This is a genomic window from Bacillus sp. UNCCL81 (assembly GCF_900112535.1).
Lineage (GTDB): Bacteria > Bacillota > Bacilli > Bacillales > Bacillaceae_G > Gottfriedia > Gottfriedia luciferensis_B.
Genome location: NZ_FOMF01000017.1, coordinates 1 through 53,661 on the forward strand (window position 1 = coordinate 1; position 53,661 = coordinate 53,661).

General features: G+C 34.4%; 53 protein-coding genes, 2 tRNA genes and 3 rRNA genes. 57 read left to right on the forward strand and 1 reads right to left on the reverse strand.

The genetic code is table 11. From position 1 onward, the window contains the following. The 11 genes from BM319_RS22550 to rsmI all read left to right on the forward strand — a co-directional run. A 23S ribosomal RNA gene (locus tag BM319_RS22550) occupies positions 1-114 on the forward strand; the annotation flags it as partial. Between the two features lie 57 nt (positions 115-171). Then, positions 172-287 (forward strand): 5S ribosomal RNA (gene rrf, locus BM319_RS22555). A gap of 501 nt (positions 288-788) precedes the next feature. Beyond that, positions 789-977, forward strand: coding sequence for a sigma factor G inhibitor Gin (locus tag BM319_RS22560; RefSeq protein ID WP_248267553.1), 189 nt, complete (start codon positions 789-791; stop codon positions 975-977). Positions 978-1,318: 341 nt separating this feature from the next. Then, a complete protein-coding gene (locus BM319_RS22565; RefSeq protein WP_091024792.1) occupies positions 1,319-2,737 on the forward strand; it encodes an aminotransferase class I/II-fold pyridoxal phosphate-dependent enzyme in 1,419 nt (472 codons plus the stop codon). Between the two features lie 12 nt (positions 2,738-2,749). Next, a complete protein-coding gene (gene tmk, locus BM319_RS22570; RefSeq protein ID WP_091024794.1) occupies positions 2,750-3,382 on the forward strand; it encodes a dTMP kinase in 633 nt (210 codons plus the stop codon). 211 nt (positions 3,383-3,593) lie between these two features. After that, entirely contained in the window at positions 3,594-4,589 is a 996-nt protein-coding gene (gene holB / locus BM319_RS22575; RefSeq protein WP_091024797.1) for a DNA polymerase III subunit delta', read from the forward strand. 3 nt (positions 4,590-4,592) lie between these two features. After that, a complete protein-coding gene (locus BM319_RS22580) occupies positions 4,593-5,420 on the forward strand; it encodes a PSP1 domain-containing protein (RefSeq protein WP_069033941.1) in 828 nt (275 codons plus the stop codon). Between the two features lie 12 nt (positions 5,421-5,432). Beyond that, positions 5,433-5,792 (forward strand): DNA replication initiation control protein YabA, encoded by a 360-nt coding sequence (gene yabA, locus BM319_RS22585; RefSeq protein WP_069033942.1) that lies wholly within the window; start codon positions 5,433-5,435, stop codon positions 5,790-5,792. 189 nt (positions 5,793-5,981) lie between these two features. After that, entirely contained in the window at positions 5,982-6,722 is a 741-nt protein-coding gene (locus BM319_RS22590) for a tRNA1(Val) (adenine(37)-N6)-methyltransferase (protein WP_069033943.1), read from the forward strand. Further along, positions 6,709-6,975, forward strand: a complete 267-nt coding sequence (locus tag BM319_RS22595; protein WP_069033944.1) for a GIY-YIG nuclease family protein — start codon at positions 6,709-6,711, stop codon at positions 6,973-6,975. The genes BM319_RS22590 and BM319_RS22595 overlap by 14 nt, the downstream gene beginning before the upstream one ends. Then, the gene (gene rsmI / locus BM319_RS22600) at positions 6,971-7,846 is read left to right on the forward strand and encodes a 16S rRNA (cytidine(1402)-2'-O)-methyltransferase (protein WP_091024816.1); all 876 of its coding nucleotides are present in this window, start codon (positions 6,971-6,973) and stop codon (positions 7,844-7,846) included. The genes BM319_RS22595 and rsmI overlap by 5 nt, the downstream gene beginning before the upstream one ends. 106 nt (positions 7,847-7,952) lie before the next feature. On the opposite strand, the gene abrB is transcribed toward rsmI, so the two are convergent. Continuing rightward, positions 7,953-8,237 carry a transition state genes transcriptional regulator AbrB gene (gene abrB / locus BM319_RS22605; RefSeq protein WP_069033946.1) on the reverse strand — a complete coding sequence of 95 codons (285 nt, stop codon included), beginning with the start codon at positions 8,235-8,237 and terminating at the stop codon, positions 7,953-7,955. A 302-nt stretch (positions 8,238-8,539) separates the two neighbouring features. Here abrB and metG point away from each other — a divergent pair, with 302 nt between their 5' ends. From metG to BM319_RS22835, 46 genes are all read left to right on the forward strand, one after another. After that, a complete protein-coding gene (metG, locus tag BM319_RS22610) occupies positions 8,540-10,516 on the forward strand; it encodes a methionine--tRNA ligase (protein WP_069033947.1) in 1,977 nt (658 codons plus the stop codon). A gap of 424 nt (positions 10,517-10,940) precedes the next feature. Continuing rightward, the gene (locus tag BM319_RS22615; protein WP_069033948.1) at positions 10,941-11,711 is read left to right on the forward strand and encodes a TatD family hydrolase; all 771 of its coding nucleotides are present in this window, start codon (positions 10,941-10,943) and stop codon (positions 11,709-11,711) included. 186 nt (positions 11,712-11,897) lie between these two features. Continuing rightward, positions 11,898-13,106, forward strand: a complete 1,209-nt coding sequence (locus tag BM319_RS22620) for a resuscitation-promoting factor (RefSeq protein WP_069033949.1) — start codon at positions 11,898-11,900, stop codon at positions 13,104-13,106. Positions 13,107-13,246: 140 nt separating this feature from the next. After that, entirely contained in the window at positions 13,247-13,801 is a 555-nt protein-coding gene (gene rnmV, locus BM319_RS22625; RefSeq protein WP_056474503.1) for a ribonuclease M5, read from the forward strand. Next, on the forward strand, positions 13,801-14,682 hold the full coding sequence (gene rsmA, locus BM319_RS22630; RefSeq protein ID WP_069033951.1) for a 16S rRNA (adenine(1518)-N(6)/adenine(1519)-N(6))-dimethyltransferase RsmA: 882 nt from the start codon (positions 13,801-13,803) through the stop codon (positions 14,680-14,682). The genes rnmV and rsmA overlap by 1 nt, the downstream gene beginning before the upstream one ends. Positions 14,683-14,871: 189 nt before the next feature. After that, positions 14,872-15,750 carry a sporulation peptidase YabG gene (gene yabG, locus BM319_RS22635; RefSeq protein WP_069033952.1) on the forward strand — a complete coding sequence of 293 codons (879 nt, stop codon included), beginning with the start codon at positions 14,872-14,874 and terminating at the stop codon, positions 15,748-15,750. Positions 15,751-15,954: 204 nt separating this feature from the next. After that, entirely contained in the window at positions 15,955-16,224 is a 270-nt protein-coding gene (gene veg / locus BM319_RS22640; RefSeq protein ID WP_069033953.1) for a biofilm formation stimulator Veg, read from the forward strand. Between the two features lie 119 nt (positions 16,225-16,343). Further along, positions 16,344-16,502, forward strand: coding sequence for a small, acid-soluble spore protein, alpha/beta type (locus BM319_RS22645; protein WP_069033981.1), 159 nt, complete (start codon positions 16,344-16,346; stop codon positions 16,500-16,502). A gap of 183 nt (positions 16,503-16,685) precedes the next feature. Beyond that, positions 16,686-17,555: a 4-(cytidine 5'-diphospho)-2-C-methyl-D-erythritol kinase gene (gene ispE / locus BM319_RS22650; RefSeq protein WP_069033954.1), complete on the forward strand. Its 870-nt coding sequence runs from the start codon at positions 16,686-16,688 to the stop codon at positions 17,553-17,555. Between the two features lie 53 nt (positions 17,556-17,608). Next, a complete protein-coding gene (gene purR / locus BM319_RS22655; protein WP_056474490.1) occupies positions 17,609-18,451 on the forward strand; it encodes a pur operon repressor in 843 nt (280 codons plus the stop codon). A 51-nt stretch (positions 18,452-18,502) separates the two neighbouring features. After that, the gene (locus BM319_RS22660; protein ID WP_069033955.1) at positions 18,503-18,874 is read left to right on the forward strand and encodes a RidA family protein; all 372 of its coding nucleotides are present in this window, start codon (positions 18,503-18,505) and stop codon (positions 18,872-18,874) included. 842 nt (positions 18,875-19,716) lie between these two features. Then, positions 19,717-20,007: a septation regulator SpoVG gene (gene spoVG / locus BM319_RS22665; protein ID WP_056474486.1), complete on the forward strand. Its 291-nt coding sequence runs from the start codon at positions 19,717-19,719 to the stop codon at positions 20,005-20,007. 141 nt (positions 20,008-20,148) lie between these two features. After that, positions 20,149-21,507 (forward strand): bifunctional UDP-N-acetylglucosamine diphosphorylase/glucosamine-1-phosphate N-acetyltransferase GlmU, encoded by a 1,359-nt coding sequence (gene glmU, locus BM319_RS22670; RefSeq protein WP_091024800.1) that lies wholly within the window; start codon positions 20,149-20,151, stop codon positions 21,505-21,507. A 44-nt stretch (positions 21,508-21,551) separates the two neighbouring features. Then, positions 21,552-22,505: a ribose-phosphate diphosphokinase gene (locus tag BM319_RS22675; RefSeq protein WP_069033957.1), complete on the forward strand. Its 954-nt coding sequence runs from the start codon at positions 21,552-21,554 to the stop codon at positions 22,503-22,505. A 103-nt stretch (positions 22,506-22,608) separates the two neighbouring features. Continuing rightward, on the forward strand, positions 22,609-23,172 hold the full coding sequence (pth, locus tag BM319_RS22680; RefSeq protein ID WP_069033958.1) for an aminoacyl-tRNA hydrolase: 564 nt from the start codon (positions 22,609-22,611) through the stop codon (positions 23,170-23,172). Positions 23,173-23,261: 89 nt separating this feature from the next. Further along, the gene (locus BM319_RS22685; RefSeq protein ID WP_056474476.1) at positions 23,262-23,495 is read left to right on the forward strand and encodes an anti-sigma-F factor Fin; all 234 of its coding nucleotides are present in this window, start codon (positions 23,262-23,264) and stop codon (positions 23,493-23,495) included. 175 nt (positions 23,496-23,670) lie between these two features. Then, positions 23,671-27,201, forward strand: a complete 3,531-nt coding sequence (gene mfd / locus BM319_RS22690) for a transcription-repair coupling factor (RefSeq protein ID WP_069033959.1) — start codon at positions 23,671-23,673, stop codon at positions 27,199-27,201. A 232-nt stretch (positions 27,202-27,433) separates the two neighbouring features. After that, complete coding sequence (gene spoVT / locus BM319_RS22695; protein WP_069033960.1) at positions 27,434-27,970, forward strand: stage V sporulation protein T; 537 nt, start codon at positions 27,434-27,436, stop codon at positions 27,968-27,970. A 216-nt stretch (positions 27,971-28,186) separates the two neighbouring features. After that, positions 28,187-29,776, forward strand: a complete 1,590-nt coding sequence (locus tag BM319_RS22700) for a putative polysaccharide biosynthesis protein (RefSeq protein WP_069033961.1) — start codon at positions 28,187-28,189, stop codon at positions 29,774-29,776. An 18-nt stretch (positions 29,777-29,794) separates the two neighbouring features. Continuing rightward, positions 29,795-31,249, forward strand: a complete 1,455-nt coding sequence (yabN, locus tag BM319_RS22705) for a bifunctional methyltransferase/pyrophosphohydrolase YabN (RefSeq protein ID WP_091024801.1) — start codon at positions 29,795-29,797, stop codon at positions 31,247-31,249. A gap of 34 nt (positions 31,250-31,283) precedes the next feature. Further along, positions 31,284-31,553, forward strand: coding sequence for an RNA-binding S4 domain-containing protein (locus tag BM319_RS22710; RefSeq protein WP_056474461.1), 270 nt, complete (start codon positions 31,284-31,286; stop codon positions 31,551-31,553). Between the two features lie 90 nt (positions 31,554-31,643). After that, the gene (gene yabP / locus BM319_RS22715; protein ID WP_056474457.1) at positions 31,644-31,949 is read left to right on the forward strand and encodes a sporulation protein YabP; all 306 of its coding nucleotides are present in this window, start codon (positions 31,644-31,646) and stop codon (positions 31,947-31,949) included. Then, positions 31,946-32,557 carry a spore cortex biosynthesis protein YabQ gene (yabQ, locus tag BM319_RS22720; RefSeq protein ID WP_091024803.1) on the forward strand — a complete coding sequence of 204 codons (612 nt, stop codon included), beginning with the start codon at positions 31,946-31,948 and terminating at the stop codon, positions 32,555-32,557. Before yabP ends, yabQ begins: the two co-directional genes overlap by 4 nt. After that, entirely contained in the window at positions 32,558-32,935 is a 378-nt protein-coding gene (locus tag BM319_RS22725) for an FtsB family cell division protein (protein WP_139226562.1), read from the forward strand. It abuts the gene before it with no gap. An 85-nt stretch (positions 32,936-33,020) separates the two neighbouring features. Beyond that, positions 33,021-33,491 carry a S1 domain-containing RNA-binding protein gene (locus BM319_RS22730; RefSeq protein WP_056474447.1) on the forward strand — a complete coding sequence of 157 codons (471 nt, stop codon included), beginning with the start codon at positions 33,021-33,023 and terminating at the stop codon, positions 33,489-33,491. A 154-nt stretch (positions 33,492-33,645) separates the two neighbouring features. Beyond that, positions 33,646-33,722 (forward strand) — tRNA-Met (locus BM319_RS22735). Between the two features lie 11 nt (positions 33,723-33,733). After that, a tRNA-Glu gene (locus tag BM319_RS22740) sits at positions 33,734-33,805 on the forward strand. Positions 33,806-34,135: 330 nt separating this feature from the next. After that, the gene (gene spoIIE / locus BM319_RS22745) at positions 34,136-36,610 is read left to right on the forward strand and encodes a stage II sporulation protein E (RefSeq protein WP_091024804.1); all 2,475 of its coding nucleotides are present in this window, start codon (positions 34,136-34,138) and stop codon (positions 36,608-36,610) included. A 79-nt stretch (positions 36,611-36,689) separates the two neighbouring features. Next, positions 36,690-37,424 carry a VWA domain-containing protein gene (locus tag BM319_RS22750; protein WP_069033966.1) on the forward strand — a complete coding sequence of 245 codons (735 nt, stop codon included), beginning with the start codon at positions 36,690-36,692 and terminating at the stop codon, positions 37,422-37,424. After that, a complete protein-coding gene (gene prkT, locus BM319_RS22755) occupies positions 37,393-38,514 on the forward strand; it encodes a serine/threonine protein kinase PrkT (protein WP_069033967.1) in 1,122 nt (373 codons plus the stop codon). The genes BM319_RS22750 and prkT overlap by 32 nt, the downstream gene beginning before the upstream one ends. A 71-nt stretch (positions 38,515-38,585) precedes the next feature. Continuing rightward, the gene (gene tilS, locus BM319_RS22760) at positions 38,586-39,974 is read left to right on the forward strand and encodes a tRNA lysidine(34) synthetase TilS (protein WP_091024805.1); all 1,389 of its coding nucleotides are present in this window, start codon (positions 38,586-38,588) and stop codon (positions 39,972-39,974) included. Between the two features lie 9 nt (positions 39,975-39,983). Beyond that, entirely contained in the window at positions 39,984-40,523 is a 540-nt protein-coding gene (gene hpt, locus BM319_RS22765) for a hypoxanthine phosphoribosyltransferase (RefSeq protein ID WP_069033969.1), read from the forward strand. Between the two features lie 81 nt (positions 40,524-40,604). Next, a complete protein-coding gene (gene ftsH, locus BM319_RS22770) occupies positions 40,605-42,521 on the forward strand; it encodes an ATP-dependent zinc metalloprotease FtsH (protein ID WP_069033970.1) in 1,917 nt (638 codons plus the stop codon). 257 nt (positions 42,522-42,778) lie between these two features. After that, positions 42,779-43,543 carry a type III pantothenate kinase gene (locus BM319_RS22775; protein ID WP_056474433.1) on the forward strand — a complete coding sequence of 255 codons (765 nt, stop codon included), beginning with the start codon at positions 42,779-42,781 and terminating at the stop codon, positions 43,541-43,543. 13 nt (positions 43,544-43,556) lie between these two features. Then, on the forward strand, positions 43,557-44,432 hold the full coding sequence (gene hslO, locus BM319_RS22780; RefSeq protein WP_069033971.1) for an Hsp33 family molecular chaperone HslO: 876 nt from the start codon (positions 43,557-43,559) through the stop codon (positions 44,430-44,432). A gap of 154 nt (positions 44,433-44,586) precedes the next feature. Next, complete coding sequence (cysK, locus tag BM319_RS22785; protein ID WP_069033972.1) at positions 44,587-45,507, forward strand: cysteine synthase A; 921 nt, start codon at positions 44,587-44,589, stop codon at positions 45,505-45,507. A 145-nt stretch (positions 45,508-45,652) separates the two neighbouring features. Beyond that, a complete protein-coding gene (locus BM319_RS22790) occupies positions 45,653-47,083 on the forward strand; it encodes an anthranilate synthase component I family protein (protein ID WP_091024807.1) in 1,431 nt (476 codons plus the stop codon). After that, on the forward strand, positions 47,080-47,667 hold the full coding sequence (pabA, locus tag BM319_RS22795) for an aminodeoxychorismate/anthranilate synthase component II (RefSeq protein WP_069033974.1): 588 nt from the start codon (positions 47,080-47,082) through the stop codon (positions 47,665-47,667). The genes BM319_RS22790 and pabA overlap by 4 nt, the downstream gene beginning before the upstream one ends. Then, on the forward strand, positions 47,664-48,536 hold the full coding sequence (gene pabC / locus BM319_RS22800) for an aminodeoxychorismate lyase (protein WP_091024809.1): 873 nt from the start codon (positions 47,664-47,666) through the stop codon (positions 48,534-48,536). The genes pabA and pabC overlap by 4 nt, the downstream gene beginning before the upstream one ends. A 65-nt stretch (positions 48,537-48,601) precedes the next feature. Beyond that, complete coding sequence (gene folP / locus BM319_RS22805) at positions 48,602-49,375, forward strand: dihydropteroate synthase (RefSeq protein ID WP_084006901.1); 774 nt, start codon at positions 48,602-48,604, stop codon at positions 49,373-49,375. Next, the gene (gene folB / locus BM319_RS22810; protein ID WP_056474411.1) at positions 49,368-49,730 is read left to right on the forward strand and encodes a dihydroneopterin aldolase; all 363 of its coding nucleotides are present in this window, start codon (positions 49,368-49,370) and stop codon (positions 49,728-49,730) included. The genes folP and folB overlap by 8 nt, the downstream gene beginning before the upstream one ends. Beyond that, positions 49,727-50,224: a 2-amino-4-hydroxy-6-hydroxymethyldihydropteridine diphosphokinase gene (folK, locus tag BM319_RS22815; protein ID WP_091024811.1), complete on the forward strand. Its 498-nt coding sequence runs from the start codon at positions 49,727-49,729 to the stop codon at positions 50,222-50,224. Before folB ends, folK begins: the two co-directional genes overlap by 4 nt. Further along, positions 50,176-50,376, forward strand: a complete 201-nt coding sequence (locus tag BM319_RS22820) for a helix-turn-helix domain-containing protein (RefSeq protein ID WP_056474403.1) — start codon at positions 50,176-50,178, stop codon at positions 50,374-50,376. The genes folK and BM319_RS22820 overlap by 49 nt, the downstream gene beginning before the upstream one ends. A gap of 30 nt (positions 50,377-50,406) precedes the next feature. Beyond that, complete coding sequence (gene dusB / locus BM319_RS22825; RefSeq protein ID WP_091024813.1) at positions 50,407-51,405, forward strand: tRNA dihydrouridine synthase DusB; 999 nt, start codon at positions 50,407-50,409, stop codon at positions 51,403-51,405. 131 nt (positions 51,406-51,536) lie between these two features. Further along, complete coding sequence (gene lysS / locus BM319_RS22830; RefSeq protein ID WP_069033980.1) at positions 51,537-53,018, forward strand: lysine--tRNA ligase; 1,482 nt, start codon at positions 51,537-51,539, stop codon at positions 53,016-53,018. A 361-nt stretch (positions 53,019-53,379) separates the two neighbouring features. Beyond that, positions 53,380-53,661: ribosomal RNA gene (locus BM319_RS22835) — 16S ribosomal RNA — on the forward strand; the annotation flags it as partial.

Below are 53,661 nucleotides of genomic sequence, written 5' to 3' on the forward strand. Positions count from 1 at the left end.
CCCATAGCGTTAAGCTAGTAAGACCCCTGAGAGACGATCAGGTTGATAGGTCAGAGGTGGAAGCGTGGTGACACGTGGAGCTGACTGATACTAATCGGTCGAGGACTTAACTAACAAGTTTGATAATGACATTATCTAGTTTTGAGGGTACGAAGTACAACTCAATACAAATCAGGTGATTATTGCGAAGAGGTCACACCCGTTCCCATACCGAACACGGCAGTTAAGCTCTTCAGCGTCGATGGTAGTTGGGGGTTTCCCCCTGTGAGAGTAGAACGTCGCCTGGTAACCAAAAACATCAGCTATTAGGCTGATGTTTTTTTGTGTATGTAAATAAAAAAATTAAAGAACCAAAGTTAAATAATTTAAAACTTGACCAATGTATTTAATCAAAGCTAATTTCACTAGTACTTCACTTAAAGGCATTTGCTTTAAGTAGCAGTTCTTTTGAGGTACTGGGTTTACTTATATATAGAGCACAGCACAGGCAGGCGAAGTAATCAAGAAAACAAGCGTTTGGCGAGTAATTAGAGTCAGAGACTACAAATTTTTGTAGTCCTTTTTTAGTAGTTAGAAGGAACAAAAATAAGATCAAAGCAGGAAAGTAGTATCATGTTAGAAAAAAATATTTAAAATAGAGAGCACAAAATTAGAACTATTTTCATATATTACAAAAAAATAGGCCTTAAATTGTATAAAAAGTTTTTAATTTGCAAAACTAAATAATAAACGAAATTGTTTAATCAATCGTAAATTACACTGGAAAAACACTTAGAGGAGGAATAAAGGTGAATGGTTTATCAAAATGTATAGTTTGTGAAGAGAAAAAGGAACATGGCATTCATATTATAGAAGCATTTGTATGTGAAGAGTGTGAAAAGAAAATCGTAAAAACTGAAACAGACGCACCTATATACAATTCCTTTGTAGAGAAGTTAAGATGTATTAGTACGGTGAAAGAAGAAATTGCGAATTAGAGATTAGCATAAGCGTAATAGACTAATAGTAGTAGTCTAATAAGTTTTTGTAAGTTAAAATAAGATATAAAGTGAAGGACCGATTTTATATACAGGTACCTCTGCCATAATTTATTACTGTTTTGTCACTCCTTAATGTGACTGGACCTTTAAGTAATGGAGAGAACTTGTAAATATAATCGGTTTTTATATTGTCTATAAAATATTGGATTTTGAATTAGGTAGTTGTATTAAAATGTTGAAAAGTATGTTTGGAATGGTTAAATTAAAACCTAACTAAAAAATATACTAGTATAACGATACATACAAATAAATTGCGTAAATTAAAGGAAGAGTTATTGATGAATAAAATGCCATTACTAAATGCACTGAAACAGTTTGTAAATCAAGAAACAATATCTCTACATGTTCCAGGTCATAAAAATGGAAAGCACAATTTTATAAATGAATTAGGATTACCAAATATATTAAATTATGATGTGACAGAATTAAATGGCTTAGATGACTTACATTACCCTTCAGAGGTGATTAGTGAGGCTCAAAAATTGTTAGCGAACGTATACAAAGCAGAAGAAAGTTTCTTTTTAGTAAATGGCTCAACTGTGGGTAACCTAGCTGCAATTTTAGCGTTATGTGGTGAAAATGACGAAGTATTAGTACAACGCAATTGTCATAAGTCAATTTTTCATGGTCTTTTACTTGCTGGAGCAAGACCTATATTCTTACCATTAGATATTGATGAAGAGTTAGGACAGCCACTTGGGGTAAACAGTGAGGAATCTATAAATGTAATAAAAAATTATCCGAAAGCAAAAGCAATCATTTTAACCAATCCTAATTACTATGGAATGTCTCAGAATTTAAAAAATATAATTGAGTTCGCTCATAGTATGGAGATCCCAACAATCGTGGATGAGGCTCATGGAACACATTTTATAATCGGGGATCCCTTTCCAAATGATGCACTCTCTATGGGTGCCGATATTGTCATACAATCAGCGCATAAAACTTTGCCTGCAATGACAATGGGTTCTTATTTACATATAAAATCAAAATTTGTTTGCAAAGATAAAGTAAGAGAAATGCTGAGAATGCTACAAAGCAGCAGTCCCTCTTATCCAATTATGGCTTCCTTAGATTACGCAAGGAGTTTTGTCGAAACATTTTCTCACGATAAGGTGAAAATACTTCAAAAGAAAATTGCCGAATTTATTAAAGAAGTTAATGATTTATCTAGTATACAAACTGTTACATCAAGTCGAATAAACTATACACAAGATTTACTAAAAGTAATCGTAAAAAGTAAAAAAGGTCATACCGGTAAGCAATTACAGGAAATATTTGAAAATGAGGGAGTCTATTCTGAACTATCAGATTGGGGACATGTGCTGTTCATCCTTCCGCTAGATGAAAGAATGGATTTTAATGACCTTGTTAATCGTATAAAAAAAGCAACTGAATCTATGACTTATATTGAAAATAAACAACCTAAGCTTAATATACCTAACTTCACGAGTACAGTTTTACATAGTTACGCTGACTTAAAGAAAAAGAGGAAGTTGGTAAAAGATTTGGCAGATTCGGTAGGAGAAATCTCTGCAGAAAATATAGTTCCTTATCCACCAGGAATTCCTATTTTACTAAAGGGTGAACTAGTTACTACTAAGCATGTTGATTATATTTATGATGTATATCAATATGGAATGACAATTCAAAATTTGATTGAAGATAAAAATTTACAAATTGAAGTATTGATTTAGGAGGAAACACACTTGAAATCTTTATTCATTACATTCGAAGGACCAGAGGGTGCAGGGAAAACAACAATTATAAAAATGATATCAGAAGAACTTCGTAAAAGAAGTGTAAATTTTATATCCACTCGAGAACCAGGTGGGATACGGATCGCTGAAAGTATAAGAAATATTATATTAGACACAGAGAATATTGAAATGGACAAGCGTACGGAGGCGCTACTTTATGCTGCAGCAAGGAGACAGCATTTAGCAGAGAAAGTAATCCCTGCATTGGCAGAAGGAAAAATTGTGTTGTGTGATCGATTTGTAGATAGCTCGCTTGCATATCAAGGTGTCGGTAGAGGGATTGGAATAGATGAAATTTATAATATCAATCAATTTGCAATCGATGGATTAATGCCTGATTTAACAATTTACTTTGAGTTAGACCCTAAAGTTGGGTTAAATAGAGTTCACCAAGCAGATGAGAGAGAAATCAATCGACTTGATTTAGAAGAACTAGATTTTCATTTAAAAGTTCAAAGTGGATATGTCGAAATTATGAAGAGAGAGCCATGGCGCTTTAAACGAATTGATGCATCAAACGAGGTCGCTCAAGTATTTAATGATACATTGAAAGTGATTTTAGAAAAAATAGAAGAAATTTAATTATATACAAAACTTGATTACATGAACAATAACATGACGGAACTGGTATAATAGAAGTAGGAATCTATTCGGAACTTAACTAAAAATTACTTTGAATCAATAGAAAATTGTAGGCTAAAAGTTAGCCTGAAGTAATTGGTAATACGATTTTAAAAAAAGATCCAATTTAAAAATATCATTGATTAATTTATAGATATGAGTAGGTGTAAACATGAAAACATCTTGGGAGAAACTAAGCGAGCGTCAACCAGTTGCCACAAAAATGTTAAAAAATGCAGTAATTAAGAACAGGGTAGCTCATGCTTACTTATTTGAAGGCCCAAGAGGAACTGGTAAACGCGAACTTGCATTATACTACACAAAAGTATTACTATGTGAGAATGTAAGTGGCGCTACACCTTGTGGAACTTGTCGTAATTGTAAGCGTGTCGATTCGGGTAATCACCCAAATGTTTATGTAATTGAACCCGAAGAAGCCTCAATAAAGAAACATCAAATTCAACAATTACAAGAAGAATTCTCTAAAACAGCTGTTGAATCGAATCGAAAAATTTATATAATAGACCATGCTGATCGAATGACAACAAATGCAGCTAATTCTTTATTGAAATTTTTGGAAGAACCGGTCTCAATTACAACTGCATTTTTACTAACTGAACAAGTACAACAAATTTTGCCAACGATACAATCTCGCTGTCAATCAATCCATTTTAATCCATTACCAACAAAATACTTTGAAGAACATCTTGTTAATATAGAGCTCCAATCAAACTTAGTACCATTATTAGCAAGATTAACAAATAGTGAGGCAGTTGCACTTCAAATTGCTGAAGAAGAATGGTTTGCACAAGCTAGAGATTTAGTGATAGAATTATATGAAGCATTATTAACAACAAAAAAAGATAGTCTTCTAGTCATACAACAAAATGTTTCTCGTCATTTTGATACGAAGGAACAGTTACAAATGATGCTTGATATGCTTGTATTAGCCTTTAAAGATATGCTATATATATATGCTGAGCAAGATCAAAATGTTGTTTTTAAAAATGAAGAACCATTAATGAGACAATCATTAAATCGTATTTCATTAGAGAAAGTAACCACTTGTTTAGAAATCATCCTTTTTGCTAAAAAGCGATTAACATCAAACGCAAATATGTTAATGGTTTTAGAGCAAATGATAATAGAGCTACAGGAGGGATTGTAGATTGTGTACGAAGTAGTCGGAGTACGTTTTAAAAAAGCTGGTAAAATCTATTATTTCGACCCAAATGGATTAGCAATCCCTAAAGATACTTTTGTCATCGTTGAGACGGTGAGAGGGATTGAATTTGGAAAAGTAGTTGTACCGAATAAAAAGGTCGGAGAAAATGACGTAGTCCTTCCGTTAAAAAAAGTCATGCGATTAGCTGATGAGCATGATCGTATGATTGTTGAAGAGAATAAACAATCAGCTAAAGAAGCTTATGAAGTTTGTTCTAGTAAAGTTATGCAACATGAACTAGATATGAAATTAGTTGATGTCGAATATACATTTGACCGAAATAAAGTCATCTTTTATTTTACAGCAGATGGTAGAATAGACTTTAGGGAATTAGTAAAGGATTTAGCTGCAGTATTCCGTACTCGAATAGAATTAAGACAAATAGGAGTACGTGATGAAGCTAAAATGCTCGGTGGGATTGGGCCTTGCGGTAGAATGTTATGTTGTTCAACGTTCTTAGGTGATTTTGAACCAGTATCCATTAAAATGGCTAAAGATCAAAACCTTTCTCTTAACCCGGCGAAAATTTCAGGACTTTGTGGCCGATTAATGTGCTGCTTAAAATATGAAAATGACGAGTATGAGGCTGCAAAAGAACAACTTCCAGACTTAGAGGATATCATCAAGACAGCAGAAGGTCCTGGAAGAGTAATAGGATTGAACATCTTAGAACGAGTTATTCAGGTAGAATTGATCAAAAAAGAACGCGTTGTGGAGTATACCCTAGATGATTTAATTCACGAGGGAGTCGTGTCAATACAAACCACAGATTAAGAGGTGGTAAGATTGGACAAGAAGAATATATTCTTATCTCTTTCCAATATGGAAGAACAAATTCAAGATTTATCAACACAGCTTAGTGATTTAAAACAATATATCGCTGAGCTACTAGAAGAAAATCACTATACGAAAATTGAGAATGATCACTTACGAGAAAGATTAGGTCTAAATAAACGTATAGAAGAAAAAGAACAAATAAAAGACTCAAAGAAGAAAAAGGTACAAAAGGATAAGGATCTTGGGGAAGGCTATGATAATTTAGCAAGATTGTACCAAGAAGGTTTCCATATTTGTAATCTACATTATGGAAGCGTACGTCATGGTGAGGACTGTCTGTTTTGTTTATCCTTCTTTGATAAAAAGTAAAGTAATGGTAGGCTATTCCGGAAGAAGCGAGCGATTACCTTTTTAGAAAACAGCTAGGAAATAAGCTGTTTATAAAGGTAAAGCGCGCAGGTTCCAAATGGAATAGCTTCTTTTTATGCATTGCTAGTTAATTGTTATACAATTAGGCAATGCTAAAAGATAATATTGGTATGAATTTGAAAGGAACTAATTATGCTTAAAGGTGACGAACGCTTAGATTACTTATTAACCGATGATATGAGGATTATTCAAAGTCCATCCGTTTTTTCATTTTCATTAGATGCAGTTCTTTTATCCAATTTTACATATGTCCCGATCCAAAAAGGTACAATTGTTGATTTATGCTCTGGAAATGGAGTTATTCCATTGATGCTTCACCGAAGATCTAAAGCAAATATATTCGGTGTAGAAATACAAGAGCGACTGTATGATATGGCTAAAAGAAGCGTTGAATACAACAAGTTAGATGAAAAAATATCAATGATTCATGACGATTTAAAAAATGCACCAGATAAAATAGGTAGAGAATTTGTAGATGTTGTTACGTGTAATCCACCATACTTTCAAGATATTCCCACTTCTGAACAGAATATGAATGAGCATTATGCAATAGCGAGACATGAGATTAAAACGAATTTAGAAGAAGTAATCAATGCAAGTAAACAACTTTTAAAGCATGGTGGAAAATTGGCGATGGTTCATCGTCCAGGGCGTATGTTGGATATTGTTACAACAATGCGCAAACATGGTATTGAGCCGAAAAGAATTCAGTTTGTTTATCCAAAAATGGGTAAGGAAGCAAATACACTTCTAATTGAAGGTATTAAAGGTGGGAAGGCTGACCTTAAAATTTTGCCTCCTATCTACGTATATGAGGAAAATAACGAGTATACGGCTGAGTTAAAGGAAATTCTATATGGAAGATCATAAACACTATTTATACGTGCTAGAATGTTCAGATACAACTTTCTATGCAGGATATACAACAAATATTGAACGTAGAGTAAAACAACACAACGATGGAAAGGGTGCAAAATATACAAGGGGTAGGACACCTGTAAATTGTATATTTTTTGAGGAGTACCCAACCAAAAGAGAAGCGATGCAAGCGGAATACGCTTTTAAGCAATTATCAAGAGAAAACAAAGAACGATATATGAGAGGAGGAACTGGTAATGATTAAAAGTCAAAAGAGCTTCTTAAATGAGGAATTAGGCTGTCTTTATTTAATACCAACCCCTATTGGTAACTTAGAAGATATGACGTTTAGAGCGGTACGAATACTAAAAGAAGTAGATTATATTGCGGCGGAGGATACTCGTAACACGAAAAAGCTGTGTAATCACTTCGAAATACAAACGCCATTAGTGAGTTATCATGAGCATAATAAAGAAAAAGCAGGATTAAAGCTTGTAGAAGACTTGAAACGAGGATTAAAAGTTGGATTAGTAAGTGATGCAGGAATGCCATGTATAAATGACCCAGGTTATGAGCTTGTAAAACTTTGTTTAGAAGAAGGTATTTCTGTCGTTCCTTTGCCAGGTGCAAATGCTGCCTTAACATCTTTAATATCATCTGGACTGCCTACTGATTCGTTTTTATACATAGGATTCTTGTCACGTCAAAAGAAAGATAAGAAGAAGCAATTAGAACCGTTAAAGGGACAACGTAGTACAGTCATTTTATATGAGTCTCCACACCGTTTAAAAGAAACGTTACACGTTATTCTTGAAGTATTAGGTGACAGACAAATTGTACTTTGTAGAGAATTAACAAAGAAGTTCGAAGAGTTTTTACGTGGGACAGTTAGTGATGCAATAGACTGGGCAACGAATGAAGAAGTACGTGGAGAGTTTGTAGTTGTTTTAGAAGGGGCATCTGAAGAAGATGTGAAAAACAATGAGGAGTGTTGGTGGCAGGAACTATCAATTAACCAACATGTCGATTGGTACATAAATGAAAAAAATGAAAAAAGTAAAGATGCAATAAAACTTGTTGCGAAGGATCGTTCATTAAATAAAAGGGACGTCTATGCGGAATATCACGAAATTTAATAAGGATTAAAAATGAAGTTAGGCTGTCTTTTTATTTGTTATTCTCTATTCATTTTTTACTTGCTTTTATTTAGAGAATGCAATTAAAATAGGCAGCCTCTTCAATTTAATTATTATCAGCTATAAATTGTTCAATCTCGAATTTTAGAAGCTCTGCGCCTTTTTTACTTAAAACAATTTTGCCATCAGCAACCTCAAGATTATTTTGAGAAATTTCTCCCGTCATCATACAAGTCATATTTGGTTCATACTTTTTTAGGATAATTCGATCATCCTGAACAAATATTTCAAGTGTGTCTCTTTCAGTGATATTTAGTGTTCTTCTAAGTTCAATTGGAATGACTACACGGCCAAGCTCGTCTACCTTACGGACAATTCCTGTAGATTTCATAATTAATCCTCCTAGTATAAAGTTTTTATGAAAATAAATGTGCTATGTAGTCCAAAAAACAGAGATACATAGTGTTACTATGCCAATATGGGTTAATTAAAGAGAAAATGTATGTATATTTACGAGAAATAATAGAAATAGATGTTACTATTGTGTAAAATTTAACTTATAAAATAAGTATGAAGTTGTAATAGTAGATGGGGATATGCAGATAACTCATTTTTCATTTTATAATGAAATGCAAAATCATGCGAATAATTTAGTGTCAATATTTAGAATTTTTGAAGGAGGATTTTTGGTCAATGAGTAATAAAACTTTTTATATTACAACCCCAATATATTATCCGAGCGGAAAATTACATATAGGTCATGCTTATACGACTGTTGCTGGGGATGCAATGGCTAGATATAAAAGACTTCAAGGTTTTGATGTTTTTTATTTAACGGGTACAGATGAACATGGTCAAAAAATTCAACGTAAAGCTGAGGAATTAAATGTCTCGCCTCAAAAATACTTAGATGATATTGTTGTAGGAATTAAGGAATTATGGACAAAATTAGATATTTCATATGATGACTTTATCCGTACAACAGAAAATAGACATAAAGAAATTGTTGAAAAGATTTTCAAGCAATTACTTGATCAAGGTGATATTTATTTGGACGAGTATGAGGGTTGGTATTCAGTACCGGATGAAACATATTATACTGAAACACAAATTGTTGATCCTCTATATAATGAAGAAGGAAAAATTATTGGTGGAAAAAGTCCTGACAGCGGCCATCCAGTAGAGCTAGTTAAAGAAGAGTCATATTTCTTTAAAATGAGTAAATATGCTGACCGATTACTGAAGTATTATGAAGAAAACCCAGAATTTATTCAACCTGAATCAAGAAAAAATGAAATGATTAACAATTTCATTAAACCAGGCTTAGAGGATCTAGCTGTCTCACGTACTTCATTCGACTGGGGTGTAAAGGTACCTGGCAATGCTAAACATGTAATTTATGTTTGGATTGACGCTTTATCTAACTATATTACGGCTTTAGGTTATGGTTCAGATAATGAAGAAAACTATAAAAAATATTGGCCAGCGAATGTTCATTTAGTTGGTAAAGAAATTGTACGTTTCCACACGATTTATTGGCCGATTATGTTAATGGCATTAGACTTACCATTACCTAAAAAGGTCTTTGCTCACGGATGGTTATTAATGAAAGACGGCAAGATGAGTAAATCAAAAGGAAATGTTGTAGATCCAGTAGTATTAATCGAACGATATGGCTTAGATGCTCTGAGATACTATTTATTACGTGAAGTTCCTTTTGGATCAGATGGTATTTTTACGCCAGAAGGATTCGTTGACCGTATTAATTTTGATTTAGCAAATGATCTAGGAAATTTATTAAATCGAACAATTGCAATGATCCAAAAATACTTTGATGGTAATATTCCTGCAGTTAACGGCACAGTAACAGATTTTGATGAAAACCTTCAACAAATGGCAAAGAACACGAAGGAAACTGTGGAAGCAGCAATGGAAAATATGGAATTTTCAGTTGCATTAACAAATATTTGGCAGTTCGTTAGTCGTACAAACAAATATATTGATGAGACACAGCCGTGGGTACTTGCTAAGGACGAAAGCCGTGTACAAGAACTAGCATCGGTAATGGCGCATTTAGCTGAATCTTTACGTCAAGTGGGGATTTTATTAAAACCTTTCTTAACTCAGACTCCAGCAAAAATTTTCAATCAGTTAGGACTCGTTGATGAAAAGATTCTTTCATGGGATAGCCTAAATAAGTTTGGAGCAATTCAAGAGGATACGAGAGTACAAAAGGGTGAACCGATTTTCCCACGTTTAGAGACAGAGGTTGAAGTTGCATATATTAAAGAACAAATGCAAAGTACTGTAAAACCAGTGGTAGAAGAGAAAGTCGAAGAAACTGTTCCTGAAATTACAATTGATGATTTCTTTAAAGTTCAACTAAAGGTAGCTGAAGTAAAAGAAGCTGGTGCAGTAAAAGGAGCAAAAAAACTTCTAAAACTTCAATTAGATTTAGGAAATGAATCAAGACAAGTTGTATCAGGTATAGCGGAATACTATAAACCAGAAGACTTAATTGGTAGAAAAGTGATCTGCGTAACGAATTTAAAACCTGTAAAGCTTAGAGGGGAATTATCCGAAGGGATGATCCTTGCAGGAAGTATTGAAGGTAAACTATCACTAGCAACAATTGATCAATCATTACCAAACGGTACTATTATTAAATAAAGTTACTAAGAAAAGTATTTCGTGTAAAAACTAACATGAAATACTTTTCTTTTTTGATTTATTTTACTGAAATAATTGTTGTATTGTGCAGAAAATTGTAAAAATATCATAAGAATCACAAAAATGATAATAAATTGTTGATTTATGGCAGGTATTAACAAGTTATTGTTAAAAAATGTCACTATATGAAGAAAATATTACAGATTGATTACAATAGTAAACTAAAAAAATTATCAGAATTTTGTTTCAAAAAGCAAGAAAGTCTTGATATAACATGGAATTAATTTAAAACATCTTTAAAAATTAATTAGAAATTGCTTAATTTTGACTGTTTCTTTTTGTAACGGAATTGTTAACTGTGCGTTAGGTAAGAAATTTTACGGTATGCTAGACTAAATCTCAGATGAGCAAAGGGGAAGTAAAAATGCTTTTTGATACACATGTACATTTAAATGCAGATCAATACAAAGAAGACCTTGAAGAAGTAATAAGTAGAGCTCTTGAAGCAGGAGTTGTTCATCAAGTAGTTGTTGGCTTTGATCGACCAACAATTACGAAAGCTATGGAATTAATTGAGAAGTATGATTTTCTTTATGCAGCTATTGGCTGGCATCCAGTTGATGCAATTGACGCAACTGATGAAGATTTTGAATGGATTAAGGAATTATCAAAACATCCTAAAGTAGTAGCAATTGGTGAAACTGGATTAGATTACTACTGGGATAAATCTCCAAAGGAAATCCAAAAAGAAGTATTTCGCAAACAAATTCAATTAGCGAAAGAATGCGGACTACCGATTGTCATTCACAATCGAGACGCAACAGAAGACATTGTAACCATTTTAAAAGAAGAAAATGCATCTGAAGTAGGTGGCATCATGCACTGCTTCGGCGGAAGTGTGGAAACTGCAAAAGAATGTATTAAAATGAACTTCTATATTTCATTAGGAGGACCAGTTACATTTAAGAATGCAAAAAAACCAAAAGAAGTTGCGACAGAGATTCCGTTAGAAAATCTATTAATCGAAACGGATTGTCCATACTTAACACCACATCCGTATAGAGGAAAAAGAAACGAACCTAGCTATGTATCACTTGTTGCTGATGAAATTGCACGTTTAAAAAACATATCAGTCGAGGAAGTTCAAAAACGAACTTTCGAAAATGCGTGTAATATTTTTCAGATTAACAAATGATCTCATGAACTAGTACGAATACATAATATTCGTCACAGTTCACGTATGAAGAGTTGAAGAATTTGTCGAAAGAAAACTCTTCTACTTCTAAATCTAGTAAACATACATTCAGTAGAGTAGAAGCACTAGTTAATAGGTTTGGAGCTAGTCAATCTTTTTTCTCAGGCGAAAAGGAGGAGTAAAATCGTGATAGACGCGAATAGGTTACTTTCTAGACTTGGGAGTAGTAAAAAACTAGCAGTACAACTTGCAGGAGCTTTAGTTTTCACTGGATCAGTAGGTACAGGAGCATATGAGGGACTTAAAGAACAAGTAACTCTTGAGGTAGACGGGAAGGAACAGGTTATTCAAACACATGCAAATACTGTGGCTGAATTATTAAAAGAACAAAATATTAATATTACGAATGCAGATGAAATATATCCGTCAGCCAAAACGAAAATATCAGATGATATGGATATTACAGTTCATTTAGCGAAACCTGTTAAACTTACGATCGATGGGCAGGAAAAAGTCATTATGACAACTGCTCAAACGGTAAAGGAATTATTAAAGGAACAAAATATTAAGATCAATCCTGATGATGTTATAATGCCTGCACTGTCAACACCGTTAGAGGAAAATGGTAAGGTATCTTACGAAAAAGCATTCCCTATGGTATTAAATGACGGAGGAGTTTCTAAAAAAGTATTTGCAACTTCGACTACTGTCGCTGACTTTTTAGAAAAGCAGAACATTACATTAAACGAATTTGACCGAGTTGAACCAGGTGCCGGCGAAATGATCAAACAAAATGATACAGTTCGAGTTATCCGTGTCGAAAAAGTCAACGATGTGGTGGAAGAGCCTGTAGATTTTAAAGAAAAAGAGCAAAAAGATTCTTCTATGTATAAGGATGAATCTTCGGTCATTTCAGAAGGTGTAAAAGGGCTTGTTAAACGTAACTTTGAATTGATTAAAGAAAATGGTAAGGTAGTTTCTAAAACGCTAGTAGATGAAACTATTTTAAAAGAACCAGTTGATCGAGTAGTTGCAGTTGGAACAAAGTCTGTACCAACATCAAGTGCATTAGTAAAATCTAGTGCTCCAAAATCAAGTAGTAAGGTAAAAGAAATGTACGTTGAAGCAACTGCATATTCACCTTACGATGCTGGGATGTCTGGTGTAACAGCTTTAGGTATTAATGTTCGTAAAAATCCTAACACAAAACTGATTGCAGTTGATCCAAAAGTGATTCCTTTAGGATCTAAAGTTTGGGTTGAAGGATATGGTGTTGCTATTGCTGGTGATACAGGTGGAGCAATTAAAGGTAGAAGAATCGATATTCTAATGCCTACAAAAGACGATTGTTTTGATTTTGGTCGTCGTACTGTAAAAATTCGTATTATTAGTTAATATTTTTAAAATAGATCGTTGTTTGAATGAAAGTAGAAGGATAAGTCCTTCTGCTTTTTTTTATACTACTTTTAAGAGAGTATGAAGTTTTATTATCCTTATGGTATGATTACATATACTTGTATTGGTTGGAGGAACAAATGAAAATTAAAGAAATCATTGTTGTTGAAGGTAAAGATGATACGGCGGCAATTAAAAGAGCTGTGGATGCAGATACAATTGAAACAAGTGGTTCTGCTATAAATAAGGATACTTTAAAATTAATAAAGCATGCTCAGGAGACTCGAGGAGTTATCGTATTTACAGATCCTGATTATCCTGGACAACGTATTCGCTCGATTATTAAAGAACATGTACCAGGATGTAAGCATGCGTTTTTACCAAAGGAAGAAGCTGTTCGTTCAGGTAAAAAAGGATTAGGAATCGAGCATGCTACTAGAGAATCTATTCGAAATGCTTTAATTCATGTTAAGCAGGAATTTATCGAAGTTGAATCTGAAATTACAAAGGAAGATTTAATAGATGCCGGATTAATTGGACATCCCTCTTCAAGTGAAAGACGAGATAAACTTGGTAAAATTCTTAATATAGGTTATACAAACGGTAAGCAACTAGAGAAAAGACTGCAAATGTTTCAAATCTCAAAAGATGAATTTGGGCAAGCAGTAAAAAAAGTTTTAATGGAGGAAAAATAATGAAGGATATCGCGACACCTAGTCGAACGAAAGAAATATTAGCCAAGTACGATTTCTTCTTTAAAAAAAGCTTTGGTCAAAATTTCTTAATTGATACAAATATACTAGAAAACATTGTAAGTTATGCAGATTTAACTGAAGAAAGTTGTGCAATTGAAATTGGACCGGGAATTGGAGCATTAACTGAGCAAATTGCTAAGCGTGCTAAGAAAGTATTAGCTTTTGAAATTGATAATAGACTAATCCCAATCTTAGAAGATACACTTTCACCATATGATAATATACAAATCGTTAATGAAGACGTATTAAAGGCAGATGTTGAAAAAGCGATTAATGAGTATTTGCCGAATGAGTTAGATATAATGGTAGTCGCTAACTTGCCTTATTATGTAACGACACCAATTATCATGAAGCTATTAACAGAAGGTTTACCAATCAGAGGCATTGTTTGTATGTTACAAAAAGAAGTGGCTGACCGTATCTCCGCTAAGCCGGGAACAAAGGATTATGGTTCACTATCAATCGCAATACAGTTTTATACACATGCTTCAACTGTTATGACTGTACCTAGAACAGTCTTTATGCCACAGCCAAATGTTGATTCTGCTGTTATAAAGCTAGTAAAACGTGAAGAACCAGCAGCAGAGGTAATTGATGAATCATTCTTTTTTGAAGTAGTTAGAGCGAGCTTTGCTCAAAGACGAAAAACATTAAATAATAATTTATTAAATAACTTTTCTCATCTTAAAAAGGATAAAGCAATACTTGAAGCTTGTCTTCTAGAGGCAGGTATTGAGGGAACAAGAAGAGGAGAAACTTTATCAATTCAAGAATTTGCAACATTAAGTAATAGTCTATATAAACAAGTAAAAGTAAAATAACAAAGAGATGATTATAAGCTAGTTTACCAACTAGTTTGTAATCATCTTTTTTTTTGCTACTTTATTTTAGTTCTGTTGCCCTACAAAAGTTCAATAAACCTTCTTTTCACCCTTTTTTTTGTCCATACATAATCTAAAAAAAGAGAGCGAACTCGTAGTGTACTTAAGCAATTTTGGAGGGGAAGGCATGTGAATATTAATGTAGGGGATATAGTAGAAAGAGCATCTTATAAATATGACCTAGTTTTTCGAGTAGTGGAGGTAAAACAAATCGGGGATGAAGTCATTGCTGTTTTATATGGTGACGATTTTCGTTTAATTGCTGATGCGCCTTTATCTGACCTGCGAGTAATCATTGAATCAGAGTATCGAGAAAAAGGTAAAAGATCATCTGTTCAAATTGAGGAAAACTACAAACTATTTAAAAGAGAAGCCTTGGAGCAAAAAGAAAAAAGAAGATTTCAAGCAACAAATGGATATAGAACAGATGTAAATCTTTTTCAAATACCAGGTCGGGTACTTCACATCGATGGAGATCCAATTTATTTAAAAAAATGTCTTGAAATGTATAATAAGATGGGTGTCCCCGTTGAGGGAATCTATTGTAAGGAAACAGAATTACCAACAAAAATTGGTTATTACTTAGATCATTATCGTCCCGATATACTCGTTATAACTGGTCATGATGCATACACAAAGGCAAAAGGGGTCGTTACTGATATAGAAGCTTACAGACATTCAAGATATTTTGTCGATGCTGTAAAAGAAGCGCGAAAAAAGGTTCCGTCTTTAGATCACCTTGTAATTTTTGCTGGGGCATGTCAATCTCACTTTGAAGCGATTATACGCGCAGGAGCAAACTTTGCAAGCTCACCAACTAGGGTAAACATACATGCATTAGATCCCGTTTATGTTGTTGGAAAGATAAGCTTCACATCATTTATGGATCGAGTAAATGTTTATGAAGTAGTTCGTAATACAATTACAGGTGAAAAGGGACTAGGCGGAGTAGAAACAAAAGGAATTTTAAGAACAGGGCTACCTTTCCAATCGATGGAAGAGGAGTAAGGAAAAGATTTTCTACATTAGCGAGAGAACTCGTATGTAGAAAATCTTTTTTTTATTCTCATACATAAATTTTCTGATTTTCACAAATAATAATCGGGTGTTGCAAAAAAATATTGACAGGTAACCTGTATCGTTGGTATAATTTTATCTTTTTTGACTTAGTTTACATAAGATGGTATACTTGTCATAGTGAGGTGGTATGAAATGGCAAAAAAATTATCTGAAATAAAGGATACTTTAGATAGTCATGTTGGACAACGACTTACATTGAAAGCAAACAGCGGACGTAGAAAGACTGTAGAACGTTCCGGTGTATTAGCAGAAACATATCCATCCATATTCGTGGTACAATTAGATCAAGAAGAGAACGCATTTGAACGCTTATCTTTTAGTTATGCAGATATTTTAACAGAAACAGTTGAATTGTTTTTCTGTGATGACCATACAAGTGGACTGATGGCGAATGGGCAGTAGAATTTTCTACTGTCCCTTTTCTTTTTATTATTCATGAAATTAAACAGATTTACACATACTAACAATGTCGAAGTGGAAAAAGGGGGTTGCTTTTTTTGGGTAGAAGAAAAAGAGGTATAATGTCACAGAGCTTTAAAGAGGAACTTGCAAAAGATCTTGGTTTCTACGACGTCGTTCAAAAAGAAGGCTGGGGAGGCATTCGAGCGAAGGATGCCGGCAACATGGTTAAAAGGGCAATCGAATTAGCTGAGTTACAATTATCTAATAAGCAACAATAAACAATCTTCACTTCGACAAGCGATTTTGTCTACACATCAAACCGAAGCTAAATGCTTCGGTTTTTGTGAATCTTCCTAAAGAAAATTTACTGATCTAGCTCACTTTCATTGGGGTACATTTTTCTTATGAGTTAATTATGATACAATAGCAAAAAAGTAAGTGTTCATAAGAAGGTGAGAATAGTGAAATTAATGGTGAAGGCTCCTGCGAAAATAAATCTTTCATTAGACGTCGTAGGGAAGAGAGGCGACGGTTATCATGATGTAAAAATGATTATGACAACGATCGATTTAGCCGATCGAATTGAATTAGAGCTTATTCAGGAAGATAAAATTGTCGTTACATCACATAATCGTTACGTGCCTGATGATCAACGCAATTTAGCTTATCAAGCTGCGATGCTACTGAAAGAAATGTTCGGAGTTAAATTAGGCGCACATATTTTTATTACAAAAAATATTCCTGTTGCTGCTGGTTTAGCAGGAGGTAGTTCAGATGCAGCGGCAGTACTAAGAGGTCTGAATAAGCTTTGGAATTTAAATTGTTCGTTAGATGAATTAGCGGTAATTGGGTCTAAAATCGGGTCGGATGTATCATTTTGTGTTTACGGCGGAACAGCAATAGCTACAGGTCGTGGAGAAAAAATTGAACATATCGATACACCACCACCTTGTTGGGTTATTTTAGCAAAACCAACACAGGGAGTTTCAACAGCAACTGTTTATCAAAAGCTTAAATTAGATAATATTCAACATCCTGATGTAGATCGTATGGTTAATGCCATTTCGAATAAAAATTACGACGATATTTGTCAGTCATTAGGAAATGTATTAGAAACAGTTACACTGCAATTACACCCTGAGGTTGCAATGATTAAGGATCAAATGAAGCGTTTTGGTGCAGATGCGGTTTTAATGAGCGGAAGTGGTCCTACAGTATTCGGATTAGTTCGCCATGATTCTAGGATGAATCGTGTTTATAACGGATTAAAAGGTTTCTGCGATCAAGTATACGCCGTTCGGATGTTAGGTGAAAGGGAAAAACTTGATTAAAAACGAATATTATTATAAAATTTTTATAAAATATTCGTGATTTGAGGTGCTGCATGAAAATTAGAAGAAGCTCTCGTCTTGTAGGTATGACACACTATTTGTTGCATCATCCACAACAATTAGTATCATTAACTTTTTTTGCTGATTTATATGCGTCTGCTAAATCATCAGTAAGTGAAGATTTAGGTATTATAAAGCAGACGTTCGAACAGCAAGGAATTGGGACACTTTTAACTGTGCCAGGAGCAGCTGGTGGAGTAAAGTATATTCCTAGTATAAGTAATCAAGAAGTAAATACAGTGATTGAAGAATTATGTGATCTACTTCAAAAACCGGACCGAGTGTTGCCCGGTGGTTACTTATACATGACTGATATATTAAGCAATCCTAACTATGTTAATAGTGTAGGCCGTATGTTTGCATCTATATTCAGTAATCAAAAAATAGATATCGTTATGACAATTGCTACAAAAGGAATTCCTTTAGCGTATGCTGTTGCAAACTTTTTAAATGTACCTGTTGTAATTGTTCGTCAAGATAACAAGGTTACGGAAGGATCAACAGTAAGTATTAATTACGTATCTGGTTCTTCAAAACGTATACAAACAATGTCATTAGCAAAAAGAAGCATCGAGGCAGGTTCTAATGTTTTAATTATTGATGATTTCATGAAAGCTGGTGGAACGGTTACTGGTATGAAAAATTTGCTTAAGGAGTTTCAAGCAAATGTTGCAGGAATCGGTGTATTAGTCGAGGCAGTAAATATTGAAGAAAGATTAGTTGAAGATTATATATCACTTGTAAAGTTATCTGAGGTAAATGAAAGAGAACAGCTTATTCGAGTTGAAAGAGGCAATTTTCAAGAAGAATCATTTATTAAAACGGAAAGCTTATAATCGTTAAATAGATAAGCTAATTGTATATAATGAAGAAGGGGAAGATACATAATGCAATTAATTCATACTGATTATGCACCAAAAGCAATTGGACCATATTCTCAAGCAATAATCGCTAATGGATTATTATACACTTCTGGACAAATTCCATTAACTGTAGAAGGAAATATTGTAGAAGGTGGTATTGAGGAACAAACAAAACAAGTGTTTGCGAACCTTAAGGCTGTTCTAGAAGAAGCTGGAACAGATTTATCAAAAGTAATTAAAACAACTGTATTTTTAAAAGATTTAACAACTTTTGTTGATTTTAATGCAATTTATGAAGAGTTTTTCAATGGACACAAACCCGCAAGAAGCTGTGTCGAAGTTGCAAGACTACCTAAAGACGTATTAGTAGAAATCGAATGTATCGCAGTTATATAAGACCAAAACCTGAAATTATTTTCAGGTTTTTTTTATTGTGTAGAAGTATTACTTAGTCAATATTTTCATAAATAAAAAAATTGAAATTTATGTATTTGTGAATTTTTTGGGTATTATGATGGGCTTTAATATAATTTCTCTATTTTTATCCTTTTCTATAATGAAACTTGGCTTACTTGCAAATTTCTTGTTTTCTCCTTTGAATACCTATTCTTCTAAAGGTCTCAAATATAACGGATTGAGAGTCACTTAATATCAACAAACTATAGTAATTGTTTATTCTTGAGAAGTTAAAAATATTTAATAGTTAATTTCTATAAAAAAGTTCAATTGATAGTTTAATAAAATATTTAATATTGATTGACCAATAAACTGATTAATAAACGACTGTTAGTATACGCTAAGCAAAGGACTATTTGATTCGATTTTTATTAAAAACTTTTTTTGATGACTAAGTTGATTGGAACGAAGGGGTGCTCGACTCCTATGGGATAAGCGGGAAGCCCGAGACCCCGCAGGCTAGCCGAGGAGGCTCGGGACTCGCCCCATGGAAAGCGAGCACCCCGTAGTGGAAATCAACATCACTCTACGCCTTTAATTTGGTAATTTTATGACAAGGATGTTTTCCAACAGCGTGAAAAAACTTGAAATTATTTTCAAGTTTTTTTATATTCATTAAAATTCAATTAAAATAATCCGATAAATAAGTTAAGGACATTAATTTAGTAAACATTTGTAAAAATTAAATAATTTAAATAAAAAATTTTCCAAAAAGAAGGAAATTATTGATAATTGTTGAAACTTACTAATTATGGTTTAAGTTGATAAAGGTGGTGAACTAGATGGAAGTGACAGACGTAAGACTACGCCGCGTAAACACGGAGGGTCGTATGAGAGCTATCGCATCAATTACATTAGATCATGAATTTGTTGTTCATGATATTCGCGTAATCGATGGTAATAACGGTTTATTTGTAGCAATGCCAAGTAAACGTACTCCGGATGGAGAGTTCCGTGATATCGCTCATCCGATTAACTCTTCAACTCGTAGCAAAATACAAGATTCTGTATTAGCTGAATATCACCGTGTAGGTGAGTTAGAAGAAGACTTTGAAGAAGCAGGTGCTTCTTAAAAATATGACCAAAAAGAACCCATTAATGTATAATGGGTTCTTTTTTTATGGTATAATAAAATGGATGTATTTTGTGGAAAAATATTAAAATTAGCATTTTGAGCTACCAGGTATAGGTATTTAGATTGATGGAGGATGACTATGTCAAATAAATATGCGATTGTTCTAGCTGCAGGAAAAGGTACTAGAATGAAATCAAAATTATATAAAGTACTTCACCCTGTTTGTGGGAAACCTATGGTTCAACATGTTGTAGACCACGTATTGTCAGTTGGTGTACAAAATATTGTAACTGTTGTAGGTCACGGAGCGGAATTAGTTAAAACACAAATAGGTGATCATAGTGAGTATGCTCTACAAGCTGAGCAATTAGGTACTGCACATGCTGTTATTCAAGCAGCGCCAATGTTAAAGGATAAAAAAGGAACTACTTTAGTAATCTGTGGTGACACACCATTAATTTCGCCAGAGACAATTCAAGCCTTATTCGATGAGCATGAAAGATTACAAGCAAAAGCTACAATTTTAACAGCTCATCTTGAGGATTCAACTGGTTATGGTAGAATAATTAGGGGCGAAAATGGGTCTGTATTAAAAATTGTTGAGCATAAGGATGCAAGTCCAGAAGAGCTAACAGTTCAAGAAATCAATACAGGTACATATTGCTTTGATAATAAAGCATTATTTGAAGCATTAAATGAAGTAAACAATAATAACGCTCAAGGTGAGTACTACTTACCAGATGTTATTGAGATACTAAAAGCAAAAGGCGAAATAGTAGCTGCATATAAAACAGCAAATTTCGATGAAACATTAGGTGTAAATGATCGTTATGCATTATCTATTGCAGAATCAATCATGCGCAAAAATATAAACAAAAAGCATATGTTGAATGGTGTAACGATTATCGATTCGGCTAGCACATATATCTCTGCAGATGCAAAAATTGGTTCGGATGCAATTATTTACCCTGGTACAATGATCTATGGAAATAGTATAATTGGAGCGGGTAGTACAATTGGCCCAAATACTGAAATTATCGATAGTGAAATTGGTAATGATACAGTTATTAAACAATCAGTTGTACATGAAAGTAATATCGGTCATTCAACTACAGTTGGACCATTTGCTCACATTCGTCCGGCATCAACATTAGGTGATGAAGTTCGAATTGGAAATTTTGTTGAAACTAAGAAAGTTACTTTTGGTAACGGAAGTAAAGCATCTCATTTAAGCTATATTGGTGACGCGGAAATTGGTCAAGGTGTTAATCTTGGTTGTGGCTCAATCACTGTGAACTATGATGGTAAAAATAAGTTTAAAACAACGATTGAGGACAATGTCTTTGTTGGTTGTAATTCAAATTTAATTGCACCTGTAACTGTGAAAAAAGGTTCATACATTGCAGCTGGTTCTACGATTACTGATGAAGTTCCAGAAGATTCACTAGCAATTGCAAGAGCAAGACAAGTGAACAAAGAAGGTTACTATAAAAATTAATTATAGATAAAAAGAAAAGAAAAAAAGCGGAGGGTACACGAAACATGCCTAATCATTATCCAGACAAGCATTTAAAAGTATTTACTCTAAACTCGAATCCTAAATTAGCTGAAGAAATTGCAAAACACATTGGTGTAGAGCTTGGTAAATGTTCGGTTTCTCGTTTTAGCGATGGAGAAGTGCAAATTAACATTGAGGAAAGTATCCGTGGTTGTGATGTATTTATCATTCAATCAACAAGTTTCCCTGTAAACGAAAGTATTATGGAATTATTAATTATGATTGATGCTTTAAAACGTGCATCAGCAAAAACAATTAACATTGTAATTCCTTACTACGGTTACGCTCGTCAAGATCGTAAAGCTCGTTCACGTGAGCCGATTACATCAAAGTTAGTTGCAAATCTACTTGAAACTGCGGGATCAACTCGAGTGATTACACTTGATTTACATGCTCCACAAATTCAAGGATTCTTTGATATTCCGATTGATCACTTATTAGGTGTACCTATCCTTTCAGATTACTTTAGAAAAAAACAGCTTGAAGATATCGTAATTGTTTCTCCTGACCACGGTGGAGTAACAAGAGCTCGTAAAATGGCAGATCGTCTAAAAGCTCCTATTGCTATCATTGATAAACGTCGTCCAAAACCAAATGTTGCTGAAGTTATGAACATCATCGGTAATATTGATGGTAAAACGGCTATCTTAATTGATGATATTATTGATACAGCGGGTACAATTACACTTGCTGCTAATGCATTAGTAGAGCATGGTGCAAAAGAAGTATATGCATGTTGTACACACCCTGTATTGTCTGGACCGGCAATTGATCGTATCGAAAACTCTTGTATTAAAGAATTAGTTGTAACAAATTCAATTTGTCTTACTGAAGATAAAAAGACTGATAAACTTGTTGAATTATCAGTTGCTGGCCTATTAGGTGAAGCGATTATCCGTGTATATGAAGAGCAATCAGTAAGTACTTTATTTGATTAATATAAAAATTACATCTTTGCTTTGAAACTTATAAGAGGACGTAACCAGAAGTGGTTACGTCTTTTCGTAATATAACCAAGTGAATTAGAATGGAGGATAATAAATGAAGCTGTTTGTAGGATTAGGCAACCCAGGTAGAGAGTATGAAAGAACGCGACATAATATTGGGTTCATTGCGATCGATGAATTAGCTCACCGATGGGGCTTTTCTTTAACCCAACAAAAATTTAATGGTATTTATACTTCAGGAATTGTGAACGGAGAAAAAGTTTTCTTGTTAAAGCCTTTAACATATATGAACTTGTCAGGTGAATGTGTAAGACCATTTATGGATTATTTTAATATTGATCTAGAAGATCTTGTCGTTCTATATGATGAAATGGATATTCCAACGGGAAAGCTACGTCTGCGTACAAAAGGAAGTGCTGGGGGGCATAATGGTATAAAGTCATTAATTCAGCATTTAGGAACACAAGAATTCCAACGAGTTCGAATTGGTGTAGATCGTCCATCAAATGGGATGAGTGTCGTAAATCATGTATTATCAAACTTTTTTGAAGAAGAAATTGCAGAAGTAGTTGATGGTGTAAAAAGAGCTGCAGATGCATGTGAATATTTTTTAAAGCATTCTTTCGTGGATGTAATGAATCAATATAATAAAAAATAAAAAACAGGAATTTAAGCTTTCACATTGAATAAGTATAGTTAGTACAATCCATACTGTATATATGAATTTTATGTAGTATGGAGGAAGTAATGGAATTATTAGATTGTCAGTGTCGGTATTGTAGTAAACAAATGGGTAGTATTGAAAAACAACAGTTGTTACAAGTTTCGTCTTCGTATTGTCATTCTTTCGATGAAGAACTAAGCGATTTTGTAAATTTTATTCAATCTCCTAATCAAGTAATTTATATTGTGTGTGAGGATTGCGAAATGACTCTATCTGAGTTTCCACATTACCATGAATATAAGAATTTCATAAATTAAATTGCCTTTGGTTTATAACTGAGGCGTTTTTCTGTTTTTTTCTAGACTCTGTTAAGATGAAGTGTGTGTATCTATACAAATGAAACTTAAAATGGAGCAAATTAAAAAAACTATAAATATAAACTTCAACTAAGATTATTGTTACTTAGATTGACTGTTAGGGGAGATTGACTTCGTGATTGGTTTAATTGAACAATTTAACCAGTATAAAGATATTAAGAAAGTAATAAATGGCCTAAAAAATGGTCTAAGAGAACAATTGGTTACAAACTTAACGGGGTCTGCGAAGACATTGCTTGCTGGAGCTGTTTTTAAAGAAACTGGACAAACGCAGCTAATCGTTACAAATAATCTTCTCCAAGCTCAAAAAGTATCGGAAGACCTAAAATCGGTAGTTGGGGAAGATAAAGTATTTTTATATCCTGCAAATGAATTGATTGCTTCAGAGATTGCAGTATCAAGTCCAGAGCTTAGATCCCAAAGACTTATCGCATTAAATAGTTTGATGTCAAAAAAGCCGTCTGTAGTAGTTACACCTGTTTCAGGGTTAATTGGCTTTTTGCCATCTCCAGAATTATGGTCTAACTATCAAATTAATTTTGAAATTGGTGAAGAAATCGACTTAACTAATTTGATTTCAAAGTTTGTCCAAATGGGCTATGAACGTGTTGGGATGGTCGAAAGTAAAGGAGAGTTTAGCGTACGCGGAGGAATTCTTGATATTTATCCACTTACGTATGAAGATCCTATTCGAATTGAACTCTTTGATACAGATATCGACTCAATCCGTTCGTTTTCTCCTGATTCTCAAAGATCTATAACAAAATATGAGAGTGTCCATATTGGCCCAGCGACGGAAAGGATTATTTCCAAGGCTGATTTGCAATTAGGCGTTCAACGAATTGAACAAGCTTTTAAAACAACTCTATCAAAAATAAGTGATCAACAAGTAAAAGAGTTATTGGTTGAAAAGGTAACCTATGACCTTGAGCAACTAAAGCAAGGGCAATTGATTGATCAAATATATAAATACTTTGGTCTAATCTATGAAAACCAATTTAGTTTACTAGATTATGTTCCTAAGGAAACTGTTGTCGTTATTGATGAGATTTCGAGGGTTCATGAAATCGTAGAGCAGCTTAAAAAAGATGAAGCAGAGTGGTATACGTCTTTACTAGCTGAAGGAAATGCATTGCATGGAGTAAGTTTTTCACATGACTTTTTTGAATTACTGCATTCGAGAAAGCGCCAACAAATTCATACGAGTCTGTTCCCTAGAAGAGTACCTCATACGCATCCTGAACAAGTAGTTTCGATTCAATGTAAATCGATGCAAGAGTTTCATGGACAAATGAATCTGTTGAAAAATGAATTAGATCGCTGGAAGAAAAATAACTATACAATCGTTATGCTCGGCGAAAGTGACGAAAGAACAAATAAAATTGAAAATATATTAGAAGATTACAGAATTGAAGGTAAAATTGTCTCTTCTTTAGAACAAATAAAAAATGGCGAAGTATATATCATGAAAGGTGATCTTCGTTCTGGATTCGAACTTCCTTTAGAAAAATTTGTTCTAATAACAGAGCGTGAGTTATTCACGAAAAAAGCTAAGAAGAAAAAAAGAATTAATACAAAATTATCAAATGCAGAACGAATAAAAAATTACTCAGAATTAAAAGTTGGAGATTATGTTGTTCATGTAAATCATGGTATTGGTAAGTTTTTGGGAATTGAAACATTAGAGATTAATGGTATTCATAAAGATTATATACATATTCGATATCATGGCGACGACAAATTATTCGTACCGATTGAACAAATTGATCAAGTGCAAAAGTATGTTGGATCTGAAGGTAAGGAACCAAAGATTTATAAACTTGGTGGTACTGATTGGAAAAAGGTTAAGAAGAAGGTTGAAGGCTCAGTTCAGGATATAGCAGATGATTTAATTAAGCTTTATGCAGAACGCGAAGCATCAAAAGGCTATGCTTTTTCACCTGATGGCCTGGAACAGCAAGAATTCGAATCTTCATTTCCTTATCAGGAAACTGACGATCAACTTAGATCAATTCATGAAATTAAAAAGGATATGGAAAGAGAACGTCCAATGGATCGACTGCTTTGTGGTGACGTAGGATACGGAAAAACTGAAGTAGCTATTCGAGCGGCTTTTAAAGCAATTGTGGAAGGAAAGCAAGTTGCTATTTTAGTGCCTACTACAATTTTGGCACAGCAGCATTTCGAAACATTAAGAGAAAGGTTTCAAGATCACCCAATTAATATCGGTTTGTTAAATCGTTTCCGCTCTCGCAAACAGCAACTTGAAACGATGAAAGGCTTAAAAGAGGGCTCTGTCGATATAGTAGTTGGAACCCACCGCCTATTATCGAAGGATATTCTATATAAAGATTTAGGACTTTTAATTATTGATGAAGAGCAAAGATTTGGTGTATCGCATAAAGAAAAAATAAAACAACTAAAAGCAAATATAGATGTATTAACCTTAACTGCAACGCCAATCCCTCGTACTTTGCATATGTCAATGCTAGGAGTAAGAGATTTATCAGTTATTGAAACGCCACCAGAAAATCGTTTTCCAGTTCAAACATATGTAGTTGAATATAATGCTGCATTAGTGAGAGAAGCGATTGAAAGAGAGCTTGCTCGAGATGGACAAATATATTTCTTATATAATCGAGTAGAAGATATCGAACGTATGGCTGAACAGATTTCGATGCTTGTACCAGATGCAAAAGTAGCTGTAGCACATGGTCGAATGAATGAAGGGGAACTAGAATCAGTTATGTATGCCTTTTTAGATGGCCAATATGACGTATTAGTAAGTACGACGATTATTGAAACAGGTGTGGATATTCCAAATGTTAATACATTGATTGTATATGATGCAGATCGAATGGGTCTATCAACGCTTTATCAATTAAGAGGGCGTGTAGGACGTTCGAATAGAGTGGCATATGCTTACTTCACATATAAACAGGATAAAGTACTGACTGAGGTAGCCGAGAAGCGCCTGCAAGCAATTAAAGAATTTACAGAACTAGGTTCAGGTTTCAAAATAGCAATGCGTGACTTGTCGATACGAGGTGCAGGAAATTTACTTGGAGCACAACAACATGGATTTATAGATTCGGTCGGTTTCGATTTATATTCTCAAATGTTAAAAGATGCAATCGAACAGCGTAGAGGGGTTAAGAAAGAGGATATAATTACAATTGAAATTGACATTGAAGTCGATGCTTATTTACCTGACACGTATATTCAAGATAGTAAGCAAAAAATTGAGATGTACAAGCAATTTAGACGTGTTGAAACGTTTGAAGAGTTAAATGATTTACAAGATGAATTAATGGATCGTTTTGGCGATTTCCCGTTAGAAGTAGGTTACCTATGTCAGGTTGCTCATATTAAACTTTTAGCTATTGCAGAGAAGATTGAACTGATTAAACAAGTTAAATCAGAAGTAAGTGTTTATTTCTCTGAGAAGGCAAGTGCTAATATTGATGGTGGTAAATTATTCCAACTATGTAATTCATTCGGTAGAGGCATTGGTTTAGGTATGGATGGATCGAAATTAAAAGTAACGCTAGACGTAAAAGGAAAAAATCCAGCTGACTGGCTTACTACGCTAGAAGGTTTAATTACTGGATTAAAAAACGTGAAAAAAGAGAGTGTAAATGCTTAAGGATTGTAATACGAATGGTTGCTTTAATTAGGCGATAAAGTAATTAAAAGTTACCAAAAAGTGCTTACAGTACTATATTTTTAGTAAAGGTGTTAAAAAATCTCACTTATTTTGTATAGAACTTTCGTTGTGTAGGATACTATCATTAATTAAGGGTGACCTTACCTCATTGTCACTCGGATATCTTTCATCAACGTAGACATGCAAGTAAGTGAGGAGGCGCTTTACAAGTATGAAAGCAACAGGTATTGTTCGTCGAATTGACGATTTAGGTCGAGTAGTAATACCAAAAGAAATTAGGAGAACTTTACGGATTCGTGAAGGTGATCCATTAGAAATATTTGTGGACCGAGATGGAGAAGTCATTTTAAAGAAATATTCGCCAATTAGTGAATTAAGTGATTTTGCGAAGGAATATGCTGATGCACTATACGACACACTTGGACATACTGTTATTATAAGTGACCGAGATTCAGTTGTAGCAGTTGCGGGGGCTTCCAAAAAAGAATACTTAAACAAAAACATTGGTGATATTATCGAAAAAACTATGGCAGAGCGTAACTCAAAAGTAGTTAGCGAGCCTGGGGAAGCTTCATTTATCGAAAGTGTAATTGAAAAATATCAATCCTATGCAGTAGGAGCAATCATCGCAAGCGGGGATCCAATTGGAGCTGTTGTTATCTTTTCGAAAGATAAAACAATTTCTGAAGTTGAAAAGAAAGCAATCGATACTGCTACTAACTTCTTAGCTAGACAAATGGAGCAATGATCATATTATGAAGTAAAACAAAGGCCAGTAAAGGAATATTACCTTAACTGGCCTTTGTTTTTTCCCTTGATATAAACTACCGGATCCACATTTAAAGATAACCATTACTTGCTAAAATTGGAAAAGGGAGTTTTTTCTTTTGGCAACTCTTTACATAAGACCTATTAATGTAATACATTAAAGGGTGAACCGTCTAACAAAGGAGTTGTTATCCTTTTGCAAAAAGCTAAGCAAAAAGCAGCCCTACAAGGGGCTTTGTTCATAACAATAGCATCATTATTATCGAAAGTACTAAGTGCGTTTTATAAAATTCCTTATCAAAATATTGCCGGCGATTTAGGTTACTATATTTACCAACAGGTATATCCTGTCTACGCAATTGCTTTAGCATTTTCTACATATGGCTTTCCTTTGGTTTTATCATCTTATGTGGCTGAAAGATTGGCGAAAAAAGATGATAAAGGGGCTAAAGATTTGGTTTATGCTACATTTATGATGTTGTTCGTCATAGGTATACTTTGTTTCTTTACTTTATACATAGGAAGTAATAGTATAGCGAAGTTTATGCGAGATGATCATCTAGCGATGTTAATTCGTGTTGTTAGTGTTGGATTTTTATTTGTCCCAATCACTTCAGCATTTCGAGGATATTATCAAGGTTTAGGGGACATGGGGCCAACTTCAGTCAGTCAGGTGATTGAGCAATTAATTCGAGTTATTACGATATTAGTGCTATCACTTTATTTAATGCAAACGACCGACAATCTTTATATTGTAGGTGCAGGGGCTGTTTCAGGTTCAATACTTGGTAGTATAGCAGCGATACTGTACTTCTTTTATTGGGTTTCTTTTCGAGGATCTGGTTTGACGATACCATCATTTGGTTTACTTAAAACCTATCGCTTAGAATTAAAAACAATTTTGTATCAAGGTATCCTACTAAGCTTAAGTAGTTTAGTACTCGTATTCATTCAGTTTATCGATTCACTCTCTTTTTATCCGTTATTAGTACAATATGGATATCATGTTGAAGGTGCTAAACTAGTAAAGGGTATTTATGATCGTGGATTTCCACTAATTCAATTAGGCTCTGTCATTGCTTCATCGTTTTCTCTAGCCCTCATTCCGTATTTATCGAGTGAATTAGTTCGTAAAGAACATCATTCTATTAATAATCGAATTTCAGGTGCCATTAGAGTAAGTATTGTAGTCGGAGCAGCAGCCACAATTGGTTTAATTTCAATTATCCATCCAACTAATATAATGCTATATCGAAATGATTTAGGAACGGATGTCCTAACTGTTTTATGTATATCCATCTTCTTTGCTGGAGTATCGATTACGACATCTTCAATCGCACAAGGATTAGGTAAAAGTTTGATTCCAGCTTTAAATGTAATTGCTGGAGGATGTGTTAAATTTATTGGAAATGTTATTTTAATGGAGCAAATCGGATCTAAGGGAGCAGCTTATTCAACGGTATCTGCTTTAATTATTGTTACGATTTTAAATTTAGCTTATATATATAAATTGTCAAAAGTAACATTTTTTGATTTTAAGTTTATTGTGAAATTAATAGTATCTGTAGCCATTATGTATGGTTGTGTATATGGTTATGAATATGTTTTTGAAAGATATGCAATGTTTATTAACCCACTTCGTTTAAGAATGTTAGTTGAGGCACTAACTTCAGCGGTTGTAGGTGCAATCGCATTCGCGGTTGTCTTAATAAAAATTAAGTTATTTACAGTAGAAGAACTAAGCTCAATCGTTAAAAGTGAAAAATTAAAGAAGTGGCTTTCTTAAAAGAACAGGAGGATCAAAATGAACAAGATTAAAGTTTTAGGTTTAGGAGCAGGTGACCTTAATCAGCTTCCATTTGGTATCTATAAAGAGTTACAAAAAACTGACAATCTTTATTTACGTACAAAAGACCACCCTGTTATAAGTGAATTAGAAACAGAAGGACTAACGTTCCAATCATTCGATGAAATTTATGAAAAACATGATCGTTTTGAAGAAGTATATCAAGAAATTGTTCAACTACTGGTGAAAGCTTCTGAAGAAGGTTCAATTACATATGCGGTACCAGGTCATCCTCTTGTCGCGGAAAAAACTGTTCAGCTACTAATAGAGCTTGCAGATAAAGGAAATATCCAGCTTGACATTAAAGGTGGACAAAGCTTCTTAGATGCGATGTTTACTAGTTTGAAAATTGATCCAATCGAAGGCTTCCAGTTTGTTGATGCAACGGATTTAGAGGCGGAGTCGATTACGTTTAGACAGCATTTGATCATCTGCCAGGTTTACGATCAAATGACTGCCTCACATGCGAAATTAAAGCTAATGGAGCAGCTTCCTGATGATTATGAAGTCGTAATCGTTACGGCAGCGGGTAGTTCAAATGAGCAAATAAGAAGGGTACCATTGTTTGAATTAGATCGCGATACATCAATTAATAATTTGACAAGTGTTTATGTACCTCCAGTTAAAAATGAAGAGGATCTGTATCATCAATTTGAAACACTTCGTTCTGTCATAGCTACTTTAAGAGGCCCTAATGGATGTCCGTGGGATCAAAAGCAAACACATGAATCATTAAAGAAGTACTTACTAGAAGAGGCTTATGAGCTACTTGAAGCAATCGATGAAGAAGATGACGATCATATTATTGAAGAACTTGGAGATGTATTACTTCAAGTCATGTTACACGCCCAAATCGGAGAAGATGAAGGTTACTTCTCAATACAAGATGTAATTCAAGGATTAGTAAGCAAACTAATCTATCGTCACCCGCATGTATTTTCAACAGTTCATGTGAATGATGAGGAAGACGTATTAAAAAATTGGCAAACATTAAAACAAGCTGAAAAAGGACATGTCGTTGAGTCTGTTCTTTCAGGCATACCAAAGGATCTTTCAGGAATATTAAAAGCAGAGAAACTTCAAAGCAAGGCTGCGAAAGTAGGGTTTGACTGGAAGGAACTACCGCCAGTGGTAGATAAAGTTAACGAGGAGTTAACTGAAGTTCTTGATGCCATCAAATTGAATGATCAGACTAAAGTTGAAGCAGAACTTGGTGATCTGTTATTTAGTATTGTTAATTTAGCGCGTTTTATTGATGTAAATCCTGAAGAAGCGATTTTAAAAACTAATATGAAATTTACAAAACGTTTTCAATATATTGAATCAAGACTTCGTGAAATAAATAAGACATTTTCTGATGTATCTCTTGAAGAAATGGATGAGATTTGGAATGAAGCTAAAAAATACGAATAGTGTCTAATTGAATGAGAATTGAGGAGAATAAATTATGAGACTTGATAAATTTTTAAAAGTATCGAGAATTATTAAGCGTCGTACACTTGCGAAAGAAGTGGCTGATCAAGGAAGAATAACGATCAATGGAACAGTTGCGAAAGCATCTACAGAAGTAAAAGTAAATGACGAATTAAAAATTCGATTCGGACAAAAAATTGTTACAGCAAAAATTAATTTACTTAAAGAGACCGTTCGAAAAGAAGAAGCAGATGCAATGTATACAATCATTAGTGAGGAAAAACTGTCAGATAGCTTGTTCTAAAAAAGTTGTCCCTTCATATACTTGTACAAATAACACTGTATTAGGAATCGATTTACAAGAGGTACAGTTTATGTAAATGGAGGGACTAGTATGAATAATCCGTATGAGTTAAATGCGAAAAATACAAGCCAAATAATCGAGCAGGATTTATCGTTAAAAAGTAGAAGATATCTTGAGATTACTGGAGTAAAACAGGTTGAGAGCTTTGATAGTGAAGAGTTCCTATTAGAAACAGCTTTAGGCTTTTTGCATATTAAAGGTCATAATTTACAAATGAAAAACCTCGATGTAGAAAAAGGTCATGTAGCAATTAAAGGAAAGATTAATGAACTTTGTTATATTGACGAATACAACTCGGGGAAAGCTAAAGGAATCTTTAGCAAGCTATTTAAATGAGCTTAAACGTTCAGTTCTACTCTATGATAGCGATGGTCGGTATGGGTGCTTATCTTGGTATGGCACTAGATACATACCATCGTTTTTTATATCGAGGTACTCGTAATCGATTGATTGTATTTGCAACTGATATATTATTTTGGGTTTTTCAAGCACTACTAGTTTTTTATGTATTATACTTAGTTAATGAAGGTGCACTTAGGTTTTATTTACTATTAGCTTTACTATGTGGTTATGCGGCATATCAAAGTCTTTTTAGAACTATTTATAAAAAAATATTAGAGCTTGTTATTCAGTTGGTTATTAGCATTTATCGCATTATAGTAAAGTTAATCGTAATATTTATTGTAAAACCTATAAAGTGGATTATTCAGGTAATAATTATCATTCTTTTGTTTATTTATGGACTCCTTATTCGACTAATCCGTTTAGTTTACAACGTTGTACTATCAATTCTTTTATTTTTCGGCAGAGTATGTTGGTTTTTTGTGCCAAAACGAGTCAAAAACTATTTAATACAATTTAAAGGAGTTTTCGGAAAATTCAAGAATATCTTCCTTACTACTATTAAAAAAGTAAAGGACCTTTTAGATAGGAGGAAGAAATAGGTGGAACATGCGAGAAAATTGGATTTAACTAGTCAAGTTCAAGATAAACAAAATATTACTTTAGTTGAGGAACATGGTGTTAAGCCTAGGAGAAGGAGTTTTAAAAAGTTTTTAATGCGAGTTTCATTATTTTGCTTTTTAGCTGTCCCCCTATTCTTTTTATTACAATCACATTATGTAACACAACAACATGTGTATTCATCTAAAGTAAAACAATTAAAACTAGCAGAAGTTGATTTAAAGAAAACAAAGAGTACGGTAAAGGATTCGAAGCGCATGATTGACCAATTGAACGATGATCAATATATTATTGAGTTAGCTAGAAAAAACTTATTTTTTTCTAAAAAGGGAGAAATAATTTTTCCTAATATCAAGTAATTATCGTTTCATTGACACTTGTTTTTATAATTTTATATAATATAGTAAATCCAGTTAAACATTTTTAAGGAGGAGCATTTTTTTTATGTCAATTGAGGTAGGCAGCAAAGTTAGTGGGAAAGTTACAGGGATTACAAATTTTGGTGCTTTTGTAGAGTTACCAGAAGGAGTAACTGGACTTGTTCACATTAGTGAAGTAGCTGACAACTATGTTAAAGATATTAACGAACATTTAAAAGTTGGCGATGAAGTAGAAGTAAAAGTAATCAATGTTGAAAAAGACGGTAAAATCGGTCTTTCAATCAAAAAAGCGAAAGAACGTCCACCAGTAAAAGAGGGAGAGCGTGAGCAAAGACCTCGTCAAAGCAGACCTTCATATGGAGGCGGCGGTGGTGGAAACCGTGGCAAAAATCAAAACCGTTCGGATCAACGTCCGGTTAAAGAAACATTTGATCAAAAAATGAGTAAATTTTTAAAAGACAGTGAAGACCGTCTAGCTTCATTAAAACGCAACACAGAATCTAAACGTGGTGGCCGTGGAGCTCGTCGAGGCTAATTTCCTACCTTGTCAGGACATAAATAGGTATATAGAACACGCACTCTTTAATGGGTGCGTTTTTGTATGGAAAAAATAATAAAATAAGATTTAAAAAAACTGTTGACGGTTAATTGGTACCATGATAATATAAATCTTGTCGTTTAAAGATAATGGCGGTGTAGCTCAGCTGGCTAGAGCGTACGGTTCATACCCGTGAGGTCGTGGGTTCGACTCCCTCCGCCGCTACCATTCCCTTTAACGGCCCGTTGGTCAAGCGGTTAAGACACCGCCCTTTCACGGCGGTAACACGGGTTCGAATCCCGTACGGGTCATACAACAACAAAAACGTTTGGTCTCTATATAAGAGGCTAGGCGTTTTTTTCTTTTTCTGGAACATGCGTCCCCGTCTCTTAAAACCACTCTTCTTTCCAAACTTTTTCCCTTTATTCTGAATTTCGATTGACATAAAATTTAATAAATGCGTTTCTTTTACCCTATTAGAGAAATTATGCTGCAAGCTTTTCTCATATTTTGTAAAACAGTTGCACGTAAAAGCTTTTTCCGTCGAAGAAAACTTTTATTTGCCTTTGTCATTTTGACATATTCCTTCAATTGGACAAGTTAAAATATGTTCAATAAACCAATTCGGATGAGGTGGAAATATGACGAAACTGCAAAGAGGGTCTTCTAATTCTTCAGCAAGCTTGGTCCCTACTAATGGATTTCAATCAGTATTTCGGCAATCTTCTAAATCAATTAAATCAAAATTAGAGAGAGCATTCTTTGATTGGGGGTTACTAATCTTTCTAACGGGATTTTTATTAGGACGAGCGTTGATCTTATCACATATTCTCCCGTTTGTATTACCGTTTTTTGCCTCAGTTTATATGATGAAACGTGAGCGTACAGGAATCGCTTTTGTTGCTCTTATGATCGGCTCGTTAACTGTGTCGATTGAAACGGTTAGTTATGCGTTTGCCACAATTATCCTATTTTTCATCCTTAATATCTTCTTCGCTAGAGTTAAACGACATTATATAGGTTTAGTACCTTTTCAAGTTTTTTTATCAGTATTTATTAGTCATCTATTAATTACTTATGCTTTTCAACAAGAAGTTCTGATGTATGATGTTTTGATGGCATCAGTTGAAGCGGGATTAAGTTTTATTTTAACGATGATTTTTTTCCAAAGTGTACCACTACTCGCGATTCCTAAAAGAAAACAGCTTTTAGGTGTTGAAGAAATCGTATGTTTAGTTATTCTTTTAGCTTCAGTTGTGACGGGGACGACTGATTGGTATATTCAAGATTTATCTATTCAGCATATTGTTACTAGATACATCGTCTTACTTTTTGCCTTCGTAGCCGGAGGAACGGTCGGTTGTACAGTAGGGGTTGTAACGGGCCTTATCCTAAGTTTAGCGAGTGTTTCGAGCCTATATCAAATGAGCTTATTAGCATTCTCTGGGTTACTCGGTGGCCTCCTTAAAGAGGGAAAAAGATTAGGTGCGGCAGCTGGACTATTAATTGGGACATGTCTTATCAGCTTTTATGCAGAGAAACAGTCTGATATTATCTTTTCCATTATTGAATCAGTGATTGCGATTGTATTATTCTTATTGACGCCGAATTTCCTGCTAAAACAATTAGCTAAACTAGTACCTGGGACAGAGGAACACTCTACTGACCAACAGCAGTACTTACGTAAAATAAGAGATTTGACGGCGAATCGAATTACTCAATTTTCAAACGTGTTTGAAGCATTATCTGCAAGTTTTTCACAGCCTAGCCAGTTTGCACATATTGAGGACGAGTTAACTGATGAAGAACTGTTTATTTGTAGTATTTCAAATAAGTGCTGTAATAGTTGTATGAAAAAGGATCATTGCTGGTCAAACAATGGGGACCGAACATATCAATACATGGAAAATATGATGCATTTAGTTGAAAAGGATCAGCTCATTAAGAATGGCCAGTTTATGAGAGAGTGGGAGAAATATTGCCAACGTTCTTCAAAAATGGCAGATTTAATGAAGCAAGAGGTTTTCTACTTCCGTGCAAATCAAAGACTTAAAAAACAAGTTCAAGAAAGTAGAAGATTAGTGGCAGAGCAATTACGCGGAGTTTCAAAAGTAATGGTCGATTTTGCAAAAGAGATTCAGCGAGAGAAAGAAAATCATCAATTACAAGAAGACCAAATCCTACAAGCTTTATTAAACTTTGGAATTGACGTTAGCCAAGTAGAAATTTATAACTTAGAGCAAGGTAATATTGATATAGATATATTGATTCCATTTGAAAATGAGTATGGTGAATGCCAAAAATTAATTGCGCCGATTCTATCAGATATTTTAAAAGAAACGATTGTCGTATTAAAAGAAGAGGCAGCGACAATACCAAATGGAGGTAATTACTTAGTTACATTTGGATCAGATAAGGCGTTTGTTATTGAAACTGGAGTTGCGACTGCAGCTAAAGGTGGAGGCTTTATTTCGGGTGATGCATTTAAAATAATGGATGTTGGAGCAGGAAAACACGCTATTGCGATTAGTGATGGAATGGGAAATGGTGAGCGAGCTCATATTGAAAGTAATGAAACACTAAAACTACTTCAAAAAATATTAAATTCAGGTATTGAAGAAACTGTCGCTATTAAATCAATTAATTCGATTCTATCATTACGTACTACTGAAGAGGTCTTTGCTACACTGGATCTAGCGATGGTCGATTTACACGATGCTTCAGCAAAATTCTTAAAAATTGGTTCATCGCCAAGCTTTGTTAAACGAGGGAAGCAAGTTATTAAAATTGAAGGCAGTAATTTACCAATTGGGATCATTGATGAGTTTGATGTAGAAGTCGTGAGTGAGCAGTTAAAAGCTGGAGACCTATTAATTATGATGAGTGATGGTATTTTTGAAGGTCCTAAACATGTAGAGAATTACGAAATGTGGATGAAACGTAAAATAAGTGAATTTGAAACGGATGATCCACAATCAGTAGCAGAATTGTTACTGGAGGAAGTTATTCGTTCGAATACAGGCGATATTAATGATGATATGACAGTTGTGGTGGCTGTTGTTAAACGAAACTTGCCAGAGTGGTCATCTATCTCATCGTATAGTGCGATGGCTTAGTAAAATAAATTAAATAAAGGTTTATCCCCTCCCGTAATTGGACAAAATGGTAACAACTTTTACGCGGAGGGGATTTTGTATGTATAAGGGAAAGTTAAAACAAATTCTATTAATAACTGATGGTTATTCAAACCATGGTGAAGATCCGTTAGCTGTTTCAAGTTTGGCACAAGAATACGGTATTACAGTAAATGTAATTGGAATTTTAGATGAAAATGTACAAAGTGGTGACGGTTTAAAGGAAATCGAGGAAATTGCTAGAGCAGGTGGAGGGATTAGTCAAGTCGTTTACACAAAGCAACTTTCTCAAACTGTACAAATGGTTACAAGAAAAGCGATGACACAAACAATTCAAGGATTTGTTAATAAAGAACTTAAGCAAATTTTAGGTGATAGCAATTCAATAGAATCACTTCCTCCTTCAAAGCGAGAAGAGGTTTATGAGGTTGTAGAGGATATCGGTGAAACTGTAGGTTTAGAAGTTATTATTTTAGTAGATACGAGTGCTAGTATGAAAGACAAACTAGAAACCGTTAAGGAATCATTATTTGATTTACAAATTAGTTTAAACTCAAGAACAGGAGAAAATGCCTACTCATTATTTATATTTCCTGGGAAACATGACGATGTAGATAAATTACTAGATTGGACGCCTAAGTTAGAAAAATTAAACACTATTTTTCCTAAGTTAACGATGGGCGGTATGACGCCTACCGGTCCTGCTCTACGTGAGGCTTTAAACTATTTTAACGAACAAAACTACAATAGAGGTAATAATGGTGATGATGAACAATCAATTGAATGGGCAGATTAATTTAGCGCCTGGGACTCTCATTACTGGAAAGTGGAATAAAAACAATTACGAAATTAAGAGTTTACTTGGAAATGGAGCAAATGGAACAGTTTATCTAGCATCTGGAAAAACTGGAGATGTTGCTATTAAGCTGAGTAAAGATTCTACTAATATCACGAACGAAGTAAATGTTTTAAAAAAAATCACACAGGTCCAGGATTCAATCCTTGGGCCTTCTTTTATCGATGTAGATGATTATATAAATCCAGGGACAAATGAATGCTGCTATTACTATGTTATGGAATATGTAAATGGTGTAAGTTTACCAAATTTTATTGAAAGAAATGGAATGGAATGGAGTAGTATTTTTATCATACAAGTTTTATCATTGTTAGATAAATTGCACCATAAAGGCTTTATTTTTGGAGATTTAAAAACAGATAATCTACTAGTTACGAAAGAACCAAATAAAATCCAATGGATCGATTTTGGAGGAGTTACTCAAATTGGACGTGCAGTTAAAGAGTTTACGGAGTTCTTTGATCGTGGTTACTGGGGCTTAGGTTCTAGAAAAGCAGAAATTTCCTATGACTTATTTGCTGTTACGATGATTTTTATCCACTTGCATTGTAAAAAGCAGTTTTTAAAAAACGGGTTGGGAATAAATCAAATTGAACAAGTAATAACCCAAACACAAACCCTTAAGCCATATAAAGAATTTCTAATGAAGGGATTAAAAGGGGAGTATACTAATGCAAGTGCTATGAAACAAGCTCTATTAATGTATGAACAAAAGATAAATGCTACAAAAAAGAAGAATAGTAAAAAGGATCAAGTTACTACAGCACAAACGATGAATCAAACAAGGCAATCGAAAAAGCAAAGTCAGACTGCTAATCAATCAACACAATCAAAAAAACATAGCCAGCCTACAAATCAACCTAGAAATTCAACTAGTCAGAATCAAAAACCTAACCAATCAACACAGACAAGAGCAGGGAACAACATCCAAGTGAAGCAAAAGAAAAAAAGAATTCACTGGTTCGAAACATCAACCATTCTCTTGTTAATGGGCTTGGCTTATGCATTATATTTTTATTATCAGCTGTAAATTATAGTACTCCAAGTGTGTGAATGGTAACATATAGATATGAATTTTGCTTTCATTAGGAGTATAGGTAAATGGTAATTAATCAATTAAAGGAATTTATAAAACAAAACAATATTATTAGAAATAGTGTAATTGTGATCGGTGTTTCTGGAGGTCCAGACTCAATGGCGTTAGCTCATTCTTTTTTATCTATTAGAGAAGAATATGAGTTCTCGATTATTATCGCACATGTAGATCATATGTTTAGAGGGCAAGAATCTTTAGATGATTTAGAATACGTTAAGAACTGGTGCCTCCAAAATAACGTACAATATGAAGGTAAAAGCATAAATGTGAATCAGTATATCGAGGAAACGGGTTTAAGTAGTCAATTGGCGGCAAGGGAATGTCGATATCGTTTTTTTGACGAAACGATGAAGAAATATGAAGCGAATTATTTAGCGTTAGGTCATCATGGAGAGGACCAAGTTGAGACGATTTTAATGCGTTTAGTAAGAGGTAGCTCGCAGGTCGGTTACGCTGGCATTAGGGAAAAGAGACCTTTTAGTACAGGCGAAATTATTCGTCCATTTTTAGATTTAAGAAAACAAGCATTAACTACATATTGTCACGAACAAAGTATTATCCCTCGAAAAGATCCAAGTAATGATAAAGATGTTTACACTAGAAATCGATTTAGACATCATATTCTACCTTTTATTTTTGAAGAAAATCCAACTGCACATAAAAGATTCCAGCAGTTTAGTAGACAGCAATTGGAAGATGATCTATATTTAATGGAATTAACTGAAGACGCGATGAATACAGTTATAAAAAATAAAGAAAAGCAAGCAGTCACTATTGACGTTAAACAGTTTTTAAATGTGCCTATATCTTTACAAAGAAGATGTATTCAACTAATATTAGATTATGTCTACCTATATATCCCTAAAGGCTTGACACAAGGGCATCTTAATTCAATTCTGACTTTATTACGAAATGAAAAATCTACGTGGGAGCAGCATTTACCAGGAGGACTTTTTGTCACACGCTCATATAATGAATGCATCTTTACATTCGAACAAATGAATGTGAAGGATTATACTATTTCTATTAATGAGCCTGGCGAATACGATCTACCAAATGGTTTTTCAATTAAAGTTGAATTAAACAATCAATGTTTTGAACAAAAAAATGACACATTTATTTGTTCTGTCAAGGATGTTTCTTTTCCACTCACTGTTCGGAATCGAAAGAATGGTGATCGAATGTCATTAAAGGGTATGAATGGGTCAAAAAAGTTAAAAGATATATTTATTGATGAAAAAATGAAACAATCATTACGTGATGAATGGCCAATAATTACGGATAGTCAAAATAATATATTATGGGTACCTTTCGTAAAGAAATCTGCATTTGAAAGAAATTTTTCGACAGATGAGTCACTCATTGCAATACAGGTGGTTTCTAAGAGTTTCTAGGAGGAAAAAATGAAACAAGACATTCAACAAGTATTAGTAAGTGAAGAGGCAATTCAACAAAAAGTAGTAGAATTAGGTGCAGTACTAACTGAAGAGTACAAAGACCGCTTTCCACTAGTAGTGGGTGTTTTAAAAGGAGCTCTTCCGTTCATGTCTGACCTTATCAAGCATATTGATACATATATCGAAATTGATTTTATGGATGTTTCTAGTTATGGACATAGTACAGTTTCTTCTGGTGAAGTAAAAATTGTAAAAGATTTAAATACTTCTGTAGAAGGAAGAGATGTAATCATTCTAGAAGATATTATTGATAGTGGTCTAACATTAAATTATTTAGTTGAACTATTTAAACATCGCAAAGCTAATACAGTTAAAATCGTTACATTATTAGATAAGCCAAGCGGACGTAAAGCAAGTATTGAGGCTGATTTAGTTGGTTTCGAAGTACCAGATGCTTTCGTAGTAGGATATGGTTTAGATTATATTGAACGTTATCGAAATCTGCCGTATGTTGGCGTTTTAAAGCCTGAAGTATACACGAAATAAGTCAAGTTTTATTCGTTTGTTTACATGGTATAACTATGCTACTATATAAAGTAATTAAATTGAAAGAGAGGAGGTTTGGAATTGAATCGAATTTTCCGTAATACAGTCTTTTACATATTAATCTTCTTAGTTGTGATTGGTGTTGTTACATATTTCAATGGGCCAGAATCTCAAGTTAAGAAAGTAAGTTACGATACATTTTATACTAAGTTACAAAAAGGAGATGTTAGCAGCTTAACATCTATCCAACCTAAAAATGGAGTGTACATAGTAAGAGGTCATTTTACAGATGTAAAAAAAGGCGAATCTTTCCAAACTCAAGTACCAATTAGTGACGAAACGACAAAAATAGTTAACAAAGCAGTTGCTGACTATAAAATAAAGGCTAATTGGAATCCAGCTGAAACAACAAGTGCATGGGTGCAAATTTTCACTTCACTCATTCCATTTGTTATTATTTTCATTCTTTTCTTCTTCTTAATGAATCAAGCACAAGGTGGCGGAAGCCGTGTTATGAACTTTGGGAAGAGCAAAGCTCGTCTTTATAATGACGAGAAAAAGAAAGTACGATTTAAAGATGTTGCAGGTGCAGATGAAGAGAAGCAAGAGCTTGTTGAAGTTGTAGAGTTCTTGAAGGATCCTCGTAAGTTTTCTGAATTAGGTGCAAGAATTCCTAAAGGGGTACTATTAGTAGGACCTCCTGGAACAGGTAAAACATTATTAGCAAGAGCTGTTGCAGGAGAAGCTGGAGTTCCATTCTTCTCAATCAGTGGTTCTGATTTCGTTGAAATGTTTGTAGGGGTCGGTGCTTCTCGTGTTCGTGATTTATTTGAAAATGCGAAGAAAAACGCTCCTTGTATCATATTTATTGATGAAATCGATGCTGTAGGTCGTCAGCGTGGTGCTGGATTAGGTGGAGGTCACGATGAGCGTGAACAAACATTAAACCAGTTACTTGTTGAAATGGATGGTTTTGGTGCTAACGAAGGTATTATCATCATCGCTGCAACAAACCGTGCAGATGTTCTTGACCCAGCGTTATTACGTCCAGGTCGATTTGATAGACAGATTACAGTAGACCGTCCAGATGTAATAGGACGTGAAGCGGTATTAAAAGTTCATTCAAGAAATAAACCATTGTCACCAGAGGTAGACTTAAAAGCTATTGCTCAAAGAACTCCTGGTTTCTCTGGTGCAGATTTAGAAAACTTATTAAACGAAGCGGCATTAGTTGCGGCTCGTCGTGATAAAAAGAAAATTGATATGCTTGATATTGACGAAGCAACTGACCGTGTAATTGCGGGACCTGCTAAGAAAAATAAAGTTATATCTGAAAAAGAGCGAAAAATTGTTGCATTCCATGAAGCTGGACATACGGTTATTGGCCAAGTGTTAGACGAGGCTGAAATGGTTCATAAAGTAACAATTGTACCTCGTGGTCAAGCTGGTGGTTATGCAGTAATGCTTCCAAAAGAAGATCGTTACTTTATGACAAAACCAGAATTACTTGATAAAATTACAGGTCTACTTGGTGGACGTGTTGCAGAAGAAGTGGTATTTGGTGAAGTAAGTACAGGAGCTCATAATGACTTCCAACGTGCAACTGGTATTGCTCGTCGTATGGTTACTGAGTTCGGTATGAGCGATAAACTAGGTCCATTGCAATTTGGTCAATCTCAAGGAGGAAATGTATTCCTTGGTAGAGACTTTAATAATGAACAAAATTATAGTGATAAAATTGCTTATGAAATCGACGTTGAGATTCAAACAATCATTAAAGACTGTTATGCAAAAGCAACTGATATTATTAAGACGCATCGCGATAAATTAGACTTGCTTGCTAACACATTATTAGAAGTGGAAACTTTAGATGCAAAAGGAATTAAGAGTCTTTGGGAACAAGGTACACTTCCTACATCTCCATCTTCAAAAGATGAGGTTAAAGTCAACATTTCTAAAAAGAATGATGAACCAACTGAGCCTAAAATCACTGAATAAAAAATTAAGAGTGTCTTTCTAGACACTCTTTCTTTTGTTTATTGGTGAAAAGTAAAGTTGACCACGACCACGGGGATATCGTTTCATTGAAGCGTTTTAACAAACCAATAGGAACCCATGACCACAGTAGAAAGCATCTATTTTTAAACTACTATCAACTTGTGTTATCATTATTTTTATAGTGATTAAAAAATGTACTTGAGACAAAAAATATAAAATAAAAGTTTTATTTTTGAAATGGAGAGACGGTGGATTATATGTTGTTTGTAATCGATGTAGGAAATACAAATACTGTTTTAGGTGTTTACCAAGAAGATGAGTTAATACATCATTGGAGAATTGAGACGAATCGTTATAAAACAGAAGATGAGTACGGTATGGTCATTGGTTCATTACTTGAATATGCAGGTATTGGGTTTGATGAGTTTCATGCAGTCATTATTTCATCAGTTGTCCCACCGATTATGTTCTCACTGGAAAGAATGGCAACAAAATACTTTAAACAAAAGCCACTAATCGTTGGTCCTGGTATAAAAACAGGTTTAAACATAAAATATGATAATCCGAAAGAAGTTGGCGCAGACCGAATTGTTAATGCGGTTGCTGGAATTGCACAATACGGAAGCCCGCTGATAATTGTAGATTTCGGAACAGCTACTACATATTGTTATATAGATGAAAATAAAAATTATATCGGTGGAGCAATTGCTCCAGGTATCAATATTTCAACAGAGGCACTCTATACAAAGGCCTCAAAGTTGCCTCGCATAGAGCTTTCAAGACCTTCTAATATTGTTGGTCGTACAACTGTAGAAGCAATGCAGGTTGGAATCCTATATGGTTATGTAGGTCAAGTTGAAGGTATTGTAAAACGAATGAAAGCTCAAGCAAAGGTAGAACCTACTGTTATAGCAACAGGTGGACTTGCATCATTAATATCTAAGGAATCGGATATCATTGATGTCATGGATCCATATTTAACACTAAAGGGTCTACATTTAATTTATAAACGAAATTCTTAAAAAGGGGTACATCATGAAAGATTATTTAGTAAAAGCATTAGCTTTTAACGGTGAAGTCCGTGCATATAGCGTTAGATCAACAAATATTGTAAAAGAAGCTCAAGAACGTCATGACACTTGGTCAAACGCTTCTGCTGCATTAGGTCGTACACTCACAGCTGCTACAATGATGGGTGCTATGTTAAAAGGCGAAGAGAAATTAACTTTAAAGGTTGAAGGTAATGGCCCAATTGGCCATATTTTAGTCGATAGTAATGCAAAAGGTGAAGTACGAGGATATGTACAAAATCCACATGTACAAACTGAACTTAACAAACATGGAAAAATTGATGTAGCAAAAGCTGTTGGTACTGTAGGTACAATCTCAGTTGTTAAAGATATTGGTATGAGAGAACCTTTCACAGGCTCAGTACCTATTGTATCAGGTGAACTTGGTGAAGACTTTACTTACTATTTTGCTGTATCTGAACAAACACCTTCATCTGTAGGTGTCGGTGTGTTAGTAAACCCAGATCATTCGATTTTAGCAAGTGGAGGATTTATTATTCAAATCTTACCTGGCGCTAGTGAAGAATGTATTACACAAATTGAAAATCGTTTAAAAACGATTAAACCAGTTTCTAAACTAATTGAAGAAGGCCTGACTCCAGAAGAAATTTTATATGAAGTGTTAGGTAAAGAAGAAGTTAAAGTTTTAGAAACGATGGATGTAAAATTCCAATGTCAATGCTCAAGAGAGAGAATTGAGGGTGCTCTTTTAAGTATTGGTAAACAAGAATTGGAATTAATCTTAGAAGAGGATGGAGAAGCAGAAGTAACATGTCATTTCTGTAATCAACCTTATCATTATTCTGATGAACAATTAAAAGAGTTAATTAACAAATTGTAGGTGAAAATTGAAGGAATTTGTCGAGCTTTCTTTTCATAATTTATTATGAATTTCATACAAGTTATGTATAGGAGAAAGTAATTGACAGATTCTTTTGTTTTTTACATAATGTATATTAAACAGGTCAATATACTTGGAATTAGGAGTGGATGAAATGAAAGTTGCAAATTCAGTTTACGAATTAATCGGTAGAACTCCAATTGTAAAACTTAACAGATTAGTAGACGAGGACAGCGCGGAAATTTACTTAAAACTAGAGTTTATGAATCCTGGTAGCAGTGTTAAAGATCGTATTGCACTTGCGATGATCGAGGATTCGGAGAAAAAAGGTTTAATAAAACCAGGTGATACAATTATTGAACCAACTAGTGGAAATACTGGTATTGGATTAGCAATGGTAGCTGCTGCTAAAGGCTATAAATCAATTCTAGTAATGCCAGAAACAATGAGTATTGAGAGACGAAACTTATTACGTGCATATGGCGCAGAATTAGTTCTAACTCCAGGTCCTGAAGGAATGGGAGGAGCAATTCGTAAAGCTGATGAATTAGCAAAAGAAAACGGATATTTCGTTCCACAACAGTTTAATAATATTGCAAATCCTGAAGTTCACCGTTTAACAACTGGTCCTGAAATTGTTGAACAAATGGGAGACCAACTTGATGCATTTATTTCAGGAGTAGGTACAGGAGGAACAATCTCTGGTGCAGGAGCTGTTTTAAGAGAAGCTTACCCTGGCATTAATATTGTCGCAGTTGAACCTGAAGACTCTCCAGTTTTATCAGGTGGTAAACCAGGTCCGCATAAAATCCAAGGCATTGGAGCAGGGTTTATACCTGAAACATTGAACACGGATATTTATGATGAAATCGTACAAATCAAAAATGATGATGCAATGGAAACAGCTAGAAAAGTAGCAAAAGAAGAAGGTATACTTGTAGGTATCTCTTCTGGTGCTGCGATTAGTGCTGCATTACAAGTTGCAAAAAAACTTGGAAAAGGTAAAAAAGTACTTGCGATCATTCCGAGTAATGGAGAGCGTTATTTAAGTACAGCATTATTCCAATTTGAGTAATTTTTTTGATTGATTAAATGATAAATTTAAAACCCCTTTGCTAGCTGCAGAGGGGTTTTTTGTTTTTCCATAAAATGCTTTGATGTATACTTCTTACTTTTTGTGTAAAATGAAAAAAGAAGCGCTATCAGAGGGGGATATTCACATGAATTATGAAATCTTTTCAAAAGTTATCAATTATACTACACCTTTCTTTAAATACTTTGTAGAAACGGCAAAAGAGAAAAAGAATGCCGTACTTCTTGAAAGTGGTCGTGACGGAAGATATTCAATTATGGCATCTAATCCAGTTGCGAAGTTATATGGGAAGGGTAATAAATTAACGGTCGAAGTAGGGATTGAAGGATGCTCCGAAATAGTAGAATATGTAGGAAATCCAATAGATTTAGCAAAGGAATATCTAACTAAATACACAGCGGAAAAAAGAGATGACCTACCACCATTTCAGGGTGGAGCAATCGGTTATTTCACATATGACTGTAACCATTATATCGAAGATCTACCAAAGATGGCTGAGGATGTTTACAATATTCCAGATGTTTATTTATTAATCTTCCATGAAGTGGTTGTTTTTGACCATCAAGAAAATCAATTATATTTTATTGTAATAGATGAAATGAATAATGCTGATAAGGCACAAGAACGAATAGACTCTTTAGAAGAGTTCTTCATTAGTGAAATAGAGCAAATCGATTTATCTAGAAGAACTTCTACCGAGGAGATTGAAAAAACAATTTATATGTCTGAACAAAAATTTACAGATGCTGTTGGTAATGTTAAAGAATATATCAGTGCGGGGGATGTATTCCAGGTGAATTTATCCGTGCTACAATCTGAGACGCTTGTAACAGATCCACTGTATATATATGAGCAGCTTAGAGAAATAAATCCATCACCATATATGTCCTATTTAGATTTTGACGAGTTTCAAATTGTTAGTTGCTCACCAGAACTGTTAGTAGCAAAACGTGATCAAGAAGTTTGGACAAGACCAATAGCAGGTACGAGATCTCGTGGTAAAACAGTTGAAGAAGAACAACAACTGATGGAAGAACTACGATCAAATGAAAAAGAACAAGCTGAGCATATTATGTTAGTTGATCTAGAGCGCAATGATTTAGGAAGAGTATGCGAATATGGAACTGTTGAAGTGGACGAACTATTAGTGATCGAAAAGTATTCACATGTAATGCACCTTGTTTCAAATGTTAGAGGTGAGCTACAAAAGGGTAAAGATTCATTTGACTTGTTAAAAGCAGTATTTCCCGGGGGAACAATAACAGGAGCTCCAAAAATCCGTACGATGGAAATTATTGAAGAACTAGAGCCGACCAAGCGTGGCATTTATACAGGTTCTGTTGGATGGATTAGCTTCACTGGAGATATGGAGTTAAACATTACGATTCGAACAATGATTACAAAAGACCAGCAAGCATTTGTACAAGCCGGTGCTGGCATTGTTATTGATTCTAATCCAAAACATGAGTATTTAGAAAGCCTTAAGAAAGCTCAAGCTTTATGGACAGCTAAGAAAGTAAGTGAAGAAAAAGCACAGTTGGGTGGGAATGTAAAATGATATTAATGATTGATAATTATGATTCATTTACCTATAATCTAGTTCAATATTTAGGCGAATTAGGTGAAGAGTTAATTGTTAAACGAAATGATGAAATTACTTTAGAAGAAATCGAAGCATTAGCCCCATCTTATTTGATGATTTCACCAGGTCCTTGTACACCAAACGAAGCAGGAATCAGTTTAAAAGCAATTGAACACTTTGCTGGGAAAATCCCAATTTTAGGCGTATGCTTAGGACACCAATCAATCGCTCAAGTGTTTGGAGGTGACGTAATACGTGCAGAACGCTTAATGCACGGAAAAACATCTGCAATTACACATGAAGGTTTAGGATTATTTAATGATCTACCATCACCAATTGATGTTACACGATATCACTCTTTAATTGTTAAAAAAGAAACTTTCCCTGAGGAGCTTGAAATTACAGCTTGGACGAATGAAGGAGAAATTATGGCTTTAAAACATAAGACATTACCGATTGAAGGAGTGCAATTTCATCCGGAATCGATTATGTCACAATTCGGTAAAGAAATGCTTAGAAACTTTTTACAAGCATATAAACCATCTAGGAGTACAGTATGAAACTATATTTTAATGGAGAATTCTTGAACGATCATGAAGTGAAAATATCTCCATTTGATCATGGCTTTTTATATGGCTTAGGAGTATTTGAAACATTTCGGATCTATAATGGGCATCCATTTTTATTATTTGATCATTTAAAGCGTTTAAGAAAGTCGTTATTGAACCTGAATATCGAGTGGAATTTGCTAGATGAGGAAATACAAACGATTTTAAATAAGTTAATTGAATTAAATGGGTTGCAAGATGCGTATATACGTTTGAATGTTTCAGCAGGTGTAGGTGAAATAGGTTTATACACTGGGCAGTATTCGAATCCAAATACCATTATTTTCATTAAACCTATGCATGAAAGTAATATCTTAGAGAAAGAAGGGGTAATACTTAATACCCCTCGAAACTCTCCTGAAGGAAAAGAACGATTAAAGTCTCATCATTATTTAAATAATATTATCGGGAAAAAAGAGATCGGTAACTCACCAAGTATAGAAGGAATCTTTTTAAACAAAGATGGGTTTCTTTCAGAAGGTATCGTTTCAAATCTCTTCTTTATTAATCAAAATCGATTATATACACCACACGTTGATACGGGAATCTTGAATGGGATAACGAGACAGTTCGTGATTCATTGGGCAAAATTAAAAGGGATTACAGTTGAAGAGGGTTTCTACACAGAGCAAGAGCTGTTAAAAGCGGATGAAATATTTATTTCAAATTCAATCCAAGAAATTATTCCCGTTACAGTAATTGGCGAGCGGAGCTTTAATGTTAGTGAAAGTAGCGTAATAAAGGATTTGCAAAAGGATTATAGAATTCACCGACAATCCTTATTAAGCATGAATGAAATGGAAAGAAGTGAACAAGTGTGAGAAGAGCAACAAAACCTTTGATTTGTGGAAATTACGCATTACCTATTCAGGATGAAACAATAGTAATGGGGATTTTAAACGTAACCCCAGACTCATTTTCTGATGGTGGTCGATACAATGAAATTGAATTAGCGATACAACATGCAAAGAAGTTAATTGCTGATGGAGCAAAAATTATTGATATAGGTGGGGAATCGACAAGACCTGGAGCTGCCATAGTTGATGAAGACGAAGAGTTAAGAAGAGTTGTTCCGATTATTAAAGCACTATCTAAAGAAATTGATGTCCCAATTTCAATTGATACATATAAATCTGAAGTGGCAAAACAAGCTGTTGAAGCAGGAGCTACAATCATTAATGATGTTTGGGGAGCAAAGAAAGACCCTAAAATTGCTGAAGTGGCTGCTGCGTACAATGTTCCAATTTGTTTAATGCACAATCGAACAGATGAAAACTATTATAGTTTAATGAGTGATCTTGTCTGTGATTTAGTTGAAAGTATTAATATTGCAAAACGTGCAGGTGTAAAGGATGAAATGATTATTTTGGATCCGGGTGTTGGTTTTGCAAAATCAGCTGGGCAGAATTTGGAAGTGTTAAACCAAATGGAGCAGATTAAAGCACTGGACTATCCAGTGTTACTTGGTACTTCTAGAAAAAGGTTTATAGGGGAGGTTCTTGGTACTGAAGTACATGAGCGAATGGAAGGTACAGGGGCTACAGTCTGTTTAGGTATTACGAAAGGCTGCGAAATTGTACGAGTACATGACGTGTTAGCGATTTCCCGTATGGCTAAAATGATGGATGCTATGTTAAAGATTGGAGTAAATAATGGATAAAATATATGTAACAGGTATGAGATTTTATGGATACCATGGTGTATTTAAAGAGGAGAAAACATTAGGGCAACGATTTAATGTTGATTTAATTGTCGAATTAGATACAAAAAAAGCAGGAGAAACAGATGATTTGGCGTATTCAGTAAGTTACGCAGACTTATTTAAAACATGCGAAGAAGTAGTTCAAGGTCAGTCGTATGACTTAGTGGAATCAGTGGCTGAAGAGATTGCTAAACAAATATTAAATACATATGATTTAATTCAACAATGTACTGTAAAAGTCATAAAACCAGATCCACCAATACCAGGACATTATGATTTTGTAGCGGTTGAAATAACAAGAGGTCGCATATGAAAAATGAATCATATTTAAGTTTAGGAACGAATATAGGCGACCGAGAAGGTTTTCTTACAAAGGCTATTAGGGAATTAGTGAATCATCCAGATATTCAAGTAGAACAAATCTCTTCTATCTATGAAACAGACCCAGTTGGATACGTAGACCAAGATCCATTTTTAAATCTCGTTATTAAAATTTCTACCAATTTAACACCACTTCAATTACTTGATGTTACACAAGGGATCGAACAAAACCTTGGTAGAAAAAGGGAATTACGTTGGGGTCCAAGAACAATAGACCTTGACATTTTACTCTATAATCACGAAGATATAGAAGTTGAGCACCTAAGAATACCGCACCCGAGAATGTTTGAAAGAAGCTTTGTATTAATCCCCTTAAAAGAAATTAACCAATCAATTAAGGTTGAAACTAAATTTTTAGAGGATAAAGGAGTTCGATTATGGAAGCTGAAAAGTGGGGTAGACGGATTAGGGCTTTTAGAAAATTAAAAGGTTTTACCCAAGAAGGCTTTGCAAAAAACCTTGGAGTTTCTGTTTCGGTGTTAGGCGAAGTTGAGCGAGGGAATCGTATGCCAACTGAACAGTTTTTGCATGATTGTGCAAAACAATTAAAAGTAAGTGTAGAGGAATTATCAATATAAAGTTTTATTGTAATAGAAGGAGGATGGGATGTGCTAAAAATTGGTGACATCGAGATGAAAAATCCCGTCGTATTAGCACCGATGGCTGGAGTATGTAACTCAGCTTTCCGTTTGACAGTAAAAGAATTCGGTGCAGGTTTAGTATGTGCAGAGATGGTAAGTGATAAAGCTATTCTTCACAACAATAAAAGAACATTAGATATGCTTTATATGGATGAACGTGAAAAGCCATTAAGCTTACAAATTTTTGGTGGTGAAAAATCAACATTAGTTGAAGCTGCTAAGTACGTTGACGAAAATACGAATGCAGATATTATTGATATTAATATGGGGTGCCCTGTTCCTAAGATTACAAAAGTAGACGCAGGAGCTAAATGGCTTTTAGACCCAAATAAAATTCATGAAATGGTATATGCTGTAGCACAGAATGTCAGTAAACCAGTTACAGTTAAAATGCGTCTTGGATGGGATGACGATCACATATATGTAGTAGATAATGCAAAAGCAGTTGAAGCAGCGGGTGGAAAAGCAGTTGCGATCCATGGACGAACTCGTTATCAAATGTATGAAGGGAAATCTGATTGGAGCTGGATTAAAGAAGTTAAAAATCAGGTTTCTATACCGGTAATTGGTAATGGTGATGTGGAGACTCCTCAAGATGCTAAGCGTATGTTAGATGAAACAGGCTGTGATGGCGTAATGATCGGTCGTGCTGCATTAGGAAATCCGTGGATGATTTATCGTACAGTTAAATACTTAGAATCTGGTGTATTAATGCCTGAGCCAGAAGCTCGTGAAAAAATTGATGTATGTTTATTGCATTTAGACCGATTAATTGATTTAAAAAATGAACATGTAGCTGTAATGGAAATGAGAAAACATGCAGCTTGGTATTTAAAAGGTTTGAAAGGCACTGCATTAGTTCGAGATCAAATTAACGAAGTTAGTACTCGTGCTCAAATGGTTGAAGTATTAACAACATACGTTAATGAAGTAGAAGAAAAAATGAAAGCAACTCAAGCTTTGTAAGTTTGACAGGTTTCGCTTGACAAAATATAATAAGTTATAGTAAACAAAACTGCCAGATCGAAATACTGGCAGTTTTTCTATTAAAATCATATTGTATTTAAATATTTGAATAATTACGTGGAGTTGAGAAAATGAGTCACGAAGAATTAAATGATCAAGCCCTTATACGTAGGGAGAAATTAAAAACACTTGAAGGAAAAGGTATCGATCCATTCGGTAAAAAGTTTGTGCGCACACATTCTTCAAATGATTTATTAGCACAATTTGACCAGTTTTCTAAAGAAGAACTAGAAGAAAAAGCGATTGTTGTTTCATTTGCAGGTCGAGTAATGACTAAACGTGGTAAAGGTAAAGCTGGGTTTGCACATGTTCAAGATTTAAATGGACAAGTTCAAATCTATGTTCGTAAAGATGCTGTAGGCGAAGAACAATATGAAATCTTTGATATTACTGATTTAGGTGACATTGTAGGTGTTACTGGTGTGGTATTTAAAACGAATGTAGGGGAATTATCTATTAAAGTGAAAGAATATACATTCCTTTCAAAAGCGTTATTACCACTTCCTGATAAATTCCATGGTTTACAAGATGTTGAACAACGTTACCGTCAAAGATATTTAGATTTAATGAATATGGATAGCCGACAAACATTTATTGCTCGCAGTAAAATTATCCAATCTATGAGACGTTATTTAGATAGCCAAGGTTATTTAGAAGTTGAAACTCCTATGCTACATGCTATTGCAGGTGGAGCTTCAGCAAGACCGTTTATCACTCATCATAACGCGCTTGATATGGAATTATATATGCGCATTGCAATTGAGCTACATTTAAAACGACTTATTGTAGGTGGACTTGAAAAAGTTTATGAAATTGGTCGCGTATTCCGTAATGAAGGTATTTCTACTCGTCATAACCCAGAGTTTACGATGATTGAATTATATGAAGCTTATGCTGATTATGCTGATATTATGGAACTTACTGAAAATCTAATTGCTCATATCGCTAAAGAAGTTTTAGGTACTACTACGATTCCTTACGGTGAGTACACAGTAAACCTAGAGCCAAAATGGACTAGACTTCACATGGTAGATGCGATTAAAGAAGCTTGTGGAGTAGATTTCTGGCCAGAGATGTCAGTTGAGCAAGCAAGACAATATGCTAAAGAACATAATGTTGAAGTTAATGAGAATATGTCTGTTGGTCATATTATTAACGAATTCTTCGAACAAAAAGTTGAAGAAACATTAATTCAACCTACATTTATTTATGGTCACCCTGTAGAAATTTCACCGCTTGCGAAAAAGAATGCTGACGATCCACGTTTTACTGATCGTTTTGAGTTATTTATCGTGGCACGTGAACACGCTAACGCATTTACAGAGTTAAATGATCCAATTGACCAAAAAGAGCGTTTTGAAGCACAGCTTAAAGAACGTGAGCTTGGTAATGACGAAGCACATATGATGGATGATGATTATATCGAAGCATTAGAACATGGTATGCCACCAACAGGTGGTCTTGGAATAGGTATTGATCGATTAGTTATGTTGTTAACTAATTCTCCTTCAATCCGTGACGTTCTATTGTTCCCATTAATGAGACATAAATAAGATTTAACTAACTGGCTAAAGGAATACTTTTAGCCAGTTTTTTTTATGATTGGATGTATCTTTTTAAAGGAATAAGGACATCATTTATTTATTGGAATCTGGTAAAAACTATCTGAATAAAAAGAATTTAAAATTAGGTATTGTATTTTGTTTTTATAGGTGTTATATTATTAAACGTTGTCACATTAATACGAAATGACAACGAAAAAAACTTTTAAAAAAACATTGACAACATTCAATAGAAAATGTTAAGATGTTTAAGTCGCTTCAGAGCGACAAGGTGAACTTTGAAAACTAAACAAAACATGAAGTAAACGTCAATTATTAGTTTTTTTGAGCAATACAAGATTTAAACTTAACTTTTATGGAGAGTTTGATCCTGGCTCAGGACGAACGCTGGCGGCGTGCCTAATACATGCAAGTCGAGCGGACTAATGGGAGCTTGCTCCCGTTAGTTAGCGGCGGACGGGTGAGTAACACGTGGGCAACCTACCTGTAAGACTGGGATAACTTCGGGAAACCGGAGCTAATACCGGATGACATAAAGGAACTCCTGTTCCTTTATTGAAAGATGGCTTTTAGCTATCACTTACAGATGGGCCCGCGGCGCATTAGCTAGTTGGTGAGGTAACGGCTCACCAAG

What these genes read in the sequence shown, in the direction of transcription:
- BM319_RS22730 (WP_056474447.1), top strand. Translation starts at nt 33,021, where the DNA reads ATGTCAATTGAGGTAGGCAGCAAAGTTAGTGGGAAAGTTACAGGGATT.
- folK (WP_091024811.1), top strand. Translation starts at nt 49,727, where the DNA reads ATGAAAAATGAATCATATTTAAGTTTAGGAACGAATATAGGCGACCGA.
- prkT (WP_069033967.1), top strand. Translation starts at nt 37,393, where the DNA reads ATGATGAACAATCAATTGAATGGGCAGATTAATTTAGCGCCTGGGACT.
- BM319_RS22595 (WP_069033944.1), top strand. Translation starts at nt 6,709, where the DNA reads ATGGAAGATCATAAACACTATTTATACGTGCTAGAATGTTCAGATACA.
- spoIIE (WP_091024804.1), top strand. Translation starts at nt 34,136, where the DNA reads ATGACGAAACTGCAAAGAGGGTCTTCTAATTCTTCAGCAAGCTTGGTC.
- BM319_RS22775 (WP_056474433.1), top strand. Translation starts at nt 42,779, where the DNA reads ATGTTGTTTGTAATCGATGTAGGAAATACAAATACTGTTTTAGGTGTT.
- tilS (WP_091024805.1), top strand. Translation starts at nt 38,586, where the DNA reads ATGGTAATTAATCAATTAAAGGAATTTATAAAACAAAACAATATTATT.
- yabN (WP_091024801.1), top strand. Translation starts at nt 29,795, where the DNA reads ATGAACAAGATTAAAGTTTTAGGTTTAGGAGCAGGTGACCTTAATCAG.
- holB (WP_091024797.1), top strand. Translation starts at nt 3,594, where the DNA reads ATGAAAACATCTTGGGAGAAACTAAGCGAGCGTCAACCAGTTGCCACA.
- spoVG (WP_056474486.1), top strand. Translation starts at nt 19,717, where the DNA reads ATGGAAGTGACAGACGTAAGACTACGCCGCGTAAACACGGAGGGTCGT.
- folB (WP_056474411.1), top strand. Translation starts at nt 49,368, where the DNA reads ATGGATAAAATATATGTAACAGGTATGAGATTTTATGGATACCATGGT.
- yabQ (WP_091024803.1), top strand. Translation starts at nt 31,946, where the DNA reads ATGAGCTTAAACGTTCAGTTCTACTCTATGATAGCGATGGTCGGTATG.
- cysK (WP_069033972.1), top strand. Translation starts at nt 44,587, where the DNA reads ATGAAAGTTGCAAATTCAGTTTACGAATTAATCGGTAGAACTCCAATT.
- lysS (WP_069033980.1), top strand. Translation starts at nt 51,537, where the DNA reads ATGAGTCACGAAGAATTAAATGATCAAGCCCTTATACGTAGGGAGAAA.
- hpt (WP_069033969.1), top strand. Translation starts at nt 39,984, where the DNA reads ATGAAACAAGACATTCAACAAGTATTAGTAAGTGAAGAGGCAATTCAA.
- BM319_RS22565 (WP_091024792.1), top strand. Translation starts at nt 1,319, where the DNA reads ATGAATAAAATGCCATTACTAAATGCACTGAAACAGTTTGTAAATCAA.
- abrB (WP_069033946.1), bottom strand. Translation starts at nt 8,237, where the DNA reads ATGAAATCTACAGGAATTGTCCGTAAGGTAGACGAGCTTGGCCGTGTA.
- BM319_RS22675 (WP_069033957.1), top strand. Translation starts at nt 21,552, where the DNA reads ATGCCTAATCATTATCCAGACAAGCATTTAAAAGTATTTACTCTAAAC.
- spoVT (WP_069033960.1), top strand. Translation starts at nt 27,434, where the DNA reads ATGAAAGCAACAGGTATTGTTCGTCGAATTGACGATTTAGGTCGAGTA.
- pabA (WP_069033974.1), top strand. Translation starts at nt 47,080, where the DNA reads ATGATATTAATGATTGATAATTATGATTCATTTACCTATAATCTAGTT.
- folP (WP_084006901.1), top strand. Translation starts at nt 48,602, where the DNA reads ATGGGGATTTTAAACGTAACCCCAGACTCATTTTCTGATGGTGGTCGA.
- BM319_RS22685 (WP_056474476.1), top strand. Translation starts at nt 23,262, where the DNA reads ATGGAATTATTAGATTGTCAGTGTCGGTATTGTAGTAAACAAATGGGT.
- rsmA (WP_069033951.1), top strand. Translation starts at nt 13,801, where the DNA reads ATGAAGGATATCGCGACACCTAGTCGAACGAAAGAAATATTAGCCAAG.
- BM319_RS22750 (WP_069033966.1), top strand. Translation starts at nt 36,690, where the DNA reads ATGTATAAGGGAAAGTTAAAACAAATTCTATTAATAACTGATGGTTAT.
- BM319_RS22660 (WP_069033955.1), top strand. Translation starts at nt 18,503, where the DNA reads ATGCAATTAATTCATACTGATTATGCACCAAAAGCAATTGGACCATAT.
- metG (WP_069033947.1), top strand. Translation starts at nt 8,540, where the DNA reads ATGAGTAATAAAACTTTTTATATTACAACCCCAATATATTATCCGAGC.
- veg (WP_069033953.1), top strand. Translation starts at nt 15,955, where the DNA reads ATGGCAAAAAAATTATCTGAAATAAAGGATACTTTAGATAGTCATGTT.
- hslO (WP_069033971.1), top strand. Translation starts at nt 43,557, where the DNA reads ATGAAAGATTATTTAGTAAAAGCATTAGCTTTTAACGGTGAAGTCCGT.
- purR (WP_056474490.1), top strand. Translation starts at nt 17,609, where the DNA reads ATGAAAATTAGAAGAAGCTCTCGTCTTGTAGGTATGACACACTATTTG.
- BM319_RS22615 (WP_069033948.1), top strand. Translation starts at nt 10,941, where the DNA reads ATGCTTTTTGATACACATGTACATTTAAATGCAGATCAATACAAAGAA.
- BM319_RS22645 (WP_069033981.1), top strand. Translation starts at nt 16,344, where the DNA reads ATGTCACAGAGCTTTAAAGAGGAACTTGCAAAAGATCTTGGTTTCTAC.
- BM319_RS22710 (WP_056474461.1), top strand. Translation starts at nt 31,284, where the DNA reads ATGAGACTTGATAAATTTTTAAAAGTATCGAGAATTATTAAGCGTCGT.
- pabC (WP_091024809.1), top strand. Translation starts at nt 47,664, where the DNA reads ATGAAACTATATTTTAATGGAGAATTCTTGAACGATCATGAAGTGAAA.
- BM319_RS22790 (WP_091024807.1), top strand. Translation starts at nt 45,653, where the DNA reads ATGAATTATGAAATCTTTTCAAAAGTTATCAATTATACTACACCTTTC.
- yabP (WP_056474457.1), top strand. Translation starts at nt 31,644, where the DNA reads ATGAATAATCCGTATGAGTTAAATGCGAAAAATACAAGCCAAATAATC.
- BM319_RS22820 (WP_056474403.1), top strand. Translation starts at nt 50,176, where the DNA reads ATGGAAGCTGAAAAGTGGGGTAGACGGATTAGGGCTTTTAGAAAATTA.
- glmU (WP_091024800.1), top strand. Translation starts at nt 20,149, where the DNA reads ATGTCAAATAAATATGCGATTGTTCTAGCTGCAGGAAAAGGTACTAGA.
- pth (WP_069033958.1), top strand. Translation starts at nt 22,609, where the DNA reads ATGAAGCTGTTTGTAGGATTAGGCAACCCAGGTAGAGAGTATGAAAGA.
- rnmV (WP_056474503.1), top strand. Translation starts at nt 13,247, where the DNA reads ATGAAAATTAAAGAAATCATTGTTGTTGAAGGTAAAGATGATACGGCG.